The organism is Streptomyces sp. CB02959 (assembly GCF_002803155.1).
Lineage (GTDB): Bacteria > Actinomycetota > Actinomycetes > Streptomycetales > Streptomycetaceae > Streptomyces.
The window spans coordinates 57,336-115,006 of sequence record NZ_NNBP01000030.1 but is presented as its reverse complement, the minus strand read 5'-3'; the positions used below and the strand labels follow the sequence as shown (position 1 = coordinate 115,006).

Annotated in this window: 47 protein-coding genes and 5 pseudogenes (2 of these 52 cut by a window edge); 35 read left to right on the top strand and 17 right to left on the bottom strand. The window is 67.7% G+C overall.

The annotated features are described in order from the left end of the window. Window positions 1-131 (top strand): annotated as a pseudogene (locus tag CG747_RS37230) (PP2C family protein-serine/threonine phosphatase); it begins 1,023 nt to the left of the window's first position. Window positions 132-575: 444 nt separating this feature from the next. Here the strand turns inward: CG747_RS37230 and CG747_RS37225 are convergent. The 4 genes from CG747_RS37225 to CG747_RS37210 all read right to left on the bottom strand — a co-directional run bounded on the left by CG747_RS37225 (window position 576) and on the right by CG747_RS37210 (window position 3,399). Next, window positions 576-884, bottom strand: a complete 309-nt coding sequence (locus tag CG747_RS37225; protein ID WP_100606315.1) for an SCO5918 family protein — start codon at window positions 882-884, stop codon at window positions 576-578. Between the two features lie 60 nt (window positions 885-944). After that, window positions 945-1,334 carry a CBS domain-containing protein gene (locus CG747_RS37220; protein WP_100606314.1) on the bottom strand — a complete coding sequence of 130 codons (390 nt, stop codon included), beginning with the start codon at window positions 1,332-1,334 and terminating at the stop codon, window positions 945-947. A gap of 65 nt (window positions 1,335-1,399) precedes the next feature. Continuing rightward, a complete protein-coding gene (locus CG747_RS37215) occupies window positions 1,400-2,914 on the bottom strand; it encodes a DEAD/DEAH box helicase (protein WP_100606313.1) in 1,515 nt (504 codons plus the stop codon). 281 nt (window positions 2,915-3,195) lie between these two features. Then, the gene (locus CG747_RS37210) at window positions 3,196-3,399 is read right to left on the bottom strand and encodes a cold-shock protein (RefSeq protein WP_006604711.1); all 204 of its coding nucleotides are present in this window, start codon (window positions 3,397-3,399) and stop codon (window positions 3,196-3,198) included. A 1,739-nt stretch (window positions 3,400-5,138) separates the two neighbouring features. Here CG747_RS37210 and CG747_RS48405 point away from each other — a divergent pair. After that, window positions 5,139-5,498, top strand: coding sequence for a hypothetical protein (locus tag CG747_RS48405; protein ID WP_180985860.1), 360 nt, complete (start codon window positions 5,139-5,141; stop codon window positions 5,496-5,498). A 71-nt stretch (window positions 5,499-5,569) separates the two neighbouring features. Here CG747_RS48405 and CG747_RS37200 read toward each other — a convergent pair whose 3' ends face one another. Further along, window positions 5,570-6,139, bottom strand: coding sequence for a PadR family transcriptional regulator (locus CG747_RS37200; RefSeq protein WP_100606311.1), 570 nt, complete (start codon window positions 6,137-6,139; stop codon window positions 5,570-5,572). A 215-nt stretch (window positions 6,140-6,354) separates the two neighbouring features. On the opposite strand from CG747_RS37200, the gene CG747_RS37195 reads away from it, so the two are divergent. From CG747_RS37195 to CG747_RS37135, 12 genes and pseudogenes are all read left to right on the top strand, one after another. Continuing rightward, entirely contained in the window at window positions 6,355-7,725 is a 1,371-nt protein-coding gene (locus CG747_RS37195; protein WP_100606310.1) for a carotenoid oxygenase family protein, read from the top strand. A gap of 1,182 nt (window positions 7,726-8,907) precedes the next feature. Next, entirely contained in the window at window positions 8,908-9,183 is a 276-nt protein-coding gene (locus tag CG747_RS37185; RefSeq protein ID WP_257980986.1) for a hypothetical protein, read from the top strand. Between the two features lie 896 nt (window positions 9,184-10,079). Next, a pseudogene (locus CG747_RS50080) lies at window positions 10,080-10,428 on the top strand (transaldolase family protein); the annotation flags it as partial. After that, complete coding sequence (locus CG747_RS50075; RefSeq protein ID WP_257980988.1) at window positions 10,415-10,546, top strand: hypothetical protein; 132 nt, start codon at window positions 10,415-10,417, stop codon at window positions 10,544-10,546. The pseudogene CG747_RS50080 and the gene CG747_RS50075, both read left to right, overlap by 14 nt. Before the next feature lie 84 nt (window positions 10,547-10,630). Next, window positions 10,631-11,863, top strand: a complete 1,233-nt coding sequence (locus tag CG747_RS37175; RefSeq protein ID WP_100606309.1) for an NAD(P)/FAD-dependent oxidoreductase — start codon at window positions 10,631-10,633, stop codon at window positions 11,861-11,863. A gap of 632 nt (window positions 11,864-12,495) precedes the next feature. Continuing rightward, window positions 12,496-13,008: a cupredoxin family copper-binding protein gene (locus tag CG747_RS37170; RefSeq protein WP_100606308.1), complete on the top strand. Its 513-nt coding sequence runs from the start codon at window positions 12,496-12,498 to the stop codon at window positions 13,006-13,008. Next, window positions 13,005-13,955 (top strand): metallophosphoesterase, encoded by a 951-nt coding sequence (locus CG747_RS37165; protein WP_219621592.1) that lies wholly within the window; start codon window positions 13,005-13,007, stop codon window positions 13,953-13,955. The genes CG747_RS37170 and CG747_RS37165 overlap by 4 nt, the downstream gene beginning before the upstream one ends. Beyond that, the gene (locus CG747_RS37160; RefSeq protein WP_219621591.1) at window positions 13,952-14,230 is read left to right on the top strand and encodes a hypothetical protein; all 279 of its coding nucleotides are present in this window, start codon (window positions 13,952-13,954) and stop codon (window positions 14,228-14,230) included. The genes CG747_RS37165 and CG747_RS37160 overlap by 4 nt, the downstream gene beginning before the upstream one ends. A gap of 581 nt (window positions 14,231-14,811) precedes the next feature. Then, complete coding sequence (locus CG747_RS37155) at window positions 14,812-15,378, top strand: DUF6529 family protein (protein WP_374701863.1); 567 nt, start codon at window positions 14,812-14,814, stop codon at window positions 15,376-15,378. A gap of 728 nt (window positions 15,379-16,106) precedes the next feature. After that, window positions 16,107-17,432 (top strand): vanadium-dependent haloperoxidase, encoded by a 1,326-nt coding sequence (locus CG747_RS37150; protein WP_146022216.1) that lies wholly within the window; start codon window positions 16,107-16,109, stop codon window positions 17,430-17,432. 311 nt (window positions 17,433-17,743) lie between these two features. After that, window positions 17,744-18,046 carry a hypothetical protein gene (locus CG747_RS37145; protein ID WP_257980985.1) on the top strand — a complete coding sequence of 101 codons (303 nt, stop codon included), beginning with the start codon at window positions 17,744-17,746 and terminating at the stop codon, window positions 18,044-18,046. Between the two features lie 1,207 nt (window positions 18,047-19,253). Continuing rightward, complete coding sequence (locus tag CG747_RS37135) at window positions 19,254-20,045, top strand: IS5 family transposase (RefSeq protein WP_100606305.1); 792 nt, start codon at window positions 19,254-19,256, stop codon at window positions 20,043-20,045. Here the strand turns inward: CG747_RS37135 and CG747_RS37130 are convergent. Continuing rightward, window positions 20,002-20,553, bottom strand: coding sequence for a hypothetical protein (locus CG747_RS37130; RefSeq protein ID WP_100606304.1), 552 nt, complete (start codon window positions 20,551-20,553; stop codon window positions 20,002-20,004). The two genes, CG747_RS37135 and CG747_RS37130, sit on opposite strands and share 44 nt — an antisense overlap. 118 nt (window positions 20,554-20,671) lie before the next feature. On the opposite strand from CG747_RS37130, the gene CG747_RS37125 reads away from it, so the two are divergent. Next, the gene (locus tag CG747_RS37125; protein WP_257980984.1) at window positions 20,672-21,229 is read left to right on the top strand and encodes a hypothetical protein; all 558 of its coding nucleotides are present in this window, start codon (window positions 20,672-20,674) and stop codon (window positions 21,227-21,229) included. A gap of 156 nt (window positions 21,230-21,385) precedes the next feature. On the opposite strand, the gene CG747_RS37120 is transcribed toward CG747_RS37125, so the two are convergent. Then, window positions 21,386-22,432 carry an Lrp/AsnC family transcriptional regulator gene (locus CG747_RS37120; RefSeq protein WP_180985859.1) on the bottom strand — a complete coding sequence of 349 codons (1,047 nt, stop codon included), beginning with the start codon at window positions 22,430-22,432 and terminating at the stop codon, window positions 21,386-21,388. Window positions 22,433-22,535: 103 nt separating this feature from the next. On the opposite strand from CG747_RS37120, the gene CG747_RS37115 reads away from it, so the two are divergent. The 5 genes and pseudogenes from CG747_RS37115 to CG747_RS47570 all read left to right on the top strand — a co-directional run bounded on the left by CG747_RS37115 (window position 22,536) and on the right by CG747_RS47570 (window position 27,842). Then, window positions 22,536-22,760, top strand: coding sequence for a hypothetical protein (locus tag CG747_RS37115; RefSeq protein WP_100606302.1), 225 nt, complete (start codon window positions 22,536-22,538; stop codon window positions 22,758-22,760). Then, a complete protein-coding gene (locus tag CG747_RS37110) occupies window positions 22,757-24,229 on the top strand; it encodes a sodium:solute symporter (protein ID WP_100606301.1) in 1,473 nt (490 codons plus the stop codon). The genes CG747_RS37115 and CG747_RS37110 overlap by 4 nt, the downstream gene beginning before the upstream one ends. Window positions 24,230-24,395: 166 nt before the next feature. Continuing rightward, window positions 24,396-26,198, top strand: a complete 1,803-nt coding sequence (locus CG747_RS37105) for an amidohydrolase (protein WP_100606300.1) — start codon at window positions 24,396-24,398, stop codon at window positions 26,196-26,198. A gap of 30 nt (window positions 26,199-26,228) precedes the next feature. After that, window positions 26,229-26,438: pseudogene (locus tag CG747_RS37100) on the top strand (transposase family protein); the annotation flags it as partial. 1,065 nt (window positions 26,439-27,503) lie between these two features. Then, complete coding sequence (locus CG747_RS47570) at window positions 27,504-27,842, top strand: hypothetical protein (RefSeq protein ID WP_146022215.1); 339 nt, start codon at window positions 27,504-27,506, stop codon at window positions 27,840-27,842. Between the two features lie 15 nt (window positions 27,843-27,857). Here CG747_RS47570 and CG747_RS37095 read toward each other — a convergent pair. Then, window positions 27,858-29,074: pseudogene (locus tag CG747_RS37095) on the bottom strand (ISAs1 family transposase). 523 nt (window positions 29,075-29,597) lie between these two features. Here CG747_RS37095 and CG747_RS37090 point away from each other — a divergent pair. Then, window positions 29,598-30,206, top strand: coding sequence for a hypothetical protein (locus tag CG747_RS37090; RefSeq protein WP_100606299.1), 609 nt, complete (start codon window positions 29,598-29,600; stop codon window positions 30,204-30,206). Window positions 30,207-30,436: 230 nt separating this feature from the next. On the opposite strand, the gene CG747_RS50070 is transcribed toward CG747_RS37090, so the two are convergent. Then, the gene (locus CG747_RS50070) at window positions 30,437-30,562 is read right to left on the bottom strand and encodes a hypothetical protein (RefSeq protein WP_257980983.1); all 126 of its coding nucleotides are present in this window, start codon (window positions 30,560-30,562) and stop codon (window positions 30,437-30,439) included. Window positions 30,563-30,833: 271 nt separating this feature from the next. On the opposite strand from CG747_RS50070, the gene CG747_RS37085 reads away from it, so the two are divergent. After that, a complete protein-coding gene (locus CG747_RS37085; RefSeq protein ID WP_100606298.1) occupies window positions 30,834-31,316 on the top strand; it encodes a transposase in 483 nt (160 codons plus the stop codon). Here CG747_RS37085 and CG747_RS37080 read toward each other — a convergent pair. Next, window positions 31,313-31,578, bottom strand: a pseudogene (locus CG747_RS37080) (transposase); the annotation flags it as partial. The gene CG747_RS37085 and the pseudogene CG747_RS37080 overlap by 4 nt on opposite strands. A gap of 217 nt (window positions 31,579-31,795) precedes the next feature. Further along, window positions 31,796-32,011, bottom strand: a complete 216-nt coding sequence (locus CG747_RS37070; protein ID WP_180985858.1) for a DUF6243 family protein — start codon at window positions 32,009-32,011, stop codon at window positions 31,796-31,798. 306 nt (window positions 32,012-32,317) lie between these two features. Here CG747_RS37070 and CG747_RS37065 point away from each other — a divergent pair, with 306 nt between their 5' ends. The 8 genes from CG747_RS37065 to CG747_RS37025 all read left to right on the top strand — a co-directional run bounded on the left by CG747_RS37065 (window position 32,318) and on the right by CG747_RS37025 (window position 43,594). Then, a complete protein-coding gene (locus CG747_RS37065) occupies window positions 32,318-32,545 on the top strand; it encodes a hypothetical protein (RefSeq protein ID WP_257980982.1) in 228 nt (75 codons plus the stop codon). A 94-nt stretch (window positions 32,546-32,639) separates the two neighbouring features. Beyond that, window positions 32,640-32,771 carry a hypothetical protein gene (locus CG747_RS51115; protein ID WP_374701862.1) on the top strand — a complete coding sequence of 44 codons (132 nt, stop codon included), beginning with the start codon at window positions 32,640-32,642 and terminating at the stop codon, window positions 32,769-32,771. A gap of 267 nt (window positions 32,772-33,038) precedes the next feature. After that, window positions 33,039-33,584 (top strand): hypothetical protein, encoded by a 546-nt coding sequence (locus CG747_RS37060; protein WP_100606297.1) that lies wholly within the window; start codon window positions 33,039-33,041, stop codon window positions 33,582-33,584. Window positions 33,585-34,507: 923 nt separating this feature from the next. Next, entirely contained in the window at window positions 34,508-37,429 is a 2,922-nt protein-coding gene (locus CG747_RS37055) for a hypothetical protein (RefSeq protein WP_146022213.1), read from the top strand. A 674-nt stretch (window positions 37,430-38,103) separates the two neighbouring features. Further along, window positions 38,104-39,477 carry an MFS transporter gene (locus tag CG747_RS37040; protein WP_257980981.1) on the top strand — a complete coding sequence of 458 codons (1,374 nt, stop codon included), beginning with the start codon at window positions 38,104-38,106 and terminating at the stop codon, window positions 39,475-39,477. A 90-nt stretch (window positions 39,478-39,567) separates the two neighbouring features. After that, window positions 39,568-40,899: a hydantoinase/oxoprolinase family protein gene (locus CG747_RS37035; protein WP_146022212.1), complete on the top strand. Its 1,332-nt coding sequence runs from the start codon at window positions 39,568-39,570 to the stop codon at window positions 40,897-40,899. Continuing rightward, complete coding sequence (locus CG747_RS37030; protein ID WP_100606293.1) at window positions 40,896-42,047, top strand: DUF917 family protein; 1,152 nt, start codon at window positions 40,896-40,898, stop codon at window positions 42,045-42,047. Before CG747_RS37035 ends, CG747_RS37030 begins: the two co-directional genes overlap by 4 nt. Then, a complete protein-coding gene (locus tag CG747_RS37025; RefSeq protein WP_100606292.1) occupies window positions 42,044-43,594 on the top strand; it encodes a helix-turn-helix domain-containing protein in 1,551 nt (516 codons plus the stop codon). Before CG747_RS37030 ends, CG747_RS37025 begins: the two co-directional genes overlap by 4 nt. On the opposite strand, the gene CG747_RS37020 is transcribed toward CG747_RS37025, so the two are convergent. The 3 genes from CG747_RS37020 to CG747_RS37010 are packed head-to-tail and all read right to left on the bottom strand — an operon-like array spanning window position 43,583 to window position 47,823. Further along, complete coding sequence (locus CG747_RS37020; RefSeq protein ID WP_219621589.1) at window positions 43,583-45,268, bottom strand: hydantoinase B/oxoprolinase family protein; 1,686 nt, start codon at window positions 45,266-45,268, stop codon at window positions 43,583-43,585. The two genes, CG747_RS37025 and CG747_RS37020, sit on opposite strands and share 12 nt — an antisense overlap. Continuing rightward, the gene (locus tag CG747_RS37015; RefSeq protein ID WP_257980980.1) at window positions 45,265-47,385 is read right to left on the bottom strand and encodes a hydantoinase/oxoprolinase family protein; all 2,121 of its coding nucleotides are present in this window, start codon (window positions 47,383-47,385) and stop codon (window positions 45,265-45,267) included. The genes CG747_RS37020 and CG747_RS37015 overlap by 4 nt, the downstream gene beginning before the upstream one ends. 36 nt (window positions 47,386-47,421) lie before the next feature. Then, window positions 47,422-47,823 carry a nuclear transport factor 2 family protein gene (locus tag CG747_RS37010; RefSeq protein ID WP_257980979.1) on the bottom strand — a complete coding sequence of 134 codons (402 nt, stop codon included), beginning with the start codon at window positions 47,821-47,823 and terminating at the stop codon, window positions 47,422-47,424. 384 nt (window positions 47,824-48,207) lie between these two features. Between CG747_RS37010 and CG747_RS37005 the strand changes: the two genes are divergently transcribed. Then, window positions 48,208-49,683: an aminopeptidase P family protein gene (locus CG747_RS37005; RefSeq protein WP_180985861.1), complete on the top strand. Its 1,476-nt coding sequence runs from the start codon at window positions 48,208-48,210 to the stop codon at window positions 49,681-49,683. Between the two features lie 160 nt (window positions 49,684-49,843). Here CG747_RS37005 and CG747_RS50060 read toward each other — a convergent pair whose 3' ends face one another. Then, entirely contained in the window at window positions 49,844-50,047 is a 204-nt protein-coding gene (locus CG747_RS50060; protein WP_257980978.1) for a hypothetical protein, read from the bottom strand. Between the two features lie 120 nt (window positions 50,048-50,167). Here CG747_RS50060 and CG747_RS48400 point away from each other — a divergent pair, with 120 nt between their 5' ends. Continuing rightward, a complete protein-coding gene (locus CG747_RS48400; RefSeq protein ID WP_180985862.1) occupies window positions 50,168-50,314 on the top strand; it encodes a hypothetical protein in 147 nt (48 codons plus the stop codon). Between the two features lie 149 nt (window positions 50,315-50,463). Here the strand turns inward: CG747_RS48400 and CG747_RS50055 are convergent, their stop codons facing one another. Then, entirely contained in the window at window positions 50,464-50,586 is a 123-nt protein-coding gene (locus CG747_RS50055; RefSeq protein WP_257980977.1) for a hypothetical protein, read from the bottom strand. A 2,538-nt stretch (window positions 50,587-53,124) separates the two neighbouring features. On the opposite strand from CG747_RS50055, the gene CG747_RS36995 reads away from it, so the two are divergent. Continuing rightward, complete coding sequence (locus CG747_RS36995) at window positions 53,125-53,337, top strand: DUF397 domain-containing protein (protein ID WP_100606288.1); 213 nt, start codon at window positions 53,125-53,127, stop codon at window positions 53,335-53,337. Window positions 53,338-53,583: 246 nt separating this feature from the next. Beyond that, window positions 53,584-54,417, top strand: coding sequence for an SAM-dependent methyltransferase (locus CG747_RS36990; protein WP_100606324.1), 834 nt, complete (start codon window positions 53,584-53,586; stop codon window positions 54,415-54,417). 23 nt (window positions 54,418-54,440) lie between these two features. On the opposite strand, the gene CG747_RS36985 is transcribed toward CG747_RS36990, so the two are convergent. Beyond that, window positions 54,441-55,367, bottom strand: coding sequence for a helix-turn-helix transcriptional regulator (locus CG747_RS36985; RefSeq protein WP_100606287.1), 927 nt, complete (start codon window positions 55,365-55,367; stop codon window positions 54,441-54,443). 1,347 nt (window positions 55,368-56,714) lie between these two features. On the opposite strand from CG747_RS36985, the gene CG747_RS36975 reads away from it, so the two are divergent. After that, a protein-coding gene (locus CG747_RS36975; RefSeq protein ID WP_100606286.1) for a CRISPR-associated endonuclease Cas3'' crosses the window boundary here: on the top strand, window positions 56,715-57,671 show its 5' portion. It continues 1,326 nt past the right edge of the window; only the first 957 of its 2,283 coding nucleotides appear in the window; its start codon is at window positions 56,715-56,717; its stop codon lies beyond the right edge, outside the window.

Here is a 57,671-nt window from a genome sequence, read left to right as displayed (position 1 = left end):
AAGTGCGGGCGGCAGTCCGCTCCCTACCCCACGCCCTCATGCGTGAACGGGGTGGAATCACCACGGACGATGCGACTCTCCTCCTGATCGAGTGGCGCGGCGCCACGGACGGCTACCAAAGCTCCCGATAGGGGAGCAGGCCAGCCTCAGACCGCCGGGCCTGCATTGTCGGGCATGGACTGTCACAACATCGCCGGCAGGGTGGAGTCGAAACAGGGCAATCAGACGACTCTCACCGTGGTCGTCCAGGGCGCAGCCAGTACCAGACGGCTGGCCGCGAGCCGGTGGCGACGACTTATAGCCGAGGTACCGGAGGAGTAGGAACGGCTGGGGCCGTTTTCTGCTCTCTTCTCACCGGCCGACGAGGCACCTCACTTGCCGAACCGGAACGAGCGCCCTACGTACCTGCATTCCCACGCCACGCGGACCCCGCAGGGAAGTCCCGGTCTTCCCGAGGCGGGCGGCATGTAGCGCTTCGCCGTAGGGGATGCCGGCCCCTGGAAGTAGGAGCCTTGCGCTGTTCCGACCGCTGAGTTGGCCGCTGCGGGGCGGATTCTGTGCCCACAGCGGCCCGGTCAGGCTCGGGCCGGGCGCCCCAGCAAGGCGGACGCCGTCTCCAGTGGTGTGAGACCGGTCGGTGGTACGAGCGCGGCAGCCGGGCGGCACACGAAGCCGAGGCAGCTCAGGGCCCGGGTCACTTCACCGGCGGAGAAGTCACGGCGATCCTGCCGGGTGATGATCTCCCCGACCTGTTTGACGGGGTAATGGCGGCGACCGATGAGCACGGAGTCACCCGTGACGGGTTCGGCTTTGATCCCCTTCATCGCCTCCTGCACCTCGGTCTTGAGCAGGTCGAAAGGGAAGCGGGCGATGACGACGCGCATAGTGCCTCGACAGGGTCGAAGAGAAGCCGGAAACGGATCACCGGCCCGGACGGAGAGGAATCAATGGGTGAGGACGACGACGCCCAGGGCGTGCCCGTCCTCACCGATCACGGGTGAGGCCCGCAGCGCGCGTTGACGCATGGCGCGTTCCGCGTCGTGTGCAGGCGTCACCGGCGAAGTGAAGGGCCCACGGTCGTAGATGAGGTCCCGCAACCGGGTCTCCTCGGTGTACCAGGAGCCCTGGCGGTGGGCCGTCAGCTGGGAACGGGTGATCAGGCCCATACACCGCCCGTCCTCGTCGCGGACGAGGAGATAGCCGGCACGGGCCCCGATGAGGACGGACAGAGCCACGTCGACGATCATGTCGTCGTCGACCTGTGGTCCCGTCGCCGACATGACGTCGCCGGCTGCCTTGCCGGAGCAGTCTGCCTGGGGGTAGCTCTGCAACATCAACGAAAGCCTCCGTGACGATGGTGATCCGATGAGCCGAGCATGATCGTCCGGTACCGGCCTAGCTAGGCGGCCGGGGCCGAAGAGGTCCGCCGCGCAGTCGGTGCCGCGGTTCGGGCCGATCCGGCAGCACGGCGTGCCTGGGCGGGGCGGCTGCGGCGGCCGCGTGTGGAGGAGCCGCTGCGCTTGGCACGTTCGACGACTGGTGCGGCGATGGTGACCGGGGTGCCGGAGGGTGCCTGGGCGCCTGTGATGCGGCTCAGTTCGGCCTCGCCGGAGCGGACCTGGGTGGTCTGCGGGATGATGCCCGCGTCCGCCATCAGGCGGTTCATGGTGCGGCGCTGGTTGGGCAGGACGAGGGTGACGACGCTGCCGGACTCACCGGCGCGCGCGGTACGGCCACCGCGGTGCAGGTAGTCCTTGTGGTCGCTGGGAGGGTCGACGTTGACGACGAGATCGAGGTTGTCGACATGGATACCGCGGGCCGCGACGTTGGTGGCCACCAGGACGGTGACATGGCCGGACTTGAACTGGGCCAGGGTACGGGTGCGCTGGGGCTGGGACTTGCCACCGTGGAGGGCCGCGGCGCGGACACCGCTGTTCAGCAGATGCTTGGTGAGGTTGTCCACGGCGTGCTTGGTGTCCAGGAACATTATCGACCGACCTTCGCGGGCGGCGATCTCGGTGGTGGTGGCGTGCTTGTCGGCGCCGTGGACGTGCAGCACGTGGTGCTCCATCGTCGTGACCGCGCCCGCCGAAGGATCGACGGAGTGGACCACCGGGTCCGTCAGGTAGCGCCGGACCAGGAGGTCCACGTTGCGGTCCAGGGTGGCCGAGAAGAGCATCCGCTGTCCTTCGGGCCGAACCTGGTCGAGCAGCGCGGTGACCTGGGGCATGAAGCCCATGTCGGCCATCTGGTCGGCTTCGTCCAGCACGGTGATGCCGACCTGGTTCAGCCGGCAGTCACCGCGCTCGATGAGGTCCTTGAGCCGTCCTGGCGTGGCGACGACCACCTCGACGCCGCCGCGCAGTGCGCTGGACTGGCGGCCGATCGACATTCCGCCGACGACGGTGGCCAGCCGCAGCTTGAGCGACCGGGCGTAGGGGGTGAGTGCGTCGGTGACCTGCTGAGCCAGTTCCCGAGTGGGGACCAGGACCAGTGCCAGCGGCTGGCGGGGCTCGGCGCGCTGCCCGGCGGTACGGGCCAGCAGGGCCAGACCGAAGGCCAGCGTTTTGCCCGATCCGGTGCGACCGCGGCCGAGAACATCGCGTCCGGCCAACGAGTTCGGCAGCGTGGCGGCTTGGATGGCGAACGGGGCGGACATGCCTTCTGCGCTGAGGGCCGCCAGCAGCGCCGACGGCATGTCCAGCTCGGCGAACGTCTCGGCCGGGGGCAGGGCGGGAGTGTGGGTGACGGGCAGGGCGAACTCTCCCTGCAGGGTCGCGCGACGCCGTCCGGGGCCCCCGGAACGACCTGTGCCCGAGCGGTTCGGCCCACCGGAGCGGTAGCCGCCGCGGCCTGAGCCGGACAAGCCGCCAGAGCGGGAGTAACGGTCATTCGTGCGAGCTGTGCGGTTCATGGAGAACCTTCCTCGATGCGGTACGCCGAGGAATTCCCGGCGGCGATGAGCCGCACACAAAGAATCGCAAGAACGAACCGATGAAATAAGATGAAACGAAGCGGGGCAGAAACATGTCGACCCTGCACGCCGAAGCGGGACAGGCGCCGCAGCAAAGAAGGGCAACTGGCTCCCGCACACCGCGTGTGCGGCCGTTGTGGGCACGCGGGAAACAGCGGAAAAGCAACGAGCTGGGGCCCGCACCCAAGGTGCGGGCCCCAGCTACGGTGTACGCGTCAGCCTCAGGCGGGAACGATGTTCTCGGCCTGCGGGCCCTTCTGGCCCTGCGTGACGTCGAAGTTCACCTTCTGGCCTTCCTGCAACTCGCGGAAGCCCTGGGCAGCGATGTTCGAGTAGTGGGCGAAGACGTCAGCGCCGCCACCCTCCTGCTCGATGAAGCCGAAACCCTTTTCCGCGTTGAACCACTTCACGGTGCCAGTAGCCATGTCATATCTCCTTCGGGGCAGTGCCCGGAGCCCACACCGTGCGAACTCCGTATCGCTGCGTTGATTGCCCGTCCGGAAATAAACACCGGAAACACGAAAGCACTCTGCCATGTACGACAGTGAGCACGCTTGAAGTCTTGGGAACCACAACTGCAACTGAGATCGACGGTAGCACGGTATTGGCAGCCAGGCGCGGCGCATGATCCCGGCGCTTTCGAGAGGGTAAAAAACCCTTACCGCGCCAGTGGTCATTTCTGTAGTTGCGGCATGAGATATTCAGAAGCGGCGCGTGCCCGTATTCGACCGGAAATACGTCGAACTGCTGGACCACCGCCCCTGGCTCCGCAGCACGGGCCGGGCTCCACCCGTGCCTGACCGAACCGCACCGCACACCCGTCGGGGACAGTTCGCGGCGCGCCAGGAGCAGCGCAGCGTAACCTTTCCCGCTCGGCTCGCTGGGCATCTCCGGAGTCATGAGCTCATACAGGCAACCTTCCCACCTCGGAGGACGGGTGCCGGGGAAGCCGCGGCTGCGCAGTCGAGGACAACGCGAGCGGGCCGCAGGACGGAAAACACTGCCCACAGGCCGGCCCGGGGCAACGGAGTCAACCCGGCACGCGGCGCTCGGCCATTGAAGGGAGTCTTGTTCTGCTGCTGCAGCCGAGGGAAAACTACACTGGCAGTAGTAGAGATTCATGGTTCACATGGACAATTTCTGTCGCGACCAGCAGCACTTCGCTCTCCATATCCACGAAGAGCGGCCCCCTTGTTCCGTTACGGAACGACTTACTTGCCCCGAAACGGAACGGGACAGGCTGAGCCTGGACCCCAACCCTCGGCACCGACACCAGTAGCACCCGCGAGGCACCACCTACAGCGATGCCGGGTAGGGAAAGAACGCTGCCCTCCATAGCCCGCACCCCTGCTGGGCAGGGAGAATCCACTGCTCCATGGTGGCAATTCTGGTTGCATTCACCGCCGTACAGCACCGTTCAATACCCCCTCCCGGCCCTGCTGCACCGCAGGTCAGAACGGTTTCGTACGCCTCAGAACCCCCAGACGAAGACTTGGAAGGCGTGTTGGCGGGCCGACCAGCCAGAGCACTTGCGTCAGCAACGTCGCATCTGGCGCGAGCACACTCTCACCCCCATCCACACGCTTGTCGGGAGAAAGCTGGCGGTACATCCGCCAGGTCCCCGCAGGCGTGCCCTCGACGTGCCCTAACGGCCGGTGAACCACGGTCAACACGGGTGTCCCTCACCTCTCTCCGCTCTGCCCCGCAGGCCGCGTTTACGCAGGTCAGCTACCCAATAGCGACTGATGACCCCGTTGATTCCCAAGCCCAGAGCGCGGGTTCGATTCCCGTCACCCGCTCCATGCGGAAGGCCCCGGTCGGCGACCTGGGCCTTGGTTATTGTCTAGACCATTTTCAGGTTACCCAGCCCTCCATCAGCCCCATCTGCTGGCTGAGGCGTGAATTCGCGCACTCCCGCACCTAGCCAGACACCTCGAGAGTCGACCTTCTCAAACAGCGAGACGCAATTTCTGTGACCTGCGCCACTTACACCTGAGGTGTCGTGAGATCACGGATGCAAAAGGGACCTTGGTAAGGGAGTTCGCCCCAGAAGGCTTGTCATTCCAGTCACGGCAGTTGAGTTTCCGCTGGCGAGGAATGAAGTCCCCCTCGATGAGGGAGCGTTGGGGTGGCGTGTTGGTTCTCGACCAGGTGGAGGTGTCCGGTGCCGTCGGCGCTGGGCCTACTGGAGGCGAAGGAGTCGGCCGGGCGGGAAGCGGTCGAGCGGGCGCGGGAGGGAGCGGCGCGGGTCGCGGCCTTGCTCGATGAGGCTGAACGCCCCTTGGAACGGCTGGTCATTGCGCGTGAAGCGGTGGTGGAGGTGCTGGCCGAACCGGTCGCGCGGGTCGCGCCCCGACGGAGGTGCCGGGGCGGGATGCGGGCCAAGGACCTGGCGGCGCCACTGGGTCTGGGGGGGGGTGGTGCCGGCGAAGATCGAGGGTGTGCGGTCGCGGGCGGACGCCCGGCCGGCCGGGAGTGGATCACCCGGCACCATTCCGGGGAGTTCGGCATCCTGACGGCATGACGGCATGACGGCATGATTCAGTCTGCCGGGGACACGGCCTGCGGCCTGGACCGCCGGAGTAGAGCTGAGGGTCATGTGTCGATGTTGACACCGCGTCGTTCGCGGAGGATCTGAGCGGTCTGTCTGCACCAGTCAGCCGTCTCCCGCTCGAAGCGAAGGCCGCGCATGCAGGTGAGGTACGGGCCGATGTGGTCGCCGGAGCGTAGGAACGTCTGCTCGTCGAGGTCGCCGCGCTGGTGTTGCAGATACCGCTCGAAGATGTCGATCTTGGCGGCGGCGATGACTGCGCGTTCTTCAAGCTGTTGGATCACGGCCTTCGCGGAGACACTGTCGACGGCCTGCACCTTGACCAGAAGATCGTCGCGGATGAAGGACGGTTTGGTGCTGGATTCGGCGAATCGCTCCAGCTCGGCAAGGCCGGCATCGGTCACCGAGAAGAGGCGCTTGGTCGGGCGGGCCTCCTGAAGCACGGCGCGGCCCTGGATCAGCCCGTCCTTCTCCAGCTTGGCCAGCTCCATGTACAGCTGCTGGGGCAGCGCGTGCCAGAAGTTGGCCATGCCCAGGTCGAACGCCTTGGCCAGCTGGTAGCCACTGGACTCGCCGTCCAGCAGTGCGGCCAACACCGCATGCCGCAGAGCCATGGTTGTCGGTCTCCTGTCCGTGTCGCGCCGATCAGCCCCCGGCGCAGTGTCCATGGGGCCCGGCCCTTCTCATTCTACTCAGCTATTTGATTACTCATATTTTTGAGTATGGTGTGTGACGGACGACGCGGCCCCCGACCCTCCTTCGCAACCGGACCCGCCGTGGGCACCCGGCTCGCCAGCGCCGAACGAAACACCACCGTGAGAGGACTCCGATGAACCGCCAAAACCCCTACCAGGGCGCCTACACGCCGGTCACCGAGGAGGTCACCTCCTACGACCTGCCGGTCACCGGCACCATCCCCGCCGAGCTCAACGGCCGCTACCTGCGCAACGGCCCCAACCCGCTGGACCTCGACGAGCCCCGACTGCACCTGTTCACCGGAACCGGCATGGTGCACGGCGTACGGCTGCGCGAGGGAAAGGCCGAGTGGTACCGCAACCGCTGGGTGCGCTCCGCCTCCGTCGCCGAGGCACTGGGCGAACAGCCCCGCCCCGGCGCCTCCGTACGCCGCCGGGACATCGGCCCCAACACCCACGTGATCGGCCATGCCGACCGCACCTTCGCCCTGGTCGAAGGCGGCTTCCGGCCCTACGAACTCACCTACGACCTGGACACCGTGGGAGCCTGCGACTTCGACGGGACCCTGCGCGACGGCTTCGTCGCCCACCCCAAACTGGACCCCGCCACCGGAGAACTGCATGCCGTGGCCTACGGCACCGGCGGCGACACGGTGACCTACCTGGTCGTCTCTCCCCACGGCAAGGTGGTGCGCAGCGTGGACATCCCCGCCCCGCACGCGCCGATGATGCACGACTTCGCACTGACCCAGAAGTACGCCGTGCTCTACGACCTACCGGTCACCTTCAGCCCTGAGGCCGCACAGTCCGGCAAGGCGTTCCCGCTGGCCTGGAACGAGGCACGCGGCGGGCGGATCGGGCTGCTACCCCGAGGCGGCACCGAAGTGCGCTGGTTCGACGTCAATCCGTGCTTCGTCTTCCACACCCTCAACGCCTACGACCAGGGCGACACGGTCGTGGTCGACGTCGTGCGCTACCCGCGGATGTTCGTGGACGCCGAGATGATGGGCAACAGCCTGCCCACACTGGACCGCTGGGTCATCGACACGGTCACCGGAAAGGTCACCGAGACCCGCCTCGACGACCACCCACAGGAGTTCCCCGTGGTCAGCCCGGCCGTCGTCACCGGCGCCCACCGCTACGGATACTCCGCGGTCACCCCGCAGGTGCACCGCTACATCGGACCCACCGGCACCCTGGACGGCCTGCCCCACAACGCGTTCAGCGACGCACTGATCAAGCACGACCTCGACAAGCAGACCACCACCGTCCGCGACTTCGGCACCGGCCACTACACCAGCGAGGCATACTTCGTCCCCGCGCAGAACGCACTGACCGAGGACGACGGCTACCTCCTCGCCTACGTCTTCAATCCCGACCGCGACGCCACCGACCTGGTCATCCTCTCCGGGCAGGACTTCACCGGCGACCCGATCGCCACCGTGCACCTGCCCGCCCGCGTGCCACTCGGCTTCCACGGCAGCTGGATACCCGATCCCGCCTGACCTCCCCCGCCGACCTCGATCAGGCATTCCGGCCGACCTGGTGGTCGCGCCCCGGCACGCCGGGGCCGCCATGACCCACCGGTGGGCCGCCTGGGCCGACGCCCCCGCCCCCCGGGCCGCCGAGGTCGGCCCCGAACATGTCTCGGCCGCCGCCCGGCGCCTGTGCACCGCGCCCAAGGGGTCCTCGTCATGGCCCCCGGACCGACGCGGACCCGCCCGGCTCCGGCACCCGGGCCCGACTCCCTACCGGAACCCGAGTCCGCGCCCGAGCCCAACTCCGTACCGGATCCCGGCTCCGTACCGGAACCCGCGTCCGCACCCGGTGTGGAATCCGGGCCACAAACCGTCTCCGGGCCGGAGTCGATGGCAGCCTCCCCGACCTCCGCCGCCCCATCGTCCTCGCCCGCCCCCGCGGCGGCCCACCCGCTGCCGCCCCTAGGCGCGCAGCCCCCGCCGCACCACGGCCCCCGGTGCCAGACCACGCTCGCCAGCGGGACCACCGTCCTGGCCGTCCAGGACCGGCGTTCACCCCTAGTGGAGTTGCGGTTCCGGCTGCCCCTGGGCGCCCTGGGATGGCAGCACCTGGACGCGGCGGAGGCGCTGGTGCGGCTGCTGGCCGGGCGCGGCAGCGCGGCCGGCCACCTCATCGAGGCCGCCGGGGTCATAGAGCAACCCTGCACCAGCTGCAAGACCCGGCGCAGGCCATCACCACCATCCGGGAGACCCTGCGCACGTTCCACGACTCCCCGCTCACCTCGGCCGAACTGGAGCCGCTCCAAGCCTTCTGCGCCGCCCAGTTCGACGCCGTGGACCTCATCGTGCTCGGCCGTCCGGGCCCGGTCACCGCGGTATGCGACCGATGGAAGGAGACTGCCGAGTCGACGCTGCGAAATATCTGCAGGCCAACGGTTTGAGCAGCATCCAAGCAAGGTGCCAGCCCGCTGTCGGATGTCCACCGAGCAGAGGCTGCTCACCCCCCGCACGACTTGTCACGCCGGCCGACGAACCCCCAGGCCAGAGCACCAACCAGGGTCCAAACCGCAGCAACGGCAAAACGGCAACGCTCTGTTGCCACCGGATGTGCGCCGGAGCCGTTGGATTGACCGGCCCCAAAGCGCGGGTTCGATGCCGGGCCTCTGCAGCAGACGAAAGCCCCAATGGCAAACAGCTGCTGGCGTTAGAGTGCAAGACATTCCGAGATTTGCCGACTTCAACGCTTCGTCCCTCCGCCGCACCAGCTCGGTGGAGGGCGGGTTTCCCTGGCGCGGCCAGACCGTGACCCTCATCCGGATCGATGCCAAGGGGATCGTCACCCAGGCGACCCGCATAACCGAGAAGCGGGCCACGCTGGCACAGACAGGGCCGAAGGATCTGGTACTTGCTGCGTGGCCCGGGCAGTGGTCCCAGGATGTGTTCCTGGTGGACGATCTCAAGGCTGCACGCGAGGAAATAGGCTGAGCCGCAGTGAACCGTGCAGCGAATTCGCTCGCGCGACGCCACACTCCGACGGGCTGAGCCACGAAGAAGGACAGTTAGCCACGCCTCCGTGCCCGCCCAGCCGGACGCCCGGCGGGCACGCCGATCCGACGCGCGGTGCTTGCGTCAGCAACGCCCGCAGCCACCGTCATGATGAGAGCGAGGGAGAGCAAGCCTCCTGCGGCCCGAGAAGACCCACGAGATCGGTTCCCTCCGCGCCCGTGCCCCATCCGTGCCCTTCAGCACGGTCAACCCCGGTCATGAAGGGTGCCAGGGAGCACCACCGACACGCCCCGGAAGGTAGCATTTTTCGCAGGTCAGGCACCACGTGGGGGCGTCACGCCCCGTTGATTCTTCGGCGAGTAGCTCACGAGGAGGTTCTTGGTCAGTTGGTGGTACAGCGCTCGTAGCGGCCCTGACCTGCCGATATGGCAGTCTGCGATCGCCGGGGATAGGGAGTTGGTCCGTGTTCGGGGGCGCTTGGGGTGTGCCGCAAAGAGCCGATAGCGGATTGCGTGCTCAGTGCGATCAAAGTCCGTGCTCTCTATAAGAGGACGTCCCGTTCAGTTGTGTGTGAGTTCATGGATTGTGCCAGGTTGTGGTCGTTTCGCCGGTTGCTCGTGGGCCGCAAACGCAGCCCGTCACTGGCCCTGGGCCGACAGGACCGCCAGCACGTTCGAGCGACTGCGAGCCCTGCCGAACCCTGGATGATCAGCAGAGAGGCCGACAGGGTTCGACGTGCGCCGCCCTGCTTGATGGGCGAGCCTTGACCCAAGGAGCCTTTCGCGTCTCGCCACGCCCGTGCCCGGGTAAGGAGGCACATGGCGTCCGACACTCTCGCCCGGCTCTCCGCGCCCGGGGTGTCGATCTGGTTTGACGACTGGAGGGTCTCGATCGGGGTCGCCCCGCGGCTGGCACATGGCACCGCGCGCACCATGGCCGAGGCCCGGGCACTGGTGGCTGGTGGGCCAGCCCAATCTGTTCGTCAAGATCCCCGCGGTCAAGCAGGGCCTGGGAGCGATAAGCGGATGTCTGGCCGAAGGCCTAAGCATCAATGTCACGCTGCTGCTCTTCCTGGACCGCTACGACGCAGTGGCGGAGGCGTTCCTGACCAGGATGGAACGCGCACAGGACGCCGGGCGCGACCTGTCCAGGATCGCGTGGGTGGCGTCGTTCTTCGTCTCGCGGGTGGATACCGAGATCGACCGGCGGCTTGACCGGTGGGGCGGCGTCCGGCCCGCCGCGCTGCACCGCCCTCGGCGTCGATTACGCCGACGTGGTGCAGGTGCAGGTGCAGGTGCTGGAGGACGAGGGCGTGGAGAGGTTCGACGCCAGCTGGAAATGAGTCGGTTGAGAAACTCGCGGTCAGCCCGCACGAATCCGACAGCGGCCGGCCCCACGGCACAGACCGCAGCGGGGAGAAGGTGTGATGGTGCAATCCACGTTCGTGATCGTCGGGGCGAGTCTGGCCGGAGCCAAGGCCGCTGACGAGCTACGGGAGAACGGCTTTGAGGGCCGGATCCTGCTCATCGGGGACGAGCCGGACCCACCGTATGAGCGTCCGCCGCTGTCCAAGGGCTACCTGATGGGCAAGCAAGACCGCGAAACGATCTTCGTCCACCCGTCGCAGTGGTATGCCGATCAGGGCATCGATCTGCGGCTGAACACCGTCGTCACGGCCATCAACCGCGATCGGAAGGCGGTCACCGTCTCCGATGGCAAGACGATCGGCTACGACAAGCTGCTGCTGGTCACCGGTGCCTCCCCGCGCCGCCTGGCCGTCGCGGGTGCGGACCTCGACAGCGTGCTTTATCTGCGCTGTGTCGGCGACTGCGAGCGCATCCAGCGCACCTTCCGCTCCGCGTCCCGCATCGTCCTCGTCGGCGGGGGCTGGATCGGCCTGGAGGTGGCCGCCGCCGCACGGGAGGCAGGCGTCGAGGCCACCGTGCTGGTGGCAGGCGAAGTGCCGTTGCTGCGCGTCCTGGGCCCGCAGATCGCGCCCGTCTTCGCCGACCTCCACCGTGAGCACGGCGTGGACCTTCGGCTCGGTGCGCGGGTCACCGAGATCGTCGGCGAGAGCGAGAAGGCCGCAGGCGTTCGGTTGGCCGACGGCACCCGCATTGACGCGGACGCGGTCGTGGTCGGCATCGGCGCCACTCCCAACATTCAACTGGCCGCCGAATCCGGTCTGCAGGTCAACAACGGCGTCGTGGTCGACGCCTCCCTGCGGACCTCCGACCCGGACATCTACGCGGCCGGCGATGTGGCCAACGCCCTTCACCCGATGTTGGGCAAGCACATCCGCGTGGAGCACTGGGCCAACGCCCTTCACCAGCCTGGGACGGCCGCGCGGTCGATGCTGGGCAAGCCCGCGTTCTACGACCGTGTTCCGTACTTCTTCACCGACCAGTACGACCTGGGCATGGAGTACGCGGGCTATGCCAAGCCCGGTAGTCACGAGGACGTGGTGGTGCGCGGCGATCTCGCAAGCCGGGAGTTCATCGCCTTCTGGTTGGCCGGCGGTCGCGTGTCGGCCGGCATGAACGTCAACATCTGGGACGTCAACGACGCGATCCAGCACCTGGTCCGCTCCGGCGAGCAGATCGACCGGGACAGGCTCGCCGACCCGGATTGGCCGCTGGAACAGCTGACTTCCGGGTGACGTACGGCCGCAGGCCGCTTCACGGGCTCGTCGGGCGCCCGCCCACAGGGGTGGGCAAGCCGGCGAGGCCCCAGCGAGGCTGACTCCCCTGTTTCATGCCCGCCCACTCCGGCCGGTCGCGGCGCTTCAGCCAGCTCCGCATCGGTCAGGTCCGACGGACCCCGGCGTTGCCGATTCGGACGGTTGCCCGCGTTCCCATACCCGATGTGAGCCGCCGAGTCCTCGGATCACGTGACCGGGGGGCGTCGGATCGACAGGCGATCGCGGCTCCGGCGCGCATGACGCCACTGGTGCGGGCGTCGGCTGATGGCAGCAGGTCTTCGGTCGGGTCGAAGTGCAGTCTTGTCCGCCTTTGCCTGCGGTCCAGCATGGACACCGCGGAAACTCTCCTGGCTCCAGGCGTACTGCCACCCGCCGCCGCAGTGAAACAACGAAGACTTCGCTGTGGGATTCGTTTCGCTCAATGGAATCCACTGTTTGCCTACTTAAAGTAACCCACCGGGTTACGCCCCCTTCAAATACCCCCGGGTGGCGTAACCCGGTCGCCTATCTGCCTGAAACAGGCCGATCGCGGATCGGTCTTGGATCACACCCGCCCGTGCGGTGGGGAATGCGTAGAAGGAACGATGGCCATGAATGCGAACTTCTCTGTGCTGGTCCAGCGGTCGCGCACCTGCCTGGCTGCTGTCGCTGTTGCCGGAGCACTGGGGCTGCTCAGTGCGTGCGGCGGATCGTCACAGCCCAAACCATCGGGCGCACTGAGTCCCGGCACTGGCCAGACCCTGCCTGGAACGCCCGGTGCCTCCGGAACGGGCGGTACGGTCACCCCACCACCAGGCACGCCCTCGACCTCACCCACCGCCGGCCAATCGTCCGCTCCGGCGGCCGCCAACGCGGTGACGATCAAGAACTTTGCCTTCTCCCCGGCGAAACTGACGGTCAAGGCGGGCACGAAGGTGACCTGGACCAACACCGACCCCGACACTCACACCGTCACCAGCAAACAAGCATCGGGCGGGCCGCTGAAGTCGGCAGGCCTGGCCACCAACGCCACCTACAGCTACACCTTCACCAAACCCGGCACCTACGCCTACTACTGCAGCATCCACCCGTTCATGACCGCCACCGTGGAAGTGACCCCATGACCGAACCCACACGAGACGGCGACGGCGACGGCGAGCACGGTATGAACCGCCGTCAGCTCATGCGACACACCGCCTGGTTCGGTGGCGCCGTCATCCTGACAGTCACCGGGGGAGAGGTGATCAGCCATATCCCCGGTTTGTCGGACCCCACCCCGGCGGGCAGCGCAGACCTCCGGTTCGTGCAGGTCTCCGACAGCCACATCGGCTTCCATGGCCCGGCCAACATGGATGTCGCCGGAACGTTCAGCGCAGCCCTCACAAAGGTCAACTCCCTCGGCTTCCGGCCCGACTTCGTCATGCACAGCGGCGACCTGACGCACCTTTCCACTCCCGCCCAGTTCGACCAGGTCAAGCAGATGCTGTCGCAGCTGCGCACGGACCGGATCTTCACCGTGCCGGGCGAGCACGACTCGATCGGAGACAACGGACGCGCATACCGACAAGCTTTCGCCAAAAACACCCTCGGCGACGGCTGGTACAGCTTCGACACCCATGGTGTGCACTTCATCGCGCTGGTCAACACTCTGCACCTTGAGCAACTCGGCCACCTGGGCAGCGATCAGATCGACTTCGTCCGCAAGGACATCGCCGGCCTGTCATCGGACACCCCCATCGTCGTCTTCAGCCACATCCCGTTGTTCGCGATGTATCCGAAGTGGGGCTGGGGTACCAACGATGCCGTGCAGGTGCTGTCGATGCTGCGCCGATTCTCCTCAGTCACGTGCCTCAACGGGCACGTCCACCAGCTGTTCACCAAGACCGAGGGCAACATCACCTTCCACTCGGCCGCCCCCACCTGCTACCCGTTTCCCAAACCCGGCCACGGCCCCAGCCCCATTCCGCAGGTGCTGCCCGCCGGACGCCTCAAGGACGCACTCGGCATCCGCACCGTCAACTACCGGCAGGGCAGCCACGCACTGGCGGTCAAGGACGAGAAACTCACATGACCCCCCGGAGCCTGCCCGCCCTCGCACTGCGCTTGGCGCTCGCCGCCACGCTCGCGGCAAGCGGATACATCCACGCCCAGCTGTTCGGGTTCACCGAACGCGGCCTGCAGCCCGCCCCGCAGGCGCTGCTCAGCCTCATCGCCGAGACGCTCACCCTGCTGACGGTCGTGGCCTGGCAGGCGTTCGAGGTCCGGCGACACCGTCGCACCCGGCCGCACCATGACGCGACCAGCCGAGTGCGGGCCGACCTCCGCACCACGACACCAGACAGATGAACCAGACACCGACGCGCCTCCGCCCGCACAACGCGCTCCGATCACCGTCGTGCACCTGCGAAGGGCCACACTTCGGCGATGTCCGCCCGCTCGCCCTCGTCGTCCCGGCCGGTGCCGTAGGCGGTCCGAAGACTCGGGCACCAATGGCTCTACGAACACGGCCCCTCCTTCACCTGGGTCGGCATGTCGCTCTCATCGGCCGTCCGATCCAACCGCTCTCCTTGATCCGCGTACCTGCTGGCGTGCCGACTGGACCCGGACGGGACTCTTCGGACGTACTGGCGAGATCGGCCCGCAACGCCTGGAGAACCTTGTGAGAAACCCTCGCCTCGCGACCGGCTCGGTCGCCGCTGACGCCGTGCGTGCCACGGTGGACATCGGTTGCTCCGGCGGCAGAAGGACGACGATCGGCGTGAGCCCGCAGCCCGCACCGGCGGCAGTCGCATCCGCCCGCACCGATCCTCGTTCGGTCTCCGGGTCGTCGGTCCGCACCACCGGCACTCCCAGGGCCGCGCTCGGTACCACGTGGTGTGCCGTCCAGCTTCAGGGCGGCAAGACCGAGAGCGGGGGCGGCTGATCACGTGGACAGCCTCGCTCACCCTGCCAACCACCGACGGCGCTACGGCGTCCTGTGGATGCTCCTGCCCGTGGCGGTCACGGTCGGCCTCTACTGGTACGGCCGGGTACACACCCCCGACTACGAGACCAGCCTCTTCGGGCAGCGCGGCGACGACGCCAGACTGCTCAAAGCCCAACTCGGCTCCGCACTGCTGGGCCTGGCGCTGATTCAGCTATTTCTCGCCCTCTGGATGTACGGCCGCCTGCCCGCACTGCGAACCGCACCGCACCGGGTCAACACGACGCACCGCCTCATCGGTCTGACCGCCTTCCTCCTCTCCCTCCCCATCGCTCGGCACTGCATCACCGCCTACGGCGTCCAGCTGACCGACACCCGCGTGGCGCTGCACTCGCTCACCGGCTGCTTCCTCTACGGGGCCTTCGTCGCCAAGGTCATCGTGGTCCGCCACCGCCACTGGCCCGGCTGGGCACTCCCTCTGGCCGGAGGCACCCTCGTCACCGCGATCGCCCTGATCTGGTACGCCGCCGCCCTCTGGTACCTGAACGGCTTCCAGGCACCCGGCCTGTGAGCAGAGCACGAGACGTCTCTCCCGGCGGCCAACGGCGGCCCCGGCCGACCCGGCAACACCGCGGTGAGCGACACACTGCCCAGCGCCCCCCAGCACAATCGCGGCCGGTGGCCGCGGCCCCTGCCGGGGTGGCCATCTGCTGCGTCTACGGCCACCACGCCGGAGGCAGGCTTCTGCGAAGGGCCTACGGACCAACCATGCCCGTCTCCGACCCAAGCGCTTCTCCGCTGCGCGCTCTGCGGGCAACCGGCTGCTGGCTCGTGCCCGAGTGGAAGCGGCCGTAGGCGGCGCTTTGGCCTCGCCGTCGTACCAGTGCGAAAGGCGGGGCTCGTCGGGCGCCGACCAGCAACCGGCGCAGCCGACTGTAGCCAGCTGGCCACAGACCGGAGTTGCGGCGTGCTTCGGGAACCCTCAGGCTGTATCTGGCAAGCGACCTTGATGACGCAAAGAGGTGATCAGGTTGCAGGACCACTCGCGCCCGGTCAACCCCTCGAAACATGGGCGCGGGTGACGCGTGCCGCCTCAAGGGCCGGTACCCCGGTGAGTCCCGTTGCGATACTCCAACGACCGCCCAGCACGGGACTCAGGCAGACGGAACTGGCTTCATGTCCCAGTCGGACTCCGCATCAGGCGCCCGGAGTGCTTCTTTGCGGCACACGCTGCGGACTCCCCTCTCGCTCAGTGGTGCCCGTTGACCGTCTGGCGTGGTCGAAGTGTCTGGCCACCGGTTGCCCCAGCCCACCACCCACCACAGGGAGCCACAGCATATGGACAGAAAGCACAAGATACTCGCTGCACTGACCGGAACTGCGCTGACAGCCGGACTCACTGGCCTGACCCTCGGGCCCACCGCCACCACACCTGCTCACCCCCCAACCCTGCGCGCCGCCGCCGGGCCCTCTGGGATGTCGGTCGTGGAGTGGAACCGTGAGCTCATCACCGTCCTGAGCGATCCGAAGGCCCAACCGCCCACCATCCACCCCACGCGCAGCTTCGCGCTCCTTCAGGCCGCCGAGTACGACGCGGTGGTATCGGTCACCCGGACCGGCCCTGCCTACTTGTTCTCGGTGTCGGCCCCGCGAGGCGCCCGTGCAGACGCCGCAGCAGACCAAGCAGCCCACGATGTGCTGGTGGCCCTGTACCCGGCCAAGCGCGCAAGCGTGGACCGACGGCTGAGCAGCCAGTTGTCCGCGATTCCCAACGACCCCGGTAAGCAGGCGGGCATTCGCGTGGGAGCCGAGGTCGCCCGCCGGCTGATCAGCCTGCGATCCCATGATGGGTCCTCGACCAAGCCGCCGCCGTTCAGTCCCCGCAACGTGGCCGGTGGCTACCGGCCCACACCGCCCGACTTCCCCACACCGGTGTTCACCAACTGGGGCTCGGTCAAGCCGTTCGTGCTTGCCAAAGGAAGCCAGTTCCGCCCGGCGCCGCCGCCGGCCGTCAGCACCGCCGAGTACGCCACAGCCTTGAATGAGGTCAAGAGCCTGGGGAGAAAGACCAGTACCACCCGCACCCCCGATCAGACCGCAGCCGGGAAGTTCTGGGCGGCAGCGCCCGTCTGGAACGTCTGGAATCAGATCGCGCAGGGCCTCGTCACCTCCCAGCACGCAAGCCTGGAGAAGGCGGCGAAGGTCTTCGCCCAGCTCAACCTCTCCCTCGCCGACACCGCGATCGCGATGTACGACGCCAAGTACACCTACCGCGTATGGCGGCCCGTGACCGCCCTCCGGCTCGGTGGTACGCACTACAACCCGCGCATCGCCGGCGATCCCAACTGGACCCCCCTGCTGCCGACCGCCCCGGATCCGTCCTACCCCGCCGCCCACGGCGCTCTCAGCCAGGCGGCGGCAACGACGCTCACCAGGTTCTACGGTGCGCAGCACCACCTCGTGGTGACGTCGAAGGGGGTCACCCGAACCTTCGCCGGCTTCCAACGCGCCGCCACCGAAGCGTGGCTCAGCCGGATTTGGACCGGCCAGCACACCTCCATCGACAACCGGGCAGGCCAGCAACTCGGCACGCAGGTCGCCGATTTCGTGGCGCAACACATCTGACTGCTCGCACCCGTGCAGCGTCAACGCGCCGCATGGCTGTGGCCAAGAGCCAGCTGTACCCAGCGTATCGGGTACAGCTGGCCCGAACATTGTGCTGACCACGGGCTTTCATGCGGGCGGGTGTCCGAGGTGTGATCGGAAACGCGAAGAGTGCTCCTGGACCCGACAGCCGTTCCCAACCCGGCTCAGGTCGCTCGCCGGCTCGCGGCGGTCGCTCAGCTGCCCGGGCGCGGGCCGCATCTTGAGGCGTTCTTCGGCTGCATGTACTACGCGGCCATGCGGCCGGCGGAGGTCAACCAGGCGGCAGTTATGTGGACTTCGCGGCGTACGGCACTACGTGGAAGCGGGCAAGGGAGTACGTCCTGACCCGCACGGAGCGCGCCTCTGGCCTGGCCAAGCGGCCCTACGACCTCCGGCACGCCGGGATCTCGTTCTGGCTGTACTCCGGTGTGGACCCGGCCGAATGTGCTCGTCGCGCGGGCCAGAGCATCGAAGTCCTCTTCCGCCACTACGCCAAGTTCCTGGACGGGGTCCGGGAGCAAGCCAACCGCCTCATCGAGCAGTCGATGAAGGAGTGGGACCGCATGAGTCAGGGTGAGGTGCCTGAGGGGTGAGCCGGCGGGTTTGGTCCGTGACTGGTCCGGAAGGGCTGGTCAGGAGCGGGATAGCGGTGGGAGGAACTGGGAGTTACGACGTAAACCGGGCCCTGGTCTGAGTGGGCCGAGCGGAAGGCGCCTGACGGGCAAAAGTCCAGGTCAGGCGCCTTTTCTCGTGCCCCTAGAAGAACCCGAGCTTCTTCGGCGAGTACGACACCAGCAGGTTCTTGGTCTGTTGGTGGTACAGCGTTGGTGGCGGTCCTGACCTGCCGATATGACAACTTGCGACTGCCGGTTGTAGGCGTTGGTCCGTGTATGGTCCGGATCTCGGCATCATGTCCTGAACGCTGAGGCACGGTTGCTGCTGCCACCCGCGACGCCTGTCCGATTCTTCGGCTTGCGTACGTAGGACAGGGCGCGGGACGCGAGGGTTCTGGCTGCCCCGAGCATGCAGCCGAGAGCAGGGCGGCTAAGGGGGCGTGCTTGGGTCGTGCCGCAATGGGGGATGGCCGCTTGCTCAGTGCGATCGAGGTCCGGGGTTGCTAAGCGGTGATCTCTTTGTTTTGGGCGGTGGGGGAGTGGGGAGCGCCTTGTGGCGGTCCGAGTGGAGCGCTATGTCCCTGCGCCTCAGCTTCGATGATGAGCGCCTGGATGATGCGCAGGTCCTTGATGGGCTTGGTGAATCCCTTGGGATCCGTTTTGGGGGCGCTGCGGCGTGGGGTCGGGTGAGTGTGGCCGGAGCGGGGGCGAGGCGAGCTTGGTCAGGCGCCAGGCTGGAAGGAGCCTTCACGGCGGTGGAGTGGTTGTTGGAGCGAGCCGACATCGGGACCCCCGTGGCGCTGCGGAAGGCCGTCGAGTTCTTGACGTCGCACGGGCGTCGCTTGTCGGCATCTTTCGAATAGTCCCCGACTGCCAGTTGTGGATCAGCAAGGCTGCACAACGGGGAGCCGCAGAACTGAGTAGCTGTTGTCGTTCCGGTCTTGAGGGGTGCGTGTCGAACGGGAGTCTCGATCGAGTGATCGCCGTCGGCTGTGGGCATGAAGGCAGGGCCTCTTGGTAGCTCGGGGTTGCGAAGCCAACCGAGATCCAGGAGACCCTGTTGCCGCAGTTGTACGTGTTCGCGCCGGTGGAGTTCAACTCGGTTGCACTGTCGTGTGATTGTGTCGCTCACCGGTTCGGGAATGCAGCCGATCACCAGGAACGTGTTCCGCGGTACCCCTCGGACATGACGGACGCGGAGTGGGCTCGGGTCCGACCGCTGCTGCCGGTGCCGGCCTGGCTGCGCGGTCGGGGCGGGCGGCCGGAGGCGTACTGCCACCGGGCGATACTCGATGCGATCCGCTACCTGGTGGACAACGGCATCAAGTGGCGGGCCATGCCCGCGGACTTTCCGCCCTGGGACCGGGTGTATGCGTTCTTCCGCCGATGGCGCGATCACGGCCTGGTCAGGGAGTTCCACGACCGGCTGCGCGGACAGGTCCGCGAAACGCTGGGCCGCGACGCGGCGGCGACGGCCGGAGTGATCGACTCACAATCGGTCAAGGCGGACGCCGTCGTCGGCGCGGACAGCCGCGGCTTCGACGGCGGCAAACTCGTCAACGGCCGCAAGCGGCACGTCGTGGTCGACACGCTCGGCCTGCTGCTGGGCGTGATGGTCACCGCCGCGGACACCGGTGACCGCACCGCCGCCCACGTGCTGCTCGGGCAGGTCGCCGACGTGCACCACCGGCTGGAACTGGTCTGGGCTGACGGCGGCTACACCGGCAGCCTCCTCGAGCATTGCCTGGCCGCGTTCGCGCTGGTCCTGGCGATCGTGAAACGCAGCGACGACATGCGCGGCTTCGTGGTGCTGCCCAAGCGGTGGATCGTCGAGCGGTTCTTCGCCCACCTGATGCGCACCCGCCGGCTGGTGCGCGACTTCGAACGCGGCACCGCCAGCGCCGAGGCGATGGTCTACTGGTCGATGACCCTGCTCATGACGCGCCGCCTTGCCCGGCCGGGCCCTGGCCGAGCGTGAACCGGCCCGGCTGCCGCTCGGCCAGCCAGCCCCGCGCGACCAGGCGCTTCGCCTTCGACCGCAGGGCCTCTACCTTGGCCGGCACCGCGTCCAGGCCGAACATCACGGCCAACTCCTGGCAGGTCAGTGGCCCTTGATGGAGCCGGTGCCGGTCCCCGAGGGCCTCAAGGATGCGCTGATAGTCCACCGACAGCACCGACCAGGCCAGCCCCTCACGCCATACCGGCACCTGCGACCTGGGCTTGGCGGCTCCCGCCGCTGACGACGTCTGCTCGGCCCGTCCGCCGGCGGACGGCGCTGTCCGGCCGACCTGGTCGTGGCCCTGCTCGGCCTCCTCGGCCGGGTCCAGCACCTCGCCGACCCGCGAGCGGGCGATGGCCCATTCCTTCCAGTCCCGCTCGGCCAGGGTCAGCTCGGCCTGGATCCGGTCGGCCTCCTCCCGCAGCTCGTCCACCCGACGCCGAGCAACGAGCTCGCGCTGTTCAAGCAGCCCCACGACCGACGGCATCCACGACCTCCACAGGAGCGGCGACACGACAGGTCACCACTCCCACAGGATCACCAGCCTATGCCTGACCAGCGAAAACGCCGACCTCAAGTTCGGAACGACAACAGCTACTAAGGACATGGACTACACCTGGTCGCAGCAGATCGCCGGCCGGCGCGCGGTGTACGACCCCGATGCCGTCGCCCTCGCCGCCGACCCGGAGGACCTCACCTACCTCCGCAAACAGGTCTGGCGCTGGATGGCCGGCTTCTGTCAGAACGTCCGCCTCCACCTCGGCGGCTTGCTCCGCCACAAACCCCTCCTGGCCCTCTGGGTCCTGCTCGCCCTCTTCGAGATCCTCACCGCACCCCTGTGGTGGGCCACACCGTCCGTGATCGCTGCGATCACGGACCAGCCGCCCGCCCTCGCCTTCGCCTGGTGGGTCGGCGCCGAGCTCCTGCTAACGACACCACCCCTCATCTACGCCGCTCGCCGCCGCAAACTCCCGCTTGCCGGCGTGCTGTTGAACATCCCCTGCGTCCACGCGACCAAGGCCGTCAACCTCGTCTACGCATGGAAGGCCCTCATCGTGGAGCTGCTGCTCGTGCCTCTCCGGCTGACGCAGGGGCTCACCGTCTACGAGAAAGGGCGAGCCGACACTCCGGCGGCGCGGACGGCGCTTGCCGGGGCGGGGTGAGCTGGCGTCGGGTGCCGGGCCGGTGGGCTCGCGGGTGACGTCGGCGAGGGCTGAGGCCGTCGCTCGTCGGCGCACTGCCGCCCCGGTGCATCGGTCCGAGACCCGGGGCGGCAGTGGGTCAGTATGACGGGGGGCGACAGCTGCCGGTTCCGCCGCTCACGCCCACATGTCCATCGGCACAAAACCCGTGTTCCGGCCTTCGGCGTCGAGCAAGTGCCCCATCCGTTTGGGGTTGGCCAGCGTCAACCGCCGGTCCTCGATGGTGAGTTCGGGAAAGCGCTCGGCAAGGTGGGCCTCCAGGCGGCGGGTGTCTGGGACGGAGCGGACCCATGCAGTGATCAGCAGGCTGTGCCCGGCAGCGATCGCGGCGCACAGACGGACTTCGCTCGCCGCCGCGATAGACGCGCCCACGCGGGCGAGATCCGCGCTGGGGACGTTCGCGAGATAGTGCACGAACACCGGGAAACCCGAGACGCCGTGGGCGATTTCGCAGCGGGGCACGAGGCTGCCCTCGCGCAGCAGTCGGGTCACGCGGCGGCGTACGGTCGACTCGCTCATGCCCGTGAGCTCGGCTAGTTCGCCGTAGCCGAGCCGCCCGTCCTTGCCGAGCGCGAGCAGCAGCGGGCGGTCCTCCGGCGCCAGCGTCGCAGCGGCGGTGGGTGCCGTGCCGTCCGCCGGGCGCAGCAGGCCGCGTTGGCCGGGGTCCAGGGAGCGTAGGTCCCAGCGGCTGCCCTCGGCGAACAGGTGGGTGGCGATCATGCTGCGGGTGGCCGTCACGCCTTCCTGGGCGCCGATGGCGTCGACGGCCAGGCGGGACAGCGCCGTGAGGTCGGCGACCATGACCGTGAGGAAGAGGTCGGTGCCGCCGGACACGTGCTCGATGCCGGTGATGCGGGGGTCGTGGACCAGGCGCTCGGTTACCGCGGGAACCTGTGATGGCACGCAGTCGACTTCCACGAACGCGGCGCAGTTGACCTGCTGGACGAACGGGCCGCCGTACGCGGTCACCCACGCCAGGCCGCTCGAGCGCAGCCGCTCCCAGCGGCGGGCGGCGGTGACCGCGCTGATGCCCAGAGCCTGCCCGACGAGCGTCCACGATGCCCGCGGTGCGGCCTGGAGGGCGTTGACCAGGGCCAGATCGGTCTCGTCCAGAAGGTTCGTGCGGGGCGGGCTGGTGGTCGGTGGTTCGGCGAAATGCTTCATTTTTTGACTCTGTATGAATCTTCTCGACAGATTTTGGCTAATCATACCCGGGAAGTTTCATGCTCCAGGGGTTCGCGAGATACGAAGACACCGGGAGTGGTTCATGCGTGTCGCAGTATTCCTGCTACTCGTGCCCGTTGCGGCACTGTTGTCGACGGCCTGGCTGCCGTTCGTCAACGCCCCACATGTCTGGCTCGGTATGCCGTCGATCCTGACCTGGAGCGTGGGGTGGGTGGTGGCTCTCACCCCGGCACTCGGCTACGTCGAGTACCAACGCGCCCGCGTCGAGGGTCGGAGCGAGCACCTCCGGAACGGCGGCGGCCGATGAGCGCCACGCTGATCGTGTCCGCCGTGGGCATGCTGCTGATTGCCGCGCTCGGCGTGCTCGGCCGCCGCAAGCCCGCGGCCAGTCTGGAGGAGTGGACGGTCGGCGGGCGCCGGTTCGGTGCCGCCACCACGTGGTTCCTCCAGGCAGGCGAGGTGTACACGACGTTCACCTTCCTCGGGCTGGCCGGGCTTGCCTACGCGTCGGGTGTGGGGGTCGCCTACGCGCTGCCGTATCTCCCGCTGGCCTACGTCGGCCTGTACGTGGTCGCGCCGCTTGTCTGGCGCCTCGGCAGGGACCGCGGCTACCTGACGCAGGGCGACTTCTTCGCCGACCGCTACGGCAGCCAGGCCCTCGGCACGCTCACCGCGGTGCTCGGCGTACTGTTCCTGCTGCCGTACCTCCAGCTCCAGATCACCGGCCTCGGCCTGGTCGTCGAACTGGCCACAGGCAACAGCGGCTCCGGTACCGCGAGCATGATCGCCGCGTCGGTCCTCATCACCGCGTTCGTGCTGTGGTCGGGCATCGGCGGCGTGGCGCGGGCGGCGTACCTCAAGGACGCACTCATGGTGCTCGTCCTGGTAGTGCTGGCGGTCGCCATTCCCGCGCACTTCGCGGGTGGCATCGGCGACGTCAGCCGTCAGCTCGCCGACACGCACGCGACCAAGCTCTCCCTCCACGACGGGCCGTTCGACCGCACCTGGTTCTTCACCAGCATGGTGACCAGTCTGCTGAGCGTCATGTTCATGACCATGCCGCAGAGCTGGCCCGCAGTGCTGTCCGCCAAGGATGAGAAGGCACTTCGGCACAACAGCATCTGGATCCCGTTCTACAGTGCGAGCCAGGTGATTCCGATGCTCGTCGGCTTCACCGGCATCCTCGTCGCCGGTGCGGCTTCCGGCGGCCCGAACGGGGTGCTCCTGCGCCTCACGAACGGCGCGCTGCCCGGCTGGCTGGTCGGCGTCGTCGTCACCGCCGCCGCGGCGTGCGCGATGGTGCCGTCCGCGGCGATCGTCCTGGGCATGTCGTCGATGGTCGCCCGGAACATCGTTCGCACACGCACCGAGCGGTCGGGACTGTTGGTGAACCACGCCACGGTGATCGGAGCGACCACGTTGGCGCTGGTGCTGGGCATCAAGCGGCCGGACGCGCTGGCGAACCTGCTGCTCCTCACCTACGCCGGACTGGCGCAGATGGCGCCGGGCCTGCTGTACGCGCTGAAGGGGCACCGCCCGTTCGCCCGCGCGTGGTCCGTCGCGGCCGGGATCACCGCGGGGGAGGCGGTCGTGATCTGGCTGACCTTCGGCAACGACGGCCAAGCGGTCGACGTCGGCCACGTGAACTCCGGCCTCATCGGAATCGGGGTCAACCTTGCCGTCGGGATCCTCGTCGAGGTGGTGTTCCGGCTGGCGGGATCCGTGCGCCCCGAGGCCCCGGCGACGACACACCCGATGAAGGAGACCGCGGCGTGAGCGCGGGAAGGGACGGCGGCCCGCTTGGCGCGTCGAACGGCACGGCACACCCTCCGCGCGCACGGCCGACCGGGCGACGGAGGAACCCGATCCGCACCAGGCCGACGCGGTCGACGGGGCGAAGGAACAAACCAACGAAGAGATCGATGAGGGGCGAGGCAACGACATGAAGACGGGCGACACGTCCACCGCGGGATCCGGCTCGCAGATCGCGGGACTGGGCGCACCGGCCGTAAGTTCGGGAGCGCTGATCGCGGGGTCCGGTGCCCATACCGCGGGATCCTGCTCCGAACAGCCGCGGGTGCAGATATTCCGGGCGCGGCGGATCATTACGCTCGCCGGGCCCGGCGGAGGGCCGAACGCCGACGCCGACCCGCGCGCCGAAACGGAGGCGTTCGCGACCCTCGGGGACCGCGTCGTGGCCGCGGGGGACTGGGACGAGCTGCGCTCCCGCTTCCCGGACGCCGAACGGGTCGATCTCGGCGAGGGCGTCGTCGTTCCCGGGCTCAACGACGCGCACTGCCACCCCGCCGTGCTGGCCGACACCCGTCTGCGGGTCTCCCTGACCGCGAACGCCATGTCTGTGGCCGGCGGTTCGCGCGGCCCGCTGGCGAAACGCGCGGAGGCCACCGCGCCGGGCCGCTGGGTCGTCGCCGAGGGCTACGACCCAGCGGCCGACCCGCAAGGCAGGCTCACCCGCGCTGCTTTGGACGCGGTGTCGCGCGAACACCCCGTCATCGCCGTGCACTTCTCGTGCCACATGGCCGTCGCAAACACCCGGGCCCTCGAACTCGCCGGCTATCGCGACACCGACGCCGACCCGCCCGGCGGCACGCTCGGGCGTGACACGGACGGCCGGCTCGACGGCTGGATGTACGAAGGAGCCTGGTTCGATCAGTGGTACCGCCCCAGCGGGGTCCCCGAACTGCTCGGTGAGTTCACTCTCGACGACCTGGTCCCGTCGTTCGCCGAGGTGTGCCGCGACTTCCACGCGGCGGGCATCACCTCCTGGTGCGACGCCCTGGTCTCACCCCGCGAGCTGAGGCTCTACCAGGAGGCGGCGCGACGCGGCGTCCTCACCGCGCGCGTGGGCATGTTGGTGTGGCACCGGTACTTCGAGGACCTGGCGCGGGTCGGCCTGCGTTCCGGCTTCGGCGATGAACACCTGCGCCTGGTCGGCGTCAAGCTGATGATCGACGGGGCGCTCGCGGGCGGCACGTGTTTGTGCCGCCTGCCGTACCCCAGCCAGACGGGTGCCGACAACGGTATCCAGGTCATGACGGACGAGGAGTTCGCCGCGACGGTACGCGCCGTCCACAGCACGGGCAGCCGCGTGGCGGTGCACGCGAACGGCGATCTGGCGGTGGGCAAGGTGCTCGACGCCATCGAGGCTGCCCGCGCGGACGATCCGGCGTATGCCGGGACCAATCACCGAATTGAGCACTGCAGCCTCGTCGACGACGACCTGGTCGCCCGGATTGCCGCCGCCGAGGTGACTCCCGTGCCGTTCGGGGCCTTCCTGCACGAGCACGGCGGCAAACTGCGCGGCTACTACGGAGACGAGCGCGCCGCGGCGGCGTGCGCCCACCGGAAGTTCCTGGACGCGGGCATCCCCGTCGGCGGATCCTCGGACCACCCCGCCGGACCGCTCCCGCCGCTGCTGGCGATCCGCACGATGGTGACGCGCACTACCGGCGACGGCGAAGTCCTCGGCCCCCAACAGCGGGTGACCGCACGCGAGGCCCTGGAGATCTACACGTCCGGCTCCGCGCACGCAACCGGGGAAGCACACCTCAAAGGCCGTCTCGCACCTGGCATGCTCGCCGACTTCACCGTCCTCGGCGACGACCTCCTGACCGTCGCCCCCGAACGCATCGCCGACATCCCCATCCTCTCGACCTGGGTAGGCGCCCAACGCGTATGGCAGGGGTCTGTCCAGCCAACAGCCCCGTCTGGCATTCGGTGGTGACCGAGCGCGGTGGCGGGCCGTTGACATGACGTGCGAAACGTCAACGAGCTTGTAGGCGTGGTGTTTTCAGGGCTGTCGTTGCTGGCCATCGAGGACGTGGCCGACGAGAGCGAGCGGATCCTGGTGCGGGCGCGGACGCCGGAGGATCTGGTGCGATGCCCGGACTGCGGGGCGCCGTCCGGGCGTGTGCACGGCTACCGCCTGCGAACCGTGGCCGATGTGTCGGTCGACGGTCGACGGTCGGCGGGTGGTGGTCGGCCCAGCGGCCGACCGGTGACTCGGCTGATGCTGACGGTTTGCTGACCCGCCGCCCACCCACTGCCGCCATGACCTGCGAGAACGCCGATCCAATGGATGTGCGGCTTCCACTGGCGCTGGGTTTGAGGCGATGTTGCCGGAGTTGCCGGTTGGCCAGCATCTTTGCAGTTCAGAAGTGGTGCAGGGCGGATTGGTGCATGTGCATGTGCCGCCACCTCTCACCACCTCTGGCGGGGTGCATGCTGACTCAATGCTGACATTGCTGACGTAGTGTCAGCTCAACCTGATGGGTAGTCATGGCGTCGCCTTGCGTGGGGTGGATCAGGCGGCGGACGGTCTCGGCTGTCGAGCTGCTGCGTAGGTTCGATTTCGGAGTCGACCTCTGTCGATATCCGTCTTGAGAATCATCTGGTGTCCCGAGCGTGCCGTCGGGAGCAGGATGGCTCAGGGGGTGTGCTTAGGTCGTGCCGGAAAGAGTGGATGGCGGCTTTCTGCGTGTGATCGAGGTTTGCGCTATATGAGGGGCGCCGGCAGTGATTCGGGATGGGGGTCTCTCTCGGGTGAGGCTGGGTGTTGCTGAGCGGTGAACTTTTCGTTTTGGGCGGTGATGCTGAAGAGGGGTGCGGGCTGCGGTGTTTTGGGGCGGGGAGTGGGGAGTGCCTTGTGGCGGTCCGAGTGCGGCGATATGCCCCTGCGTCTCGGCTTCGGTGGTGAGCGCCTGAATGGATGGGCAGGGTTCGTCCTCGGATGGGCAGGGTTCGTCCTCGGATGGGCTGGGTGAATCCCGTGGGGTCTTTTGGGGTGATCGGTACGGGGTGGGGTCGGGTGTACTGCTCCATGTTTCAGTTCCGGTTGCATTCACCGGCCTGACCACCAGCTCGACAACGCTGCCAGACAGGGCGTCGATGGGGCCCGCTCCATCCGCGACGAGATCAAGATTCTGGTCGCGGGGCAGATCACCGAGACCGCGCCGCGAAAGCGTCGGGGATATCCGGAGTCACCTGATATCGCCTGTCGCAGAGACCCGGGCCGCGTAGAGTCGGCCAAGTGCGCCACGGACAGAAGGCGTTGCTGCCAGCACCCGAATCGTTCCCTGACGAGAAGGCTCTTGCCGCGTTCGTCCTCGGCAAACTGGACCAGTGGTTCCACATCGAGGAGCAGGTGCCAGGGCGCTACTGGACCGGCGAAGAGACTCGAATAGACGCAGTGCTGCGGCCTCGGGAACCGGCAGGCTGGCATGACAAGGAACCTGCTTTCGGCGTCGAGTTCAAAAGCCTCGCTTCGAACACGAGCACCGGCGACCGCTACGGCTGGGTTGCGCAGGCTGTCGGATACACGCACTGCCAATGGCAGGGCTACGGCAGGCAGGGCTTCGGCGTAGTTTGATGTCGTCCGTTTTGATCACGTGAGGCCGAGAAGGGCAAGGGGCCGGGTTTGGTCTCGGGCTGCCCGTCGGAGGCCGGAGACGATGTTGCGGGCGCCGGTCAGACGGAGAGCTCCGATCGCGAGGTTTCTGTAGGTGGCCATCGCTCTGGGGGTGTTTCCGGTCCGCAGCTGGGAGGCGTCGTCGGCGAAGGTGACGTCCCTGACGTGGTGCAGGGCCTCGACGGTCCAGTGCCCTCGGATCAGTCGGGCGAGCTGAGCCGGGCCGGCCTGCTCGGCGGTGAGGCTGGTGACCGCGTAGACGGTCTTGAGGCTGATCTTCCCGGTCTTGCGGTGGACGCGGCGGCGGACGATCTGGACGGCCTGGCGGGCGGGGGGAAGAGCAGGTTGTTGACCGTGCACACCTTCAGTCGGCGGATCTCCTGGCGGCCGTGACCGGTCGCACGGGTCCTGTCCTGCAGTGGGATCTGCGTCCAGGGAAGGGACTTGAGCTGCCGACGGAGCTTCTTCGTGTTGCGCTTGGCGATCACGATGTAGTGGGCCTGCCGGTCGAGCAGGTAGACGGCGTGGTCATGCTGGGTGTGCATCGCGTCGCTGGTGACGACTGTGCCGGCCAGATCCTCGAGGGTGTCGAGCAGAGGCCGGAAGCGGGTGATCTCGTTGGTCTTCTCACCGACGTCCATCTGGGCCAGGATCAGTGCGTTCACGTGGTCGCAGGCGGCCAGGAGGTGGATCTTCCGTCCCTTCGCGCGGGCCGCACCCCGCAGCGACTTCCCGTCGACCGCGAGCCCTCGCAGCCCTTGTCCCCTGGCCTGCCGGTCCGCGAGCCAGGCTCCGACCGCCCGGTCCAGGGCGTCCGCGTCGATTCTGGCGAGCAGTCGCCGGATCGTGGATTCCGCGGGCCAGGACCGTTTCGGGACCAGCGGGTCGACGGCCGTGCCGAGCCGTTCGAGCAGGGCCGGCGGTGCGTCGGCCACCCATTCACTCACCGCGAGCAGGGATCGCGCTCCGGCGAGGACCGCGCAGGCCGTCAGTGCCAGGAGCGTCACGAGAGGGTGCCGTACTCCCCGCGGATCCCGCGGGTCCGGGACCTGCGCGAGGCGTTCCAGTAGATCCGGAAGATCGCTCCCGGACACTTCCGGATGCGGTCTGAGCTGTTCAAAGGCAGGGGAGATCAGAGATGATGCGTCGGCAGGCACGGGCAGTCCAAGGTCACAGAGCGTAGAGAACTCCATGATCGCGGACGTCCGTGCCTGCTGTGTACCGAACCCCGCCCAACATGACGAGACGTCAGCAACCGGCGTCAGCCGACTACGCCGAAGTCCTGACCGAAGAGGGCGCGGTAGTACGCGACTTCCGGTTCGCGCTCCATCCAGATGCTGCCGGTGGGGGTCTCCGTTGTTGCGTTGTCGGACCATCCGGTTGGTTTCCGCTGCGCTCTTCGAGATGCATGACGAATGGATCGCCTTACCTCGCCACCACCTCCCCGAAGGCGATATGGGTGATATCTACCGTAAACTCTCTTTTAATTCCTCCGCGCTACCCAACGCACCGAAATGCAAGCGCCAGTTGATCCCCAACACCATGACGAGGGACACTACCTGGCGGATGCGTGTTCCCGACCGAGTGGCACTCGCTTCGGCATCCTTCCGTGCGGGTCATCGGAGGCCATTTACCCAAAGATTACTGGGCAGTTGACCTCAGGGTTTCGTGGTAGCGTCCTTGTTCGGAGGGACAGTGCAACCTGAAAGGGAAATCGTGAACACGGAGAAGATCGCCGCTCGCCGCCTCTCGCTGGAAGAGGTGACGAAGCTCGGCGTGAAGGACAGGCTCTTCGTTTCCGCCGACACGGCAGAACTCAAGCTTCCCGACTGCTATGTCCCTGCTTTTCTGACCAAGTCCGGTGAGGATTTCGAGGGCGGCTCGATCACGGCGAGAACCGTATTCCAGGAAGAGGTCTACTGCCTTCCCGACGACGAGAATGAAGCCGGAATCTACTTGGCCGACGAGAACGGCTCGGTGACCATCGAGGTCCTCCAGTCCGCCGGTGTCGTGCTGGACCTGGCACTTTTCGTCCCTGGTGGGGACAAGGGGGCCCTCACGGCCCTTTACGCTGCGGCCCGGCAGGCGTTCGGCGCCGACGTCGTGCAGATCTGGCGCCAGGGCCTCAAGGAGGTTCCCGACGTGAAGGTCGACATCTTCGAGGAGCAGATTCCCCGGGGGCGCAAGGGGAGCGACAGCCCCAAGCGTGACCGTCGCGCGATCGACACCTACCCCACCCGTGCGGACTTCATCGAGTTCTCCGCGGGGTGGAAGCCGGTCGTTGAGATTCACAGGCCGATTGTTGACGACACCCCGACCATCTGAGGCGGCGTTACTTCTCGGTCTCGGCCTGAGAGAACGCCGAGAACGCATGCGCCGGACCCGGTCGACCCCTGAGCGGCCCAGGGAGCCGTCGGAAAATAACTCACGAACGCCGAAGCGCCGTTCCACTCGATGACCTCGCGAGACAGCCCGCCTGACCAAGATCAAAGCCTGAAGTTATTCTGCGACAGCCCTCAGGGCTTCGGCGTAGTCGAATGACGTCCACTTCGTGCTCAGGCGAGGCCGAGGAGCGTGAGGGGTCGGCGGGCGTCACGCGCATTGCGGCGATGGCCGGAGGCGATGTTCTTCGCGCCGTTCAGTCGCAGGGCGCCGACCGCGAGGTTGTGCCAGGTCGCCATAGCGCGGCGTGCGCTGTCGCTCCGTCATCGCGCACGCAGTCAGGTCGAGGACGACGGCCAGCGCGTGCCGCACTGCTCGCAGCCGGATCATCTGCTATCAGAAGGCTTCCGCTTACCGCTCAACGGGCTTGTCTGGTCGAACGGGGGTCCTGATCGGGTGATCGCGATAGGAGTGGCGCATGAAGGCAGGGCCTCTTGGTAGTTCGGGGGCGCGATCCCGTCCGAGCATTCCCAGGAGGCCCTGTTGCCGCAGTCTTTCGTGCTCGTGTCCATGGAGTCCAACGCGCCGTCTCCGGCGTGTGACTGTCTCGCGCACAGGTTCGGCAACGCGGCGGACGGGCCGGACCGCGTGCGGTGTTACGGCTCCGACCTGACGGAGGCCGAGTGGCAGGTCATCCGGCCGCTGCTGCCGGTCCCCGCATGGCTGCAGGGACGGGGCGGGCGGCCGGAGGGTTATTGCCACCGCGTGATGCTTGACGCGGTCCGCTACGTCGTCGACAACGGCGTGAAGTGGGTCAATCTGCCCTGTGACTTCCCGCCGTTCCGGCGGGTGCACGCGTTCGCCCGCCGCTGGCAGGTGACAGGTCTGCTTGCCGAGCTCCACGACCGGCTGCGCGACAAGGTGCGTCAGAAGGAAGGAGAACGCGGCTGTTGCGTCGGGGTCGGCGCCGAGATGCTCGATGGCCCGCTGCATCGGGGCGGGGGGTTGCGGCCGGCGCTGGGCTCGGTGGGTGGTCGCGAGCTGTGCCAGTGATGGTGCCAGCCCCTCCAGGTGCGGCCTTCGAAGTGAGCCAGGCCCAGGGCCTGTTTCAATCCCGGTAGTCGTGCTCGATGCGCCAGCGGAGTTTCGCGGTGCGCACGAGGGTGGCCAGCGGGGTGTCGGCGGGCAGGTTGGACAGGCAGAACTGGACGGGTTCGGGATTGGTGGCGGGCCATTCGGCCAGTAGCCAGCGCACGGGCAGCTCGGGGCCGTCGGCGGCCTTGCGGATCTCGCGTCCGGCGGGACGGATCCGCAGGGGGGAACGCGCTGGTGGTGACGCTCCTGGTGCAGCTCGGGGTGGTGGCGGTGACGGGGCTGCTGAATCTGCGGCTGCCCCGGGTGGTCGGCTGAGACGCGGGTGGTCGGCCGAGAGCTGATCGGGACCGGCCGCGCTCGGTACGGCAGCAGGGCCCGGAGCGCGCGTCGTGGTCCGGGCCCTGCCCCGTGCGGTGCCGCCCTGCTGCGGCGGTGCGTCAGCTCTGTGCGGTGTCGTCGCCCGCCTGCCCGGCGCCCTCAGCTGCGCCTGCCTTCTCGCGCATCTTGCGCACCAGCTCCGCCTTCCGGTCGGCTGCACCCTGGCGGTCGAGGTTGCGGTGCGGACCGTTGTTCTGCCGTTCGGCGCGGGACAGCTTCTTGCGCTGGCCGCCGCCCATGCCCACGGGGTTGTTGATGTTCTTGCTCACGGTCACGGGTTCTCCCGGTAATGATGTGAAGTGATCTACGGATTCATCGGTGGGGGACGGGCGGCGACGTCGAAGGACGTCAGCAGGGGCCCATCACGCTCACTCGTAAATCGGCGTCTGGAAGAACATGACAAAGACGTTACCCGGCGCCGCCGGCCCCGCACACCAACCTTTTCGCCGCCCCGGCGTCGGCCGGGCCTTCGGCGGGCGCCCGGGGTCAGCCGTTTCCTTCCGGGAATCTCAGCACAGCCAGCGCTCGCCGGTGGTCGCCGCCCGCCCGGGGCAGGTCCAGATGGGCACGCCGACCCGGCGGTGATCACCGGCTACAAGGCGGCCCGGAACCGGCCCCTGACCCGTGGTCAAAAGCTGTCCAGCAAGGCACTGGCCGCGGTGCGGGCCCCGGTCGAGCACGGCTTCGCCCATCTGAAGAACTGGCGCGTTCTCGGCAAGGTCCGCACGAATCCGGGGTGGGCGACCGCGCTGGTGCGGGACCTGCTGCTCATCGGCCATACCAGGGCATCGCGAATGCCCGTCCGCTGAATCCATTACCCACGCCGATCGCCGATCTGGACCAGATCGCGGCAAGGGCAGCGTCGGCGCGATCCGAGCGCGCTGGGGCTTCCCGGACGCCACGGTGTTCGGGCGCGCGTTCAAGAGGACCTACGGGGTCTCGCCAGGCGAGTACCGCAAACGGCGGCTTGAGGCACCTTGCCCCAGCTGCAGGAGTAGCGCCCGGCCGAACCGGGCGGCCAGCCTTCCCGAGTGATGCAAACCACACGGTAACTCATCGTCACTCCATTTCGATGGAGGTGTGCATCTTTGTCGTGATATCTACCGCATAAGATTAACTAGTCGCTACACGTATTCGAAAATCCGACGTCCGGGAATCTTTTGCCTGGGCGTTTCGCCGGTCCGACGGTGTAGATTCCTGGCCGATCGCGAGGCTGCCCTGGCTCGCGTGAACCGGGGGGTTCACCAGGGCGGAGCTCTCCTTGCGATTTCATCATTTCGTGATGGTCCCAGGGGAAATTCAATGATCAACACCATCCTCAAGCCCGCGAGAAGTTTTTCCGCGACAGTCGCCGCCTTAGCATTAACGGGACTGATCGCGCCGCACGCAGTTGCCGCTGATGCAGGCGCGGAATCAGGGGTACGGATTTCTGCGCAAGCGAAAGCCGAGGCGCTTCTAATTGCCGCGAAAGACCCCCAGGCTGTGAATTCTGCGGCAAATCTTTGTGGGGCAAGGTACGAACTGTTCATGGCAGAGCGACTTCCGGATACGACGCGCCTTGGCACCCTCTTCACGTACATCAAGTCCGGCTCATCGGGGCTTACGAGTTCCTGCGCAGTATTCGACAACAACTCTGGCAAGAGTCTGTACATGAAACTCAAACTCTGTCCGAACAGTACCGACGTCAAGTTGTGTAAAACGGACGAGGGCACGTTCAGTCAGTACGCTGGCCCAGTCCGCATCACGGGCGCGAGCATTTCCATCCTCTGTTCCAAGGTGACCGCCATCATGAAGTACGAGGGCGGCACGGTCGTCAATCGCGTCACGTACGCAGCCCCCTGCAACTGATGGGACGGCGAGCTGCGCACTCCGATGCGAACTCCGTCCTGCGTCGGGCCCTGATAACTGCCGTACTGCTGGCCGCTGTCGTGGGGTTGGTAGCTATCGCTCTTTTCGCGTTCCGCGATACGGGGATCAGCGGGCAGCCGGCACCGGAGAAGCAGTCTCCTGGGCGGGCCGGTAGCGCTCCCTCCAGTTCTGCGTATCCGCCGGGTACTCCGCGGCCTTCAGAGGGCGCACCAAGCTCAGAAGGGTCTGAACCGAGCGCCTCTCCCGAGAAGCGCGAGTCACGCGAGCCGGAATCGTCGAAAAAGACTGACGCCAGTTCCGGAGTGTCCCAAGCCATCGCCACCAGGGACGGCGTAACCGTAAAACGCCCAGTGGCAAAACCGTCCGGAAATGGGATGTGGGTAGCCGTCGACATCGCCAATCAAGGGCAGACGCCGGCAACCTACGAGGTTGAGATCCGCATCACTGGACCGCACGGGTATTCAGCAACCGTACGGGCCACCACACAAGTAATCGGGCCGGGCGATAAGGCATCTCAGGCGCTTACCGCAATGGATGCGTCCGGGGCTCCCCTGCCGAAGCAGCCAAAAGTCCAAATCATTGAGGTAGCCCGGACGCCTGCCTAGGTATTTGTAAATGAGACGTTCGGGAATGGTCCATGTACGTGCCCAGAAAGTCGCGTAGTTCAAGGAACAGCCGTGGCGTGCAGCCTAGATACGCCACGGCGTGAGAAGAAACAAAACCAGGGGGTAAAAGCAGTGCGGAGAAATAGATTCAGACGCAGTCGATTACCTGTGACCGTGGGGGTCACACTAGCGCTTACCGCCGGCATCGCTGGCAGCCAGGCTTTTGCCGCAGACAGCCCCGGCGTGCCCAAGAAGGCAGCGCAGGGCTGGAGTGGCCCAGGGGCTAGTGGAACGTCCGTGGCCGAGTCAGGAGATAAGCCGCGATCGCTTCCGGTGAAGCAGAGGGCGGCAACGCTCGGCAAGAACTATCGGGCTTCGAAGGACATCGCCTGGACCACCTCGGGGGACGGCACGGGCTTTCACCTCCTGACTGGGGCTGAGAAGGACGGCTACCGGTGGAGGACGGCCGCGTCGCTGTCCGAAACCGGGTTCGACACTGATACCTGGATAGGTAACGCATGTGTGACCGAGTCCGGGAAGCACGCGGCCGTCGCCTACGCTCCACGCACCTTCACAAACAAGCCCGAGATGATGTCGCGAGGCGCGTTCACCGCGGTCGTTGACCTGGAGACCGGAAGAATCACGAAGCTGCCGTTCCAGGCAACGCTCGGCTACTTCTCACCTGGCTGCGGCCGGGGGGAGGATGCGGTGTTCACCGCTCTGACGGACGACACTGCGAAGTCGCCGGAGAGCCGCCTGGTCACTGTCGCCGCCGCGACCGGCAAGGTGAAGTCGAAGGTCACCGTCGCCGGCCAAGTGACCTCGGCGATCCCCGTCAGAGGGGGCCTCGCGGCGGCGCGCGGCAACCACATCGTCAAGGTGACCGGCGGCAAGGTACGCGAGGTCGCCACGACGAAGGCGACCCCGTTCCAGCTCAAGGCCGATGCTGACGGCGGTGTGACGTTCATCGACCGCGTGCCCCAGAGAGCCAAGGCTCGCGCCGGCGGACAAGAGGCAGCGACCGTCTCTCGAGTGCCTGAGCGCGACTTACAGAAGGCGAGTGGCAATGCCCAGCCGACCGCACTTGCCCGGGGCAACCTGACCGGCTTCGATCTCACCGCGACACCGTCCGGCGAGGTGTACATCACCGGCAAGGCCGCCTCCACAACAAGCCGGGCCGGCGGCATGGTGCACAATCCGGGCGGGCTGGCCAAAGGGGCCCTGGTCTCCAGCCACGGACAAGCTGCGGTCACGTCACGATGGGCGGATGGGAAAGACTCCCGCATTCGACCCGAAGAGGCACTCACCCAGCGGACCGTCCGGACCACGCTGAAGACGATCGACACCGGCAAGACCGCCGTCCTGGACGCCACTCCCGGCGACCTGATCGGCGGCGCAAAGTCAGCACGCGCGGGAAACGAGACCTCCCCGGTGCTCACTGCCCAGAGCGCGAGCACCGCAACTCAGGCCAGCGGGCCCGTCGATGACGACCGCTATTGCTCCGTGCCGCGCGGCGATGCGAAGAAGCAGGCATTCCAGCCCACGCCCCGTCAGATCGAGTGGGCCGTGGACCAAGCCGTCGTGGGCAAACTGAACAAGGGAGCTACCCGCGGGGCGAACTGGAAGAACACCGGCATGGCCGCGTATGCGCCCCAGTCACTGTTCCCGCTGACTCCGCTCAAGGGCGGATCGGGCGTGGACTGGCACGTTCCTGCACAGGTAATGCTCGGCGTTACCGCGCAGGAGTCGAACATGTGGCAGGCCGCCCGCACCGTCGTCCCCGGCGTTACCGGCAATGCTCTGATCGGCAACTACTACGGCATCAAGTACAGCGCGGACGGCTACCAGAAGGACCCGTGGGCGATCAACTTCGCCGAGGCCGACTGTGGCTACGGCATCACCCAGGTCACCGACGGGATGCGCATGCACGGCAAAGAGAAGAAGGACGAGCACCCCAAGACGACCGTGCAGCAGGAGGCCGTCGCGCTGGACTACGCAGCGAACATCGCCGCCGGCGTGAACATCCTGATCGGGAAGTGGAACGACACCCGCGACGACGGGATGACCATCAACGGCGGCGACCCGAGGTACATCGAAAACTGGTTCTACGCCCTGTGGACCTACAACTCCGGCTATCACCCCAAGTCCACAGCTGGCAGCAACTCCGGTAAGTGGGGCGTGGGCTGGACCAATAACCCGGCCAACCCACTGTGGAAGGAGAACCGCACCCCGTTCCTGGAAAACGCATCAGGCGGTGACGACTATTCCCACGCTTCGCACCCTCAGGACTGGCCCTACCAGGAGAAGGTGATCGGATGGGCTGCACGACCTATCTCCGCAATGTTCGGCCCCGGTGACTTCCAGGCCGGCTACCGAGCCTCCTGGTGGACGAACGTGCAAGAGCGCACCCAGGCAAAGCCACCGATCGGACTGTTCTGCGACGCCACCAACAACTGCGACCCCTCCTCGGCCACCGACGGCGCCTCCAACGAGACGGGCAAGGGCCCCTGCATGCTGCCCGTCGACCCGGACACGCACAACCCGCTTTACCTGAAGTGCTGGTACACCAAGCCTGCCGCGTGGAAGAAGTGTGACAACGCGGAGTGTGGCAACGCCGTCCACCGGTTCGACGACACCTACCCCGAGCAACCGGACGCCAACTCGTATCCGCCGCGCTGCAACACGGGTTTGCCGGCGGGGTCGCTGATCGTCGACGACCTGCCCAACGGCACGACTCCAGCGGGATCGTCCAACCGCTGTTCAGGAGTCTCCTCCCAGGGGTCATTCACGTTCGACTTCGCGTCGCCATCGGCTCGGATCGACCTGCACCAGCTCGGGGCAGGCAACGGCAACCACTTCTGGTTCTCGCACACCCGTTCCAAGATCGGTCATGATGACGGGGCACGCCTGTACACCAAGGGACCGAGGCGACCGAGGCGGCCCGGCAGCGATCTGGGCCGGACGTCCAGGAGTGCGGGATGCGCAGCTCCCGGTCCGGCGCGGCGCGCAAGGAGAGCGGAAGGGAGCGGAACCCGGTGTGACGCGGAAGCGCTCCCCGAGGCCCCCACGTGCACTACTGTCGGTTACCTGACTTTCACAGCGAGATCGCGCCTGCGGTGGAGGCCCTGCCATGCCGACCGAGCCCGTGCCCGACAGCCCCGGCGGATCCCGGGTATGGCGCTGGCTGGGCGGGGAACAACCGCGCCAGCCCGTGCCTGACCTGCTGGCAGACATCTTCTCCTCCCGTCCGGCCACCACTTGACTGCCGCAGACCTCGGGTTAGCCGAGGCCGGACCGGACGACCTCACCCCCTACCGAGGTCGCCGAACTCCTGACCGAACTAGACCGGGCCACCGCCGCCAGCCTCACCCATCGGCTCTACACCACACAGCCGCCCACACACCATGAGGAGCTGGGCCGTATCGAGGTCCCGTACACCCCCGAACGGCTGCTGACCGCCCTGGCTGAGCTGCCCGAGTTTCGTAGAGTCCGGTGATCTTGTTTCAGGCGGACTGCGAGGTGTGCTCCTGGCTCTGCCAGAAGTCGCGTTCGTACTCGGCGGGCGATACGCAATCGAGCGCGGAGTGGAGGCGCTCTTCGGTGTACCACGTGATCGGTTGGACGATCGCCCGCTCAGCCTGGTCGACCTCCCGCCACGGCCCTTGCTTCTCGGTACAGCTCGGGCCGCGCTGATGGACGGCACCTGCCGGGAGGTCGCCGGGCGTCTGCCGACGACCTCGCAGATCATGGATGCCCCTCGTTTTGGGCGTCCGGCAACGCCTGGGGCGCCGGGCCTGTGCGCGATGCACAGGGGTGTGGTGCCGGTGCTATCTATGGTGCCGCCACCCTCGATGAGGAGGGCATAGTGCCGGTGGCGAGGCGGAGGACAGCGGATGAGTGCCATACAAGGGACAGGGCCGGAGGCTGAGGAAGGCGCGGCGGCGCATCAGGAGCCGCTGCGGCCGGTTGGGCAGTGGTTCGAGGACATGCCGTTCGGGCGCGCGCATCTGCTCGCGGCGGTCGCGCTCTTCGGCGCGTTCGTCATCGAATCGTGGGAGCAGCTCGCTCTGGTCTACGTCGCCGGGGACCTCAGCAGCGCCTTCAGCATCGACGAGGCGCAGGTCGGCTGGGCGCTGTCGGCCGTGGCGCTCGGCATGATTCCCGGGAGCCTGGTCTGGGGGCCGGTCTCGGACCGCATCGGACGCCGCGGGGTGTGCCTGTGGTCCTTGGCCGTGTACGGGGTGATCGCCCTGGCCAGCACGCTCTCCCCCAATTTCACCGTGCTGATGGTGACCCGGTTCCTGTCGGGAATAGCCCTCGCCGGCATCTACACGGTCACCTTCCCCTACTTCCTTGAGCTGCTCCCCTCGCGCCTGCGGGGTCGGGCCGCTGTGTACCTGTCCATCGGCTGGCCAATCGGTGTGCTCCTCGCGGTCGGAGTCACCCAGCTGCTCGGTGGGCTGGGCTGGCACGTGGTCGCCCTCACCAGCGGTCTCGCCGGGATCTGGGTCTTCGCTATCCGCGCCTGGGTCCCGGAGTCGCCCTACTGGCTGGCCGAACGCGGCCGCCACGCCGAAGCAGCGGCCGTGCTGCGTGGGCTCGGCATGGATGTGCCCGAGGGGACGGTCTTCGCCGTCGCGGGACAAGAGGGCGCCGCGAAGCGAGCGAGGGCAGGGCAGCCGCTCGATCTCTTCCGCGGGCGGCTGTTGCGCATCACCGTTCTGATGCTGATGGTGAACTTCGCCTTCAACTGGGGGTACTGGGGGCTGCAGACGTGGCTGCCCACACTGCTGCAGGACAAGGGCCTGAGCATGTCTGCCAGCCTCGGCTTCGTTGCCTTGAGTGCTGTGTTCATGATTCCTGGCTATGTCTCGGCGTCGCTGCTGACCGGACGGTTCGGGCGTAAGAAGGTGTTCCTGCCGTACGTCGCCCTGGCTGCTGTCTCCGGTGTGGCGTTCGCCTACGCGGACAACCTCACGCAGATGTACGTCGCGAACTTCGCCCTGTCCTTCTTCTGCCTGGGGGCGTGGGGCGTGTGGAACACCTGGAACGGTGAGTTCTACCCGACGCCGTTGCGGGCGACCGGTTACGCCTGGGCCACGGCCGCGCAGCTGGGCGCGACCTCGCTTGCCCCCTCCGTCGTCGGCTATCTCCTCGCGCAGGCGACGGGCTTCTCGTCGACGATCTTGTTCGTGATGGGATTCCTGGCGGTTGCCCTGTTGTGCTCGGTACCGCTGCCGGAGACCGAGGGCAAGGATTTGGAGTAACCACGAAACCTCGTTCAGCAGCCGCGGGGGACGCTTCTGGCCTGCCGCGCGTAGCGGCAGGCCAGCGGTCTCGGTGGAAGGATGGTGTGGGTGAGACTCGGCATCGACCTTGGGCGCGCCACCTGTGTGGCAACGCTTCTGGACCGCGACGGACGCCTGGCGGCGCACGCCGTGGTCGACAGCACGGCCGGGACCGCCGAGTCCGTACGCCGTGTCCTGGCCGAGCTGGGTCCGCTCGCTTCCGGGGCCGAGTCGGTCGCCCTCGTTACGGACCTTGCCCGGCGTCCTCATGCGGTGCGGCGCGTGGCTCTGGTGCGTATCGCGTCTGGCAGTCATCCGGCGCTTGCTCCCCTCGCCGACTGGCCTGCGCCGGCCAGGACGGCCGTGGACGCGCTGACTGCCGTGGTCGCCGGAGGCGGAACGGTCACCGGCGGGCCGGCGGCGCCGTTGGACCGGTCCGCCGTCGCGGCCTTTGCACGGCAGGCCCGCGCGGCGGACGTATCCGCGTTCGCCGTCTGTGCGGCGGGCGCGCCCACCCACCCGGGGCCCGAGCTGGAGGCCGCAGCCGTCCTGGCGGACGTGGTACCAGGTGCGGCCATCAGCCTCTCTCATGAAATCGGCTCAGCGGGGCTGCGGGAGCGGGAGAACGCCACTGCCGTCAACGCGGCCCTCGGCGACTGGGCGGCGCACCTGGCCACCGAGGCCGCACGCGCGTTGCGGTCGGCGGGACTGACCGCGCCCCTGTTCTTCGCACGCGACGACGGCGGTCTGGTCTCTGCTGAGTACTTTCGCTGCTATCCGGTGATAGCCACCGTCCCCACCACCGCATGCGCCGCCCGTGGTGCGGCCGCTGCAGCGGGCGCGGGCAGGGCGCTCGTGGTCGACGCGGGCGCACGCGCGGTGCGCTGCCTCGCCGTCGTCGACGGCGAACCCGAGCGTGCCGTACGGCCCGGGCCCGGCCCGCTGGCAGTGCCCGTGCACCTCGGCTCCCCGGACATCCACGAGTACGACAGCCGCCAGGCCGAGCCTGAGGATCTGGCCCGGTTCGTCGCCCGGCAGCGTGAGCGCGCCGCCGACACCGAACTGGTCTACACCGGTGGCGGCGCCGAGCTGATCGGAGCCCCCGGTGCCGGCGCCGACCTGCGCACCAGGTGTCTGACCGACGCGGCCCGATTCGCCGCCTCCTCCATATGCCGGGTCGACCATGAGCAGTTTGTCGTGGTGGCCGGGCGTGCCGAGTTCGAGCAGCGGCTCGCAGCGGTACGAGATCATGCCCTCTCTCGTGTGGTGGCGGCCGGAGCGGCACCCGACACGGCCCACATCGAGAGCATCAGTCACGCCCCTGTCGCCTATCTGCCGGCCGGTGTCCATCGGGTGACGGTGCGCGCTGCGGGACGGCCGGCGGCGGGAGTACCCGCATGAGTTCTCCGGGAACCGTCCCTGCACCGTCGTGGGTGACCAGCACGGATTTGGCGCACTTGGCGGTTGGTGCGCGCGTGCTCGCAGCCGGTACGGAGGAGTGCGCTTATCGTGTGGCGCTGCACTGGGCGAGCGCCGAAATCGCCGCACACGGGCCGGTCCCTCTACTGCCGGCCGACCGTCTCGACGCGACAGGTCTGTGCCTGACCCTCACCCTCGCCGGTGCCTCGGCCGCTCTGGCCGAGCAACTCCCTACCGGCGACGAGCCAGTGAAGGCCGTACGTGCGGTGGAACGCGTCGTGGGGCGGACCGCGCAGGCCGTCGTGGCCCTCAACACTGCTGCCGAGAACGCCCTCATCGCCCTTGCTGCGGCCGCGCGGCTGGGCCTTCCGCTCGTCGACGGCGACGGCTGCGGACGAGTGATGCCCCTTCTGGAGCAGACCACTTTCACCCTCGCAGGCAACTGCCCGGCCCCGCTAGCCCTCGCCACCTGCAGTGGGGATGTGATCGCCGTCGAGTCGGCAGGCAGCAGCGTGGAGGAGCTGGTGCGCCCCTTGGTGCTGGCCGCCGGTGGCTGGGCGGTCGTCGCCGCCTACCCCTTGGAAGGCGCTGATCTCGCCCGCTGCCTGGTGCCCGGCACGGTCAGCCGAGCCCTTGCCGCCGGTGCCGCCACTGAGCGTGAGCGATTCACGCCGTGGCGGCCCCGACGGCTGTGCCGGGGAAGGATCGCAGCCGTGGAGCAGCCCACAAGCAGCCCGTACGGTGTGACACTCCGCCCGTCCCGCGCGGCGCTGCCGTCCACCCCCACCAGCGTCATCGTCACCGAGGCCGAGGGGCTGCGGCGCCGATTCCGCTTGGAGGCCCACAACGAGGTGCTGCTCGCCCTCGCGGACGGTGCCGTGGCGGCCGCAGCACCCGATCAGATCCTCATCCTCTCCGCCGCCGACGGGCGGGTCGTGGACGTCGAGCGGGCCGTGCCGGGAACGGAAGTCGAGATCGTCGTCCTCGAATCGGTGCCGGCCTGGCACACCCCCGAGGGCCGAGCCCTGGCCCGGGTCGGTGCACTGGCACCGCTGGAGAGCACCTCAGAGAGCAACGGGTGCAGCGCTGCCCCCGCAGCGGCGGCACGGCATACGGGAGGCAAGCAGTGACGGACAAGCGCCCCGCAGACGGCCGCTTCCTGACCCTCACCGAACTCCTCCAGCAGGGGCTGCTCGCCGATGTCACCGTGTACGGACCGGTCGATCGCAGCGTCGAGGTGCGAGGCGTCCGTATCGCCGACCGGCTCGACGTGCTGGACGGGCTGCAACCACACACCGCCGTCGTCCTGACCGCTCTTGCCGCGTCGGCCTCATGGACAGTCGAGATGGCTCTGCGCAAGGCGTGGGAGCACGCGGCCGCGTGCGTGGTCGTCGCCCAGGGCACGGTAAATCCGGCATCCGTTGCGGAGCTGGCCGAACGGCTCGGTGTCCCGCTGCTCGTGGTGGCCGGGGACGCCCCGGACGCCGCCGTACGCATTGCCTCGGCCGTCGCCCAGCCCGAGGCGGGACGGACGGCGCTGCTCGCGGCCGCCGCTCGCCGTATCGCCGAGGCCGGCACGAACGCCCCGCACATCGTCTCGGCGTTGCACGCGGTGCTGCCCTCGACCTCGGTGGCGCTCGTCATCCCTGGTGGCGAGGTGATCGCGGGCCGTGCGGCGGCACTCGACGAGCACGCCGGATCAGTGGCGGTGCGGGTGGAGGTGAACGACCCGGAGGGAGGAGCGCTCGCGTGGCTCGTGGCTCGGTCTCGGACCCGTGCGGCGGGCTGGGCGTCGACCGTCCAAGAAATTCTGGGCCTGGCGATCGCTCCCCTGACGGCCTGGGCCGCCCGTGAGCGCCTGAGGGCAGAACGCACAAGCCGCTACGCCTCGGGACTGCTCGCGGAGCTGCTCACACGCCGGCGGTGCGGGCCGAGCGCCGGGCCTTCGACGCTCGCGCCCGACCCGCTGCTGGCTCAGGCTCTGGCGCTGGGCTGGCCCCTCCAGGGGCCTTTCACGGTGAACGTCATCCGCCCGGCCGAAGCGGCGGACGCGCCAGAGCCTCTGGGCGGGTTGCTGTGCGCCTGGTGGTCGCGTGGAGGCCGGGGCGGGCCGCTCGTTGCATACGAAGGCTGTTGGGTTGCCTGGGCCCACCAGGGAGAACCCGCGGACATCTCCGACCCGCTCGGCCGCGCCGAGCGCAGACTCCGTGCCGTGCTCACGGAGCCCACCGCGCCGGTGCCCTTGGCCGGGGCGGTCGCCGGGCCGGTGAACGACCTCGCCGGGCTCGGGCCGGCGCTCGACGACGCGGTGGCCGCGGTCCGTGCCGCGCGTCCCCTCAACGTCGTGCGCGCCGATCGGATGGGACCCGCCCGCCTTCTGGCCGCCTTGCCCACCGACGCGCTCCGCGCCCCAGCCGAAGCGCTGCTCGCGCCGGTGCTGCGCACAGACCGGGACGGCTCCTTGCTGCGAACGCTCGCAGCATGGCTCGACGCAGGCGCCGCGTCCGCAGTCGCGGCGCGGCTGGGGGTGCACCGCAATACGGTTACCGCCCGCATGGAGCGCCTCAGGGCCCTCGGCTGCGACCCCGATGACCCGGCCCTGAGGCTCGCTCTGCACCTGGCCTGCCGAGTCCTGCTTGAGGACCCCAACAGTCCTGATGGCCCGTCAGCGACGTGAGTGAGCCGGGTAGTCGGCTCGCGCCCGTGCCTCGCTGAGCAGTCCCTGACGGACGTCATCGGCGACCGCCTCGGCCGGGCGCTCGGCGGCCGGCCCGAAAGCGCCCCCGCCACCACTCTCGCAGCGCAGCACGTCGTCCTCCCGTACCAGCAGGGCGTTGGCCTTCAGCAGTGAACGCTCGTCGCCCCGGCCGGGGTTGAGGGTCACCCGGGGTGGCGCCCCCGATGTTCCGCCGAAGAGACCCCATGCTGGGGTCACCGACCGTTCCCACCACAGGGACAGGTTCTGGTCGCAGGTGAACCGGTACTGGCGTACGACACCGTTGCCGCCGCGGGTGCGCCCGACCCCGGCCGAGTCGGCACGGACCGCGTACTCTTCCACCCGGACCGGGAAGAGCGTTTCCAGCACCTCGACCGGCATGTCGCGCAGCGAGCCGTTGACATTGTTGATCAGGCACGACTCACCGTCGCCGGCCTGCCAGGCGCCCCAGCCGCCGACGGTGGCCTCCTGGGAGACGAACAGCTGGCCGGTGCGCGGATCGGTCCCGCTGAACTGCACGATCATCGAATCGCCGTATGAGGCCGCGGCAGCCTTCTGCGGCAGCGCGGGAGCCAGGGCCTTGACCACGAGGTCGATGACAAGGCCCAGGTGCGAGTAGTAGTACTGGCAGGCCGCCGGCTCCACGGCGGCGAGCATGGAGCCGGGCCGGGTCAGCACCTCAAGGGGCTTGAAGGAGCCGCCGTTGAGCGGCACGTCTCCGCTCACCAGCAGCTTGTAGCCGACCCGGCAGGCGGCGACGGTCTGCGCGGCGCCGCAGTTGACCGGGCCGGCGGCCTGGTCGGCGCAGTCGGTGACGTCCATCGTCATACGGTCGCCGTCAACGGTGACGCGGACGCTGACGTGCAGGGGCGTATCCAGGTCGATGCCGTCGTTGTCAAGTCGGCCGGTGGCCTCGTACACGCCGTCCTCGATCGCGGCGATCTGCTCGCGCTCCAGGCGCTCGGTCTGCTCGAAGATCGCGTCACGGGCGGCAAGAAGGGTGTCCATGCCCCAGCGCTCGACGATCTCCGCAAGGCGCCTGGCACCGGTGCGCGCGCAGGCGACCTGGGCACGCATGTCACCCAGGGTAGGGTGCGGGAAACGGACTTGCCGGGCGATCAAGTCCTGTGTCAGCAGGCAGGGTTCGCCGGCTTCGTAAATCTTCAGCGGGCCCATGCGCAGACCCTCCTGGTAGATCGTTGTGGAGTCCATCGACCCGCCTGGGTCCTTGGATCCCATGTCGATCCAGTGCGCCCGGGATGCCGCGAACCCCACCACTTCACCGTGCACGTGGATGGGCGCATAGACCGTGACGTCATTGAGGTGGGTGCCACCGATGTAGGAGTCGTTGAGCACCCAGACGTCGCCCTCCTGCCATACCTCGCGGCCGTACATGCGCTCCGTCGCGCGCGTGCACTCCTCCAGGTTGCCCAGGAAGATCGGCAGTCCGGACGACTGGCCCAGCACGTGGTGGTCGCGGTCTAGGAGGGCGACCGCGCAGTCCTTGGCCTCGTAGATGGTGGGCGTGTACGCCGACCTGATCAGGGTCGTGTTCATGTCCTCCGCTGCCTGGAGCAGGGCGCAGCGGATGATCTCAGTGGTGACCGGGTCGATCACGGGGGTTGGGGTGTTCACGCGGTGCCTCCGAGTTTCATGATGAGGAAGCCGTGGGAGTCGACGGCGACGGTGGCGTCCGGTGGGACGACAATGGTGGACGTGGCCTCGACCACGATCGCGGGGCCTGCGAACTGCTCGCCTGACGCGAGGCGTTCACGGCGCAGCACGGGCGTCTTGTACGAGGTGCCGCCGAACTTCACGGACTTGGTGTGCCCAGCCCCCGGATCCGCGCCGCGTTGCGGGGTGTACGGGGCGGGTGCAGCCTCGGGCAGCGCGCCGAAGCCGGTCGTGCGCAGCGTCACGAACTCCACGGGCGCCTCGGGCGTCGCATGACCGTAGCGCTGCTCGTGCAGAGCTGCGAATCTGGCCGCGGCTTGGGCGAGGAAGCCTTCGCGCAGTGGTTCGTCGGCGGCCTCAAGCGGCACGGTCAGGGTGTAGTCCTGCCCCTGGTAGCGCATGTCGATGGCGTGCTCGACCCGTCGCCGCTCGCCGGGCACGCCCTGCTCCCCCAGCGCGTCCAGGGCCTGTGTTTCCAGCGCGCCGAGCGCCCCGGCCATCGCGGTGCTGTCCAGGGCGTCGCCTGGAGTGAAGAACTGGCGGGTGAAGTCGCGGCGCACCTCGGTGCCGAGCATGCCCCAGGCGGAGAACGCTCCCGGGAAACGCGGCACCACGACCTCTTCGACGCCCAGCTCCCGGGCGATCTCCGCGGCGTGCATCGGGCCGGCACCGCCGAAGGCCAAGAGGGTGAACTCCCTTGGCTCCAAGCCGTGCTCGACGGTCAGGGTGCGAATGGCCTGCGCCATCTTGGCGTTGGCAACCTGGCAGATGCCGTGCGCCAACGCCTCCTTGCCCATCCCGAGACGGTCGGCCAGCACGCCGACCGCCCGGTGTGCGGCGGCCACATCGAGTGTCATGTGACCGCCTGCGAACCAGTCGGGGTCGACCCGCCCCAGCACGACGTTGGCGTCGGTGACGGTGGGGGCGGTGCCGCCGCGCCCGTAGCAGGCCGGCCCCGGCACGGCGCCGGCCGACTCGGGCCCTACCCGCAGCCCGCCTGCTTCCGCAGTGGCGATCGATCCGCCGCCTGCGCCGATGGTGTGCAGATTGACCAGCGGCATCAGCACCGGGAAGCCATCCGCGACGCCCTCATTGGAGATGTCGGGCCGGCCGTGGAGAACCAGCGACACGTCGAAGGAGGTACCGCCCATGTCGATGCAGATGGCGTTGGGCCGACCGAGCAGCGCCGCCGCGGCGACCCCGCCCATGGTGCCGCCGACCGGCCCCGACAGCAGCGTCTGCAGCGGATTGCGGCGCGCGAAGTCGGCGTTGACCACCCCTCCGGATGACTGCATGATCTGCACCGGCACGCCCAAGCCGCGCTCGGCGAACCGCTCCTCGATCCGCCCGAGATACCGTCGTACGACCGGCCCCGTGTACGCGTCCAGCACGGCAGACGAGGTCCGCTCGTACTCCCGCCATTCACTCGCCACCTGATGCGAGAGGACGATCATGACGTCGTCGTCCAGCTCCTGCGCGAGGATCTCCCCTGCCCGCAGCTCGTGCGCGGGGTTGACGTAGCTGAAGAGGAACGACACGGCGACCGCCGTGCAGCCCTCATCGCGCGCCCGCCGGGCCGCTGAGCGTACCGCCGCCTCGTCCAGCGGCCGCAGCTCCTCGCCCTTCCAATCGAGCCGACCGCCCACTTCCGCCGTGGCCTGTCGCTCCACCAAAGGCACGGGTTTGCGGTACTGCAAATCGAACATCCGGTCGCGATTGCCGCGCGCGATGTGGTACACGTCGCGCATACCCTCGGACATGAGGAGCAGCATGCGTGCGCCCTTGCGCTCCAGCAGCGCGTTAAGGCCCTGAGTGGTGCCGTGTACGAAGAAGGAAATCGCCATCAGGTCGTCCACGACGCGTTCCAGCGCCGTGAACACACCCTCTGCCAGATCGCCCGGGGTCGTCGGGGCCTTCGCCGCCACATAGGTGCCGTGTGCCTCGTCATACGCGACGACATCGGTGAAGGTGCCACCGATATCCATGGCCACCCGATAAGTCATGCCCGCCTCCCTGCGGTTCGAGGAACGCACGGAAGGCAACCAGGAGACGATCCGCGGCTGCTGTGCGAAGTGCATGAACCGAGCGTGCCGAACGTGCACACCGCACAGGACTCACGTGTCGTCGGCGAGCAGCCCTCCCTGCTGATGCACATCCTCGTGGAGATGCACGATGAGCCACCTGCCACCGGCGTCTCCTCGTAGCACTGCGGTGTTGCGCACCAACTCCGGTCGCATCGGAAGCCCATCCGGTCCGGAAGCAAAGTCGACGCGAAGCCAGTAGCGCACCACGGCCACATCGCCGAAGACGTCGACCACCGGGTCGTACGCGCGAAGAGCCGATTCGGCCGGCCCTCCGTCGGCCACAGTCCGCTCGTCGCGCAGCCGATTGAGGTCTCGCCTGCCGAGCAGCAGGGGAGCAGCTGCCGAATCCCAGATTGTCGCCTCAGGATCGAGGCCCGCGTCGACCGCCGCCCGGTCACCGGACGCGTACGCCGCATACATGCGAGTGATCACTGCCCAGATGGCCTCCCTTTGCGACGATGAGACCCCAGGACGGGCAGCCGAGCCGGCCGGGACGGGTGTGGGCATGGGAGTACCTCCGGGAGTTTCAGGCTCAGGCAGGGGATTGCTGAGCGTCAGCTGCAAGGCAGCCCATACGCCACGTCGGCGTATGAGTGGGGGGCTGCACCGCCCACGGACACGCAGGTGACCCGACCGGTCTCCGGCTTGGGCATGGGCCGCAGCCCCCGAGGCAGAGGCTATGCGTCGTCCAACCCCGCACTCGGTGCCCGGCGCACTACTTCGCATACGCCTTTATGCAGTGCGCACAGGCGGCAGCAAGAGGCGCGCGGCACCCTGGGGCGACCCGTGTCGTAGCGAGGAGGAACGGTGACCGAGGTGGTCTATTCGTCCAGGGCAGAGGAAGCCCGTAGCGCAGCGTGCCCCGCCGCGCTGAAGGAGCCGATCGAGCAGCGGAAGAACGGCCTGTACCAGGGCGTGTCCGATGAGCTTGCCGAGAACATGAAGAGCGGCTGGTCGGACACGGAGCTGCGAGATCTGGAGCCGATTCCCCAGGCCGCGGAGACCGCCGCCCGCCGCGCCGCGCTGTCCGCGCGCTTCCCGGGCGAGCGCCTGGTCGTCCCCGCGGGCAACCTGAAGACCCGCTCCAACGACACCGACTACCCTTTCCGCGCGTCGGTCGAGTACGCGTACCTCACCGGCAACCAGGCCGAGGGCGGCGTCCTCGTGCTGGAGCCCATGGGCGAGGGCCACGAGGCGACGATCTACCTCCTGCCTCGCTCCGACCGCGAGAACGGCGAGTTCTGGCTGTCGGGCCAGGGCGAGCTGTGGGTCGGCCGCCGCCACTCCCTGGCCGAGGCAGAGCAGCTGTATGCCATCCCGGCCTCCGACGTGCGCGAGCTGCCCGACGCGCTGCGCGAGGCCACCGGTCCGGTCCGCGTCGTGCGCCGCCACGACGCGGGCATCGAGGCGGCGCTGACCGACAAGGCCACCACCGAGCGCGACGAGGAGCTGCGTGTCTTCCTCTCCGAGATGCGGCTGATCAAAGACGACTTCGAGGTCGGCGAGCTGCAGAAGGCCGTCGAATCGACCGTGCGCGGCTTCGAGGATGTGGTCAAGGTCCTCGACAAAGCCGAGGTGACCAGCGAGCGCTACATCGAGGGCACGTTCTTCCTCCGCGCGCGTGTGGAAGGAAACGACGTCGGCTACGGCACCATCGCCGCCGCCGGCCCGCACGCCTGCACCCTGCACTGGTTGCGCAACGACGGCCCGGTCCGCTCCGGCGACCTGCTCCTGCTCGACGCGGGCGTGGAGACGCACACGTACTACACCGCCGACGTCACCCGCACGCTCCCGGTCAACGGGCGCTTCAGCAAGCTCCAGAAGACGATCTACGACGCGGTGTACGAGGCCCAGGAGGCCGGTATCGCGGCCGTGCAGCCGGGCGCCACGTACCGCGACTTCCACGACGCCGCGCAGCACGTCCTGGCCGAGAAGCTGGTCGAGTGGGGTCTGGTCGAGGGCCCGGTCGAGCGGGTCCTGGAGCTGGGCCTCCAGCGCCGCTGGACGCTGCACGGCACCGGCCACATGCTCGGCATGGACGTGCACGACTGCGCCACCGCCCGCACCGAGACGTACGTCGACGGCACGCTGGAGCCCGGCATGGTTCTCACGGTCGAACCAGGTCTGTACTTCCAGGCCGACGACCTGACCGTGCCCGAGGAGTACCGCGGCATCGGCGTCCGCATCGAGGATGACGTCCTGGTCACCGAAGACGGCAACCGGAACCTGTCGGCGGCCCTGCCGCGCCGCTCCGACGAGGTCGAGGCATGGATGGCGACCCTGAGGAGCTGACGTCCGACGCGCGAGGGGATGGCCGGCAGGCCGCTGTCGGCCCGCGAAGACGTACCGCGGGACCACGGCTTCGAGGGTGTGGTGCTGAGCGGTGGCAGGGTGCTGGAGGGATCAACTACTGGCGGCTTTCAGGTTTCCGCCGAGGCCAGCCCATGTCTGGTCAGCCGCTGAGGCGCAGCTTTATGGACGCCGAGGTCGTCCCGGGGAACTCGAAGTTCATCCTCTCGCCCATCCCGCGTGCGTCAACCAGGCGCCAGTGGTGACCGCCTCCCGGCCACACCTCGACGAGCGCGTCCCGGCCGTCCACGCGGGTGTCTTCGACCCAGCCGTAAACCTTGAGCGTGCCGCCGGAGCAGCTCAGCACCCAAGGGGCCGTGCGCCCGGGATCTTCGGAGATGCGGACGAGGGGCAACTTGCGGCGTTCGCTGGCGCGCCCGTGCCGAGGCTGAGTCCTGCGGCAAGGGCGGTGGCGGACACAGCAGAGGTGAAGGGTCTTCCTGAGCGCGGGCACAGTGCCGCCCTCCTCTCATGGGGGGGAGCGAAGGAAGTCGTCGCCATGCTCGGCGCCGGGCTCACCAACGCCGAGATCGCCCGGCGGATCGGCGTGGAGACCGGCACGGTGAAAGTCTAGGTCAACCGCATCCTCGCCAAGCCGGACGCCGCGCACCGCGTCCAGGCCGCGTTCATCGCCTATGGTGCGGGGCTGACCGACGGAACAAGCGCAGTACGGCGTAGTTGATCCCGCACGAGCCACCGCGACGAGAGGGACGGCGGTCAGCGTCATCGGTGCAGGCGTACGACCGCGTGCTTGAGTCCGTAGGCTGCCGCGGCGGTGAGCGGTACTGCGGTGAGAGCGACGGCGCCCCAGCCGAGGAGGGCGTCCCAGTTGCCTTGTGCATCCATGCCACCGCCGAGGAGGTAGTAGCCGCAGACCAATCAGGAGGTTCTTGCGCATCACGCGAGCTTCCGCGAAAGAGCGCCGACGGCGCGGCGTGTTTGCCACAGCAGGGCATAGACGGTCAGGCCCGCAATCGCGATGCTGGTTGCGGCGAGCAGCATGTTCGTGGCGTGCCACCACAGCAGCCCCCTTGCGGATACTCGCCGTTCAGCGGCCGCGGCGGATACCCAAACTCCGCGACCGCTGTCACCACGGTGGCGCCGGCCAGGACAAGGCGAGCAGTAAACCGTGCGCGTAAGGAGAGAACAGCGCAGTGTTCCTGCTCGGGCGCCCGGCGGTACCAGCGGCCCAGCCACAACGCAGCGTGATGCCAACCTAGTTGGACAGCTAAATGCAACGGGCGTCGGGGCTGCCGATATCAGCGCGGTCCAACTCCGGGAAGTCTGGATGCTTTTCGCAATGGCGGGGAAATTGTACTGTGTGGTGCGACAACTGGCATCGGATCTCGACCCCGGACGCTGCGGAGGTCTGGACCACGGCGCGCCGCATGACCCCCGGGAGTCGGCCTGTTTCCCGGCGTAACGCCGCCGATGCTGACTTTGTGCTGACTTGCTGACCTGGAAATGCCCTCTGACCTGCAACGATGCCTTGCCGTGCCTCTTCGGCTTCCATAGGCACCGGGCTCGGCGGGGTGTGTTGGATGCGGCGAGTTGACCAGCATCTTCGCAGCTCAGGGGCAGTGCAGCGTGGATTTTAGGCATGTGCATGTGTTGCCACCTGTCACCGCCTCTGGCCGGTTGCATGCTGACCCAATGCTGACTTTGGTGATGGAGTGTCAGTCCAATCAGAGTCGCGCTGAATCCGCGCCTGTGGCCGGCAGGGTGTACCCGACGGGGCTGTTCGCGTCGAACCGTTGGACAGCCGGTCGTCTCGGGGTTGTTGTTGAACTGCTTCTTCAGCGCGACCTCCTTCTGTGCGGAGTTTTCCTGGATGGGGATGGTCGGCTTGAAGTCCTTCTCGCCCTTCCCTTTCTCCGCCGTCATCGTGATCGTTGTATCGCGGGGGACGACAGCTTTGGCGTTGGGTGGCCGACGGCTGAGAGCGGGCCTGGGGGCGAAAGTCGGGAACCTGGGTGTGGGAAAGGTGGTCGCCTCGTACTCGGCGCCTGCTCGGTCCGGGAGCGGTGTGTGCGGTGGGGCCGCCCGACCCGTAACTCCCCAGTTTTCGCGGGCGGCCCCGCGGCCCGAGTCTTCCGCACATGAAGAGTGCTTGCAGTGATTCCCGCTCGTTTGCTGGGACGCCTTCGTTGTCCGCTGCGCTGGCCCAGGGCCGGCGATTGCTCGTCCAGGGTCGGCGGCGTCAGGTCCTTTTCGGCGGATCATGCTGGAACCGAAGGCAGACCGTTGCGGCGACGACGGTGGCGTGGACGGTTAACGGGGGCTTCGGGTAACTGTGCAAGGTCTCTCTCTGCAGCCTGGCAGGCGGAGATGTCGTTCATGTTCGTCTTCCCAGACCCTGAGTAGAAGTTGCGGGTCTGTTCCGCTGATCTGCGCGAAATGCAAGATGAAGATTCTGCTGGGGAGCCTCTTGCCGGACAGGAAGTCGGCGACGTCGCGAGGAGCGCGTCCGATCCCGTGAGCTACCTCAACAGCCGTCAAGCGTGCTTGCGAGCAGATCTGCTGCAGGACCACTCCGATGTGGTGCCGTGTCTGATGCATGCGGACTCCGGGCGTGCGGCAAGGAGTGAGCTGGGCGCCGCGTCATGCGGCGCCCAGCGTGCTGTTTACATCTGTTGGTGCGACCGGCTATGGGAGCTAAGTCGCTTCAGGTGCAGACCCAGGAGAGCGAGGGCTGCGACCTTGTTGAGCCAGGATTCGTGCTGCTGGAGCAGCAGTACATCGGCCTGGCTGGCCAGGATTCGCACGCTGTTCTCAAGGCAGGACGTGCACGGTCGCCTCCACGGCGAGGCGCGTGGTCGGGCATGCCGTGGTTTACGTCGTCGTCGACGGGGGGAGGGGCCCATTTGCGTTCTTCTCCTTCGAGGGTGCGTCGGCAGGGACTCCGGCTGAGGTTGCGATCCGTAGGCCGGGTCCTGGTGCCGCTCGGGCGAGTAGCCGAGTGCACCTGACGTTAAACGGAACGTGTCGATGCCCTGAGGGCCTTCTTTCGAAGTGAAGCCCCCGAACAGGGTTTAGGCGCGGGTGAGTTGCTCCTCCTACCGAGGCCCTCAGGGGCTAGGGACGCGTCGCCCCTCGAAAGCCTTTTCCCTGGTGAGATGGCATTTTCGGCGCCTCTCGGGCGGCGCTTCCGCTTCAGTCGAGGACGTCAGCCCTCCAGGTGCGTGCAACCTCAGCGGAGCGTCCAACGACGCGTAAAAAAGCGGTCGTTCGAGGGGCACTTGCACCTGCGCCACCGTCCGTATCCGGACATTTTCACCTCATATGCGCTTAGCGTGCCGCTCGGCCGGTGACCCTCCCTGTGACGAGCTGAAATGCAATTGCATTTTGGCGACGGGGAGTTCGTTCACCACAGGGGGTAGTTCGATGAGCAAGCTGACAGAGGCAGCGCAGGCGACCAGCGCCGCCTGGCGGAAGAGTTCGTACAGCCTCCCTCAGGGGGCGTGTGTCGAGATGGCGCAGCCTGCGGGGGAGGTGGTCCTCTTTCGTGACTCGAAGGTCCAAGGCGGCCCGGTCGTTGCGGTGTCCAAGGCCGTCGCCGCGACTTTCATCTCGGCAGTGATCGATAGCGCCTTCTGAGGTCAGTCGGAGGGTGTACGTGATCAGAGCCGCACGTGACGTGTGCTCCTGCAGCTGTGGGAGTTGATCACGTGCGGCTCGCCGTCCTCCAGGCTGACGCCTGTTCAGTTACTGACGGGGTACGTCACCACTGGTGTACGAGTCGAGCAGTCCTGGACATCACCGGTCACTGGCCGGTAAGCAGGCGAATAATGCAAGTGCATCTCGCCCAGAGCGGGGCAAGGGACGAAAAGTGACATGGGGGTCATGGTGGAAAATGAGCAGGAGCCCGAACCAGGCTTGGCGGACTTGGACTTAGGGCAGGACCGGGCTCACAGTGCACGGATGTACGACTACTACCTCGGTGGGAAGACGAACTACACCGTGGACCGGGAGGCTGCCCAGGAGGTCATTCGGGCCTTCCCCGCGATCGAGACGGTGGCCCGTGTGAATCGCGCCTACATGCAGCGGGCCATGCGTCTGCTTGCTGGTCAAGGTGTACGTCAGTTCATCGATGTGGGGACAGGTATCCCGACGGCCCCCAACGTCCACCAAGTGGTGCAGGACGTTGCTCCGGATTGCCGCGTCGTCTACGTGGACAACGATCCGATCGTCCTCGTGTACGCGGACTCACTGCTGAGCGGAACCCCTCAAGGGCAGACCGCCTACGTCGACGCCGACGCCACCAAGCCCGCAGACGTGCTGGCTGCCGTGAAAGCCGAAGGGATCGTTGACTTCGAACGCCCCGTGGCTCTGAGCCTCCACGCCTTGCTCCATTTCGTCCCCGACGAGCAAGATCCCAACGGACTCGTCAACCGCTTCATGGACGCCCTGCCGGCGGGCTCGTTTTTGAGTCTGTCCCACTGCACTGGCGACTTCGCACCGGACGCTTGGCAGGCCATCGCCGATACCTACGCACGCCAGGGCACCACGGTCCGAGTGCGTTCCCGGGCGGAGGTTGCGCGGTTCTTCGACGGGTTGGTCCTGGAGGAGCCCGGTGTCGCAGTGGGGCACCGCTGGCGCCCGGAGGCTGCCAGTGGTCCGAGTCTCGTGAATGACGCACAGGCTTCGTTGTACGTGGGGGTAGCCCGCAAGCCGTGACCGTGGCCACGGCGGTGGGCGGCTCAGCGGTAGTAGTTGGATCGCAGGACGTCGCGCAGTTTCCCTGTCGTCTTGGATGGGGTCAGTGACTGGTGCCGGAGCTTGTCGAACATTTTGGCTCGCCGGTCCACAGCTGCCTCGTCCTGGATGACCAAGCCGGCGTCAATGCTCTCGGAGTAGGCGATGGTAGGCAGCAACGCCTCCGCGAAGTCGAAAATCGCCGTCGAGCCAATCTCCACGGGCAAGTTGGGCCGTTTCAGCTCCGCGAGCCGCAGCTGGTAGCGAGGGTCCTCGTTCAGCTTGATCAGGTGCTGTACCTGCCGGCGCATGATCTGCGTGTTGCCGACCGGCCGCAGGATCGAGGCTTCGTCGATCACGCAGATCAGTTCCTTGCCTGGCGCGGCGGCGAACTGGGCCTGGCGCTCCTGCCTGAGTTCGGCTAAGGCTGCGTGGTATCCCGGGTCCGGCCCGCGCGCGATGAGCGCTCTGGCGTATTCAGGGGTCTGTAGGAGCCCATTCAGGAACTGCGGTTCGTAGGACCTGATCCGCTGAGCCATGTCCTCGAAGCTCATAACGGTCTGCAGGTAAGCGGTTGTTATCCCCGACCAGGGCTTCCACCACATCGACTGCTTGCCGAAAAGAGCCAGCTCCCGCAGAGCCGTTTGCCCCTCCTCGTCGACCCCATACAGTGAGAGCAGTTCCTCCAAGTCCTTTTGCTTGATTGCGTTGCGCCCGCCCTCGATCCTGCTGATCTTCGACGTCGACCAGTGCAACGCCTTGGACACAGCCTGCTGAGGCAGCTTCAGGTCCTCGCGCTTCTTGCGCAGCCCCCTGCCGAGCACCATGCACGGCGCCGATGGGGCCAGCTCTTCTCGCAGGAACAGCACTCGATCCCGGGCCTTCTGGCCGCCCTCGCCGGTCTCTTCAGCGTCTGACGCCCGATGGACCACATCAACTCCCTGATTTCCGCGCTCTCTGTGATGCTTTAGATACACATGGTGCACGAAACCTTGCCGGACAGGGGGAAGATTCGCAAGAAAGTCCGATATCACCCATATGGTGGTCTTGAATATGCCCTAGACCTATCTCTTTCAGGGTGACCGAACCTGCAGTCAGTGGTCAACACGGCGTCCCGACAGCCACCTCACGGGACTAAGATGGCCAGTTTCGATGCTGCTGGACTTGGTGGAGCTGCGGTTCCTGACCCTCCGCTTCGTCGACGGCTCGGCGAGCGCGTCCAGGTGGCAGCGCAACCGCGCCGCGCTTGCACTCGTCCGGCAGATCAAGTCCCACGCCCCACACTGCCGCGTCATCTTCACCGTGTACGAGATGAAGCGCCTCGGCCGCAATGCCGCCGAACTCACCTCGCTCGCTGGCTACCTGACCCCTCATGGCCTCATCCTGGAGATGCTCGCCGGGCTCCGGCCGGGATGTGCGCCCCCAGCGGGCCCGGCCGTCTGCTGTTCGCGTACTTCGCCGCGATGGCGGAGACCGAGCGGGAACCCATCCGGGAGTCGACGCTCGAAGGGCCCAGCACGGCGGCCCGCAAGGGCAAGCACGGCGGTCGGCCACCCGTCATCACTGACGACTTGCTCCACACTGGGCTCCGACGCCGGTCGAACGGCGAGCCAGTCGAGCAGATCAGGCCCGGCCTGATCATCCCCGCCGGCAAACGCAAGGGCCAGGCCCCAGCGTCGCGTGCGTCTACCGGGTGTTCGCCGAGCGCAAGGAGAAGAGGCGTCTGCCGGGACCTGATCTTCAGGGCCAGGCAGCTTCGCTGCGGGGTGGCCAGGCGGCCGGTGCGGGCCGTGGGGCCGACGCGTGGGCGGCTGCCAGGGCGCGGTGAAGTGCCGGCTGGTGACGGAGTCGGGGCCTAGAAGGAGGCTGACGGGCGTGAAGTGCGTTGCGGCCAGGTGTCGTTCGAGGGCGGGTAGGTAGTTCCAGCGCACGCTGGGGTGGGGGTAGTGGTGGAGGTCGCCGCAGGGGAGCCAGGCCACCGCGGTGAGGTGGGCCAGGGCGCGGTTGCGGGGTAGAGGAGCAGGCAGCGGCCGGCTTCCACCCAGGCCGGGGAGCTGGTGCGGTGTTCGGCGTCGCACCAGCTGTGTTCCACCACCATTGACATCCAGGCGAGTTGTGGATAAAGGAGCAGGCGCGGGGCTCCCGGCACCGCCACGCTAGTCGGTGGTCCCTGGCATTCGGCTTCGCCCGCGGCGGTCTGCCTGCCGCGGAATCTCGATGACGGCAACCGGTCTATGTTCATCTCGGTCATAGCCAGAGATGGATCGAGGTAACGCTGCATGTCTGAGCGGAAGTTGTTTGCCCACAGCCGCGGTTCGGCTGGCGTACGGCACTCGCTGGAGGATCACCTGCGGGGATCGGCCGCTCTGGCAGGGCGGTTCGGTGAGGTGTTTGGTTGTGGGGAGCTGGCTGCGTACCTGGCCTTGATCCACGACGTCGGCAAGGGGACGTGTGTGTGGCAGGACCGTCTTCTGGCCGTCGAACGTGAGGGCGGCGGCAAGGTAGGGGTGATGCACAAACATGCAGGTACGTTGCTTGCCGACCGGTACACGAAGTTGCCCTTCGGGGCGGTGGTATTCGGGCACCACGGTGGCATGCCGGATATGGAGCAGCTCAAGGACGAGCTGGCGCGCGCGATGGCAGGCGGTGATGAAGCACAGCGGGTGGCGGAGGCCATCCGTGCTGTGGAGGCGGTGGTGCCTGAGATTCACCCCGATCCGTGGCCAGCGCTGCCGACGTGGCTGGGGGCGCCCTCGGGGCAGGGGCGCCTGGGGCTGGATCTGTTGGTGCGGATGCTGTTCAGCTGTGTGGTCGATGCGGACTTTCTCGACACCGCGGCGCACTTCGGTGGCGGTGCCGTACGCCTGCGTGAGCCGGTGGATGTGGCGGCGTTGGTCGAGCGGTACGAGGCGCGCCGGGCGAAGATGCTGGCCGATCGCGATCCTTCTCCCGTGGACGCATTGCGGCAGGAGGTGTACGAGCAGGCGTGCGTGGCCGCCTCGGCGCAACCGGGGATGTATGTGCTGCATGTGCCGACCGGCGGTGCCAAGACCATGGCTGCGGGGGCGTTCGCGCTACGGCACGCGGCGGCGAACGGCATGCGCCGGGTGATCCTCGCGGTTCCTTTCATCTCGATCACTGAGCAGAACGCCGCCATCTACCGCCAGTTGCTCGACCCCGACTCGCCCCGTCCAGAGGAAGCCGTCGTTCTGGAGCATCACAGTGCCGTGGACCTG

Coding starts and splice junctions, on each gene's coding strand:
- CG747_RS37110 (WP_100606301.1), top strand. CDS start 22,757: ATGAGCGCCACGCTGATCGTGTCCGCCGTGGGCATGCTGCTGATTGCC.
- CG747_RS37195 (WP_100606310.1), top strand. CDS start 6,355: ATGAACCGCCAAAACCCCTACCAGGGCGCCTACACGCCGGTCACCGAG.
- CG747_RS50055 (WP_257980977.1), bottom strand. CDS start 50,586: ATGGATGCACAAGGCAACTGGGACGCCCTCCTCGGCTGGGGCGCCGTC.
- CG747_RS37200 (WP_100606311.1), bottom strand. CDS start 6,139: ATGGCTCTGCGGCATGCGGTGTTGGCCGCACTGCTGGACGGCGAGTCC.
- CG747_RS37030 (WP_100606293.1), top strand. CDS start 40,896: ATGAGTTCTCCGGGAACCGTCCCTGCACCGTCGTGGGTGACCAGCACG.
- CG747_RS50070 (WP_257980983.1), bottom strand. CDS start 30,562: ATGGCGACCTGGCACAACCTCGCGGTCGGCGCCCTGCGACTGAACGGC.
- CG747_RS37170 (WP_100606308.1), top strand. CDS start 12,496: ATGAATGCGAACTTCTCTGTGCTGGTCCAGCGGTCGCGCACCTGCCTG.
- CG747_RS37125 (WP_257980984.1), top strand. CDS start 20,672: ATGGACTACACCTGGTCGCAGCAGATCGCCGGCCGGCGCGCGGTGTAC.
- CG747_RS37115 (WP_100606302.1), top strand. CDS start 22,536: ATGCGTGTCGCAGTATTCCTGCTACTCGTGCCCGTTGCGGCACTGTTG.
- CG747_RS37060 (WP_100606297.1), top strand. CDS start 33,039: ATGATCAACACCATCCTCAAGCCCGCGAGAAGTTTTTCCGCGACAGTC.
- CG747_RS37120 (WP_180985859.1), bottom strand. CDS start 22,432: ATGAAGCATTTCGCCGAACCACCGACCACCAGCCCGCCCCGCACGAAC.
- CG747_RS37130 (WP_100606304.1), bottom strand. CDS start 20,553: ATGCCGTCGGTCGTGGGGCTGCTTGAACAGCGCGAGCTCGTTGCTCGG.
- CG747_RS37210 (WP_006604711.1), bottom strand. CDS start 3,399: ATGGCTACTGGCACCGTGAAGTGGTTCAACGCGGAAAAGGGTTTCGGC.
- CG747_RS37175 (WP_100606309.1), top strand. CDS start 10,631: ATGGTGCAATCCACGTTCGTGATCGTCGGGGCGAGTCTGGCCGGAGCC.
- CG747_RS37165 (WP_219621592.1), top strand. CDS start 13,005: ATGACCGAACCCACACGAGACGGCGACGGCGACGGCGAGCACGGTATG.
- CG747_RS37215 (WP_100606313.1), bottom strand. CDS start 2,914: ATGAACCGCACAGCTCGCACGAATGACCGTTACTCCCGCTCTGGCGGC.
- CG747_RS37135 (WP_100606305.1), top strand. CDS start 19,254: ATGACGGACGCGGAGTGGGCTCGGGTCCGACCGCTGCTGCCGGTGCCG.
- CG747_RS37160 (WP_219621591.1), top strand. CDS start 13,952: ATGACCCCCCGGAGCCTGCCCGCCCTCGCACTGCGCTTGGCGCTCGCC.
- CG747_RS37105 (WP_100606300.1), top strand. CDS start 24,396: ATGAAGACGGGCGACACGTCCACCGCGGGATCCGGCTCGCAGATCGCG.
- CG747_RS37225 (WP_100606315.1), bottom strand. CDS start 884: ATGCGCGTCGTCATCGCCCGCTTCCCTTTCGACCTGCTCAAGACCGAG.
- CG747_RS36990 (WP_100606324.1), top strand. CDS start 53,584: ATGGTGGAAAATGAGCAGGAGCCCGAACCAGGCTTGGCGGACTTGGAC.
- CG747_RS37015 (WP_257980980.1), bottom strand. CDS start 47,385: ATGCACTTCGCACAGCAGCCGCGGATCGTCTCCTGGTTGCCTTCCGTG.
- CG747_RS37040 (WP_257980981.1), top strand. CDS start 38,104: ATGAGTGCCATACAAGGGACAGGGCCGGAGGCTGAGGAAGGCGCGGCG.
- CG747_RS37085 (WP_100606298.1), top strand. CDS start 30,834: ATGGAGTCCAACGCGCCGTCTCCGGCGTGTGACTGTCTCGCGCACAGG.
- CG747_RS37220 (WP_100606314.1), bottom strand. CDS start 1,334: ATGTTGCAGAGCTACCCCCAGGCAGACTGCTCCGGCAAGGCAGCCGGC.
- CG747_RS36995 (WP_100606288.1), top strand. CDS start 53,125: ATGAGCAAGCTGACAGAGGCAGCGCAGGCGACCAGCGCCGCCTGGCGG.